The organism is Azospirillum sp. ST 5-10, from assembly GCF_051225715.1.
In the GTDB taxonomy this organism is placed as follows: domain Bacteria; phylum Pseudomonadota; class Alphaproteobacteria; order Azospirillales; family Azospirillaceae; genus Azospirillum.
In genome coordinates this window covers 54430-106449 of record NZ_JBPJSP010000023.1, presented here as the reverse complement: position 1 = coordinate 106449, position 52020 = coordinate 54430, and the positions used below count along the sequence as shown (strand labels likewise).

General features: G+C 72.4%; 54 protein-coding genes and 3 tRNA genes (1 of these 57 only partly in view). 26 read left to right on the top strand and 31 right to left on the bottom strand.

Annotation, left to right across the window (positions count from 1 at the left end; translation table 11 throughout):
• The 5 genes from ACSBPG_RS22585 to ACSBPG_RS22565 form a co-directional block, all read left to right on the top strand.
• On the top strand, nt 1–231 hold a 231-nt coding region (locus tag ACSBPG_RS22585; RefSeq protein WP_435539474.1), incomplete at its 5' end, for a hypothetical protein.
• Nucleotides 232–254: 23 nt separating this feature from the next.
• Nucleotides 255–848: a DUF4376 domain-containing protein gene (locus ACSBPG_RS22580; RefSeq protein WP_435539473.1), complete on the top strand. Its 594-nt coding sequence runs from the start codon at nt 255–257 to the stop codon at nt 846–848.
• A gap of 291 nt (nt 849–1139) precedes the next feature.
• A complete protein-coding gene (locus ACSBPG_RS22575; RefSeq protein ID WP_435539472.1) occupies nt 1140–1625 on the top strand; it encodes a capsule biosynthesis GfcC family protein in 486 nt (161 codons plus the stop codon).
• Complete coding sequence (locus ACSBPG_RS22570) at nt 1622–2401, top strand: glycosyltransferase family 2 protein (protein WP_435539471.1); 780 nt, start codon at nt 1622–1624, stop codon at nt 2399–2401. The genes ACSBPG_RS22575 and ACSBPG_RS22570 overlap by 4 nt, the downstream gene beginning before the upstream one ends.
• A gap of 135 nt (nt 2402–2536) precedes the next feature.
• Nucleotides 2537–3022 carry a helix-turn-helix domain-containing protein gene (locus ACSBPG_RS22565; protein WP_435539470.1) on the top strand — a complete coding sequence of 162 codons (486 nt, stop codon included), beginning with the start codon at nt 2537–2539 and terminating at the stop codon, nt 3020–3022.
• Between the two features lie 7 nt (nt 3023–3029).
• Here ACSBPG_RS22565 and ACSBPG_RS22560 read toward each other — a convergent pair whose 3' ends face one another.
• Genes ACSBPG_RS22560 through ACSBPG_RS22545 form a run of 4 tightly spaced genes read right to left on the bottom strand, consistent with a single transcriptional unit; the run spans nt 3030 to nt 7331 of the window.
• A complete protein-coding gene (locus ACSBPG_RS22560; protein WP_435539469.1) occupies nt 3030–3881 on the bottom strand; it encodes a glycosyltransferase family 2 protein in 852 nt (283 codons plus the stop codon).
• The gene (locus tag ACSBPG_RS22555) at nt 3878–4858 is read right to left on the bottom strand and encodes a hypothetical protein (protein ID WP_435539468.1); all 981 of its coding nucleotides are present in this window, start codon (nt 4856–4858) and stop codon (nt 3878–3880) included. The genes ACSBPG_RS22560 and ACSBPG_RS22555 overlap by 4 nt, the downstream gene beginning before the upstream one ends.
• Nucleotides 4851–6071: a glycosyltransferase gene (locus tag ACSBPG_RS22550; protein ID WP_435539467.1), complete on the bottom strand. Its 1221-nt coding sequence runs from the start codon at nt 6069–6071 to the stop codon at nt 4851–4853. Before ACSBPG_RS22550 ends, ACSBPG_RS22555 begins: the two co-directional genes overlap by 8 nt.
• Before the next feature lie 54 nt (nt 6072–6125).
• Complete coding sequence (locus tag ACSBPG_RS22545; RefSeq protein WP_435539466.1) at nt 6126–7331, bottom strand: hypothetical protein; 1206 nt, start codon at nt 7329–7331, stop codon at nt 6126–6128.
• A 112-nt stretch (nt 7332–7443) separates the two neighbouring features.
• On the opposite strand from ACSBPG_RS22545, the gene ACSBPG_RS22540 reads away from it, so the two are divergent.
• On the top strand, nt 7444–8595 hold the full coding sequence (locus ACSBPG_RS22540; RefSeq protein ID WP_435539465.1) for a succinylglutamate desuccinylase/aspartoacylase family protein: 1152 nt from the start codon (nt 7444–7446) through the stop codon (nt 8593–8595).
• Nucleotides 8596–8616: 21 nt separating this feature from the next.
• Here ACSBPG_RS22540 and ACSBPG_RS22535 read toward each other — a convergent pair whose 3' ends face one another.
• Nucleotides 8617–9921 (bottom strand): solute carrier family 23 protein, encoded by a 1305-nt coding sequence (locus tag ACSBPG_RS22535; protein ID WP_435539464.1) that lies wholly within the window; start codon nt 9919–9921, stop codon nt 8617–8619.
• 140 nt (nt 9922–10061) lie between these two features.
• On the opposite strand from ACSBPG_RS22535, the gene ACSBPG_RS22530 reads away from it, so the two are divergent.
• From ACSBPG_RS22530 to lon, 3 genes are all read left to right on the top strand, one after another.
• Entirely contained in the window at nt 10062–10547 is a 486-nt protein-coding gene (locus ACSBPG_RS22530; protein ID WP_435539463.1) for a YchJ family protein, read from the top strand.
• Nucleotides 10548–10747: 200 nt separating this feature from the next.
• Nucleotides 10748–11155 carry an Hsp20/alpha crystallin family protein gene (locus ACSBPG_RS22525; protein ID WP_435539462.1) on the top strand — a complete coding sequence of 136 codons (408 nt, stop codon included), beginning with the start codon at nt 10748–10750 and terminating at the stop codon, nt 11153–11155.
• A gap of 13 nt (nt 11156–11168) precedes the next feature.
• Nucleotides 11169–13559, top strand: coding sequence for an endopeptidase La (lon, locus tag ACSBPG_RS22520; protein WP_435539461.1), 2391 nt, complete (start codon nt 11169–11171; stop codon nt 13557–13559).
• Nucleotides 13560–13580: 21 nt separating this feature from the next.
• Here lon and infC read toward each other — a convergent pair whose 3' ends face one another.
• The gene (gene infC / locus ACSBPG_RS22515) at nt 13581–14114 is read right to left on the bottom strand and encodes a translation initiation factor IF-3 (RefSeq protein ID WP_435539476.1); all 534 of its coding nucleotides are present in this window, start codon (nt 14112–14114) and stop codon (nt 13581–13583) included.
• 1 nt (nt 14115) lies between these two features.
• Nucleotides 14116–14484 (bottom strand): YkgJ family cysteine cluster protein, encoded by a 369-nt coding sequence (locus tag ACSBPG_RS22510; RefSeq protein ID WP_435539460.1) that lies wholly within the window; start codon nt 14482–14484, stop codon nt 14116–14118.
• 237 nt (nt 14485–14721) lie between these two features.
• Between ACSBPG_RS22510 and ACSBPG_RS22505 the strand changes: the two genes are divergently transcribed.
• The 9 genes from ACSBPG_RS22505 to ACSBPG_RS22465 all read left to right on the top strand — a co-directional run bounded on the left by ACSBPG_RS22505 (nt 14722) and on the right by ACSBPG_RS22465 (nt 24393).
• A complete protein-coding gene (locus tag ACSBPG_RS22505) occupies nt 14722–15312 on the top strand; it encodes a cold-shock protein (protein ID WP_435539459.1) in 591 nt (196 codons plus the stop codon).
• Nucleotides 15313–15676: 364 nt separating this feature from the next.
• Nucleotides 15677–16711, top strand: a complete 1035-nt coding sequence (locus ACSBPG_RS22500; RefSeq protein WP_435539458.1) for an MHYT domain-containing protein — start codon at nt 15677–15679, stop codon at nt 16709–16711.
• Nucleotides 16712–16928: 217 nt separating this feature from the next.
• A complete protein-coding gene (locus ACSBPG_RS22495; protein ID WP_435539457.1) occupies nt 16929–17792 on the top strand; it encodes an FAD binding domain-containing protein in 864 nt (287 codons plus the stop codon).
• Between the two features lie 10 nt (nt 17793–17802).
• Nucleotides 17803–18303, top strand: coding sequence for a (2Fe-2S)-binding protein (locus ACSBPG_RS22490; RefSeq protein ID WP_435539456.1), 501 nt, complete (start codon nt 17803–17805; stop codon nt 18301–18303).
• On the top strand, nt 18300–20720 hold the full coding sequence (locus tag ACSBPG_RS22485) for an aerobic carbon-monoxide dehydrogenase large subunit (RefSeq protein ID WP_435539455.1): 2421 nt from the start codon (nt 18300–18302) through the stop codon (nt 20718–20720). Before ACSBPG_RS22490 ends, ACSBPG_RS22485 begins: the two co-directional genes overlap by 4 nt.
• 141 nt (nt 20721–20861) lie before the next feature.
• Complete coding sequence (locus ACSBPG_RS22480) at nt 20862–21743, top strand: AAA family ATPase (protein WP_435539454.1); 882 nt, start codon at nt 20862–20864, stop codon at nt 21741–21743.
• Between the two features lie 5 nt (nt 21744–21748).
• On the top strand, nt 21749–22903 hold the full coding sequence (locus ACSBPG_RS22475; protein WP_435539453.1) for a vWA domain-containing protein: 1155 nt from the start codon (nt 21749–21751) through the stop codon (nt 22901–22903).
• A 3-nt stretch (nt 22904–22906) separates the two neighbouring features.
• Nucleotides 22907–23746: an XdhC family protein gene (locus ACSBPG_RS22470; protein ID WP_435539452.1), complete on the top strand. Its 840-nt coding sequence runs from the start codon at nt 22907–22909 to the stop codon at nt 23744–23746.
• A gap of 32 nt (nt 23747–23778) precedes the next feature.
• Nucleotides 23779–24393 (top strand): SRPBCC family protein, encoded by a 615-nt coding sequence (locus tag ACSBPG_RS22465; protein WP_435539451.1) that lies wholly within the window; start codon nt 23779–23781, stop codon nt 24391–24393.
• Nucleotides 24394–24408: 15 nt separating this feature from the next.
• Here the strand turns inward: ACSBPG_RS22465 and ACSBPG_RS22460 are convergent, their stop codons facing one another.
• The 7 genes from ACSBPG_RS22460 to ACSBPG_RS22430 all read right to left on the bottom strand — a co-directional run bounded on the left by ACSBPG_RS22460 (nt 24409) and on the right by ACSBPG_RS22430 (nt 29944).
• Entirely contained in the window at nt 24409–24792 is a 384-nt protein-coding gene (locus ACSBPG_RS22460) for a COG4315 family predicted lipoprotein (protein WP_435539450.1), read from the bottom strand.
• 89 nt (nt 24793–24881) lie between these two features.
• Complete coding sequence (locus tag ACSBPG_RS22455; protein WP_435539449.1) at nt 24882–25646, bottom strand: anti-sigma factor family protein; 765 nt, start codon at nt 25644–25646, stop codon at nt 24882–24884.
• A complete protein-coding gene (locus ACSBPG_RS22450; RefSeq protein ID WP_435539448.1) occupies nt 25643–26173 on the bottom strand; it encodes a sigma-70 family RNA polymerase sigma factor in 531 nt (176 codons plus the stop codon). The genes ACSBPG_RS22455 and ACSBPG_RS22450 overlap by 4 nt, the downstream gene beginning before the upstream one ends.
• A gap of 40 nt (nt 26174–26213) precedes the next feature.
• A complete protein-coding gene (locus tag ACSBPG_RS22445) occupies nt 26214–27677 on the bottom strand; it encodes a YncE family protein (protein ID WP_435539447.1) in 1464 nt (487 codons plus the stop codon).
• 3 nt (nt 27678–27680) lie between these two features.
• The gene (locus tag ACSBPG_RS22440; RefSeq protein WP_435539446.1) at nt 27681–28121 is read right to left on the bottom strand and encodes a DUF305 domain-containing protein; all 441 of its coding nucleotides are present in this window, start codon (nt 28119–28121) and stop codon (nt 27681–27683) included.
• A gap of 105 nt (nt 28122–28226) precedes the next feature.
• Entirely contained in the window at nt 28227–28580 is a 354-nt protein-coding gene (locus tag ACSBPG_RS22435) for a DUF5368 domain-containing protein (RefSeq protein ID WP_435539445.1), read from the bottom strand.
• 11 nt (nt 28581–28591) lie between these two features.
• Nucleotides 28592–29944, bottom strand: a complete 1353-nt coding sequence (locus tag ACSBPG_RS22430) for an NAD(P)/FAD-dependent oxidoreductase (RefSeq protein ID WP_435539444.1) — start codon at nt 29942–29944, stop codon at nt 28592–28594.
• Between the two features lie 378 nt (nt 29945–30322).
• Between ACSBPG_RS22430 and ACSBPG_RS22425 the strand changes: the two genes are divergently transcribed.
• The 3 genes from ACSBPG_RS22425 to ACSBPG_RS22415 all read left to right on the top strand — a co-directional run bounded on the left by ACSBPG_RS22425 (nt 30323) and on the right by ACSBPG_RS22415 (nt 33299).
• Entirely contained in the window at nt 30323–30865 is a 543-nt protein-coding gene (locus ACSBPG_RS22425) for a TRAP transporter small permease subunit (RefSeq protein WP_435539443.1), read from the top strand.
• Nucleotides 30862–32184 (top strand): TRAP transporter large permease, encoded by a 1323-nt coding sequence (locus ACSBPG_RS22420; protein WP_435539442.1) that lies wholly within the window; start codon nt 30862–30864, stop codon nt 32182–32184. Before ACSBPG_RS22425 ends, ACSBPG_RS22420 begins: the two co-directional genes overlap by 4 nt.
• Before the next feature lie 74 nt (nt 32185–32258).
• Nucleotides 32259–33299: a TRAP transporter substrate-binding protein gene (locus ACSBPG_RS22415; protein WP_435539441.1), complete on the top strand. Its 1041-nt coding sequence runs from the start codon at nt 32259–32261 to the stop codon at nt 33297–33299.
• Nucleotides 33300–33348: 49 nt separating this feature from the next.
• Here the strand turns inward: ACSBPG_RS22415 and ACSBPG_RS22410 are convergent, their stop codons facing one another.
• From ACSBPG_RS22410 to ACSBPG_RS22390, 5 genes are all read right to left on the bottom strand, one after another.
• The gene (locus ACSBPG_RS22410; protein ID WP_435539440.1) at nt 33349–34116 is read right to left on the bottom strand and encodes an aldolase/citrate lyase family protein; all 768 of its coding nucleotides are present in this window, start codon (nt 34114–34116) and stop codon (nt 33349–33351) included.
• 220 nt (nt 34117–34336) lie between these two features.
• A complete protein-coding gene (locus tag ACSBPG_RS22405; RefSeq protein WP_435539439.1) occupies nt 34337–34936 on the bottom strand; it encodes an alpha/beta fold hydrolase in 600 nt (199 codons plus the stop codon).
• Between the two features lie 230 nt (nt 34937–35166).
• A tRNA-Arg gene (locus ACSBPG_RS22400) sits at nt 35167–35243 on the bottom strand.
• Nucleotides 35244–35296: 53 nt separating this feature from the next.
• A tRNA-Gly gene (locus ACSBPG_RS22395) sits at nt 35297–35371 on the bottom strand.
• Between the two features lie 3 nt (nt 35372–35374).
• Nucleotides 35375–35461 (bottom strand) — tRNA-Leu (locus ACSBPG_RS22390).
• 409 nt (nt 35462–35870) lie between these two features.
• On the opposite strand from ACSBPG_RS22390, the gene ACSBPG_RS22385 reads away from it, so the two are divergent.
• Nucleotides 35871–37016 (top strand): SDR family oxidoreductase, encoded by a 1146-nt coding sequence (locus ACSBPG_RS22385; protein WP_435539438.1) that lies wholly within the window; start codon nt 35871–35873, stop codon nt 37014–37016.
• Between the two features lie 18 nt (nt 37017–37034).
• Here ACSBPG_RS22385 and ACSBPG_RS22380 read toward each other — a convergent pair whose 3' ends face one another.
• Nucleotides 37035–37916: a LysR substrate-binding domain-containing protein gene (locus tag ACSBPG_RS22380; RefSeq protein WP_435539437.1), complete on the bottom strand. Its 882-nt coding sequence runs from the start codon at nt 37914–37916 to the stop codon at nt 37035–37037.
• Nucleotides 37917–38129: 213 nt separating this feature from the next.
• Between ACSBPG_RS22380 and ACSBPG_RS22375 the strand changes: the two genes are divergently transcribed.
• Both ACSBPG_RS22375 and ACSBPG_RS22370 read left to right on the top strand, forming a co-directional pair.
• On the top strand, nt 38130–39590 hold the full coding sequence (locus tag ACSBPG_RS22375; protein ID WP_435539436.1) for a catalase: 1461 nt from the start codon (nt 38130–38132) through the stop codon (nt 39588–39590).
• Nucleotides 39591–39648: 58 nt separating this feature from the next.
• Complete coding sequence (locus tag ACSBPG_RS22370; protein WP_435539435.1) at nt 39649–40047, top strand: DUF454 family protein; 399 nt, start codon at nt 39649–39651, stop codon at nt 40045–40047.
• A 154-nt stretch (nt 40048–40201) separates the two neighbouring features.
• Here ACSBPG_RS22370 and hemH read toward each other — a convergent pair whose 3' ends face one another.
• The 3 genes from hemH to ACSBPG_RS22355 form a co-directional block, all read right to left on the bottom strand.
• Entirely contained in the window at nt 40202–41269 is a 1068-nt protein-coding gene (hemH, locus tag ACSBPG_RS22365) for a ferrochelatase (RefSeq protein WP_435539434.1), read from the bottom strand.
• A 55-nt stretch (nt 41270–41324) separates the two neighbouring features.
• Nucleotides 41325–41492 carry a hypothetical protein gene (locus ACSBPG_RS22360; RefSeq protein ID WP_435539433.1) on the bottom strand — a complete coding sequence of 56 codons (168 nt, stop codon included), beginning with the start codon at nt 41490–41492 and terminating at the stop codon, nt 41325–41327.
• 115 nt (nt 41493–41607) lie between these two features.
• Entirely contained in the window at nt 41608–42453 is an 846-nt protein-coding gene (locus tag ACSBPG_RS22355; RefSeq protein ID WP_435539432.1) for a hypothetical protein, read from the bottom strand.
• Between the two features lie 145 nt (nt 42454–42598).
• Here ACSBPG_RS22355 and ACSBPG_RS22350 point away from each other — a divergent pair, with 145 nt between their 5' ends.
• Nucleotides 42599–42772 (top strand): hypothetical protein, encoded by a 174-nt coding sequence (locus tag ACSBPG_RS22350; protein ID WP_435539431.1) that lies wholly within the window; start codon nt 42599–42601, stop codon nt 42770–42772.
• Here the strand turns inward: ACSBPG_RS22350 and ACSBPG_RS22345 are convergent.
• Nucleotides 42769–43239, bottom strand: a complete 471-nt coding sequence (locus tag ACSBPG_RS22345; RefSeq protein ID WP_435539430.1) for a bacteriohemerythrin — start codon at nt 43237–43239, stop codon at nt 42769–42771. The two genes, ACSBPG_RS22350 and ACSBPG_RS22345, sit on opposite strands and share 4 nt — an antisense overlap.
• A gap of 372 nt (nt 43240–43611) precedes the next feature.
• Between ACSBPG_RS22345 and ACSBPG_RS22340 the strand changes: the two genes are divergently transcribed.
• A complete protein-coding gene (locus tag ACSBPG_RS22340; RefSeq protein WP_435539429.1) occupies nt 43612–45003 on the top strand; it encodes a putative bifunctional diguanylate cyclase/phosphodiesterase in 1392 nt (463 codons plus the stop codon).
• Between the two features lie 36 nt (nt 45004–45039).
• Here the strand turns inward: ACSBPG_RS22340 and pgmG are convergent, their stop codons facing one another.
• The 7 genes from pgmG to ACSBPG_RS22305 form a co-directional block, all read right to left on the bottom strand.
• Nucleotides 45040–46434, bottom strand: a complete 1395-nt coding sequence (gene pgmG, locus ACSBPG_RS22335; protein ID WP_435539428.1) for a phosphoglucomutase/phosphomannomutase PgmG — start codon at nt 46432–46434, stop codon at nt 45040–45042.
• Nucleotides 46435–46522: 88 nt separating this feature from the next.
• The gene (gene galU / locus ACSBPG_RS22330; RefSeq protein WP_435539427.1) at nt 46523–47392 is read right to left on the bottom strand and encodes a UTP--glucose-1-phosphate uridylyltransferase GalU; all 870 of its coding nucleotides are present in this window, start codon (nt 47390–47392) and stop codon (nt 46523–46525) included.
• A gap of 123 nt (nt 47393–47515) precedes the next feature.
• The gene (locus tag ACSBPG_RS22325; protein WP_435539426.1) at nt 47516–48259 is read right to left on the bottom strand and encodes a DnaJ domain-containing protein; all 744 of its coding nucleotides are present in this window, start codon (nt 48257–48259) and stop codon (nt 47516–47518) included.
• Nucleotides 48260–48271: 12 nt separating this feature from the next.
• Nucleotides 48272–49000 (bottom strand): VWA domain-containing protein, encoded by a 729-nt coding sequence (locus ACSBPG_RS22320; RefSeq protein ID WP_435539425.1) that lies wholly within the window; start codon nt 48998–49000, stop codon nt 48272–48274.
• 102 nt (nt 49001–49102) lie between these two features.
• Nucleotides 49103–50659: a sensor histidine kinase gene (locus ACSBPG_RS22315; RefSeq protein WP_435539424.1), complete on the bottom strand. Its 1557-nt coding sequence runs from the start codon at nt 50657–50659 to the stop codon at nt 49103–49105.
• Nucleotides 50619–51467, bottom strand: coding sequence for a response regulator transcription factor (locus ACSBPG_RS22310; RefSeq protein WP_435539423.1), 849 nt, complete (start codon nt 51465–51467; stop codon nt 50619–50621). The genes ACSBPG_RS22315 and ACSBPG_RS22310 overlap by 41 nt, the downstream gene beginning before the upstream one ends.
• Nucleotides 51445–52020, bottom strand: partial view of a hypothetical protein gene (locus tag ACSBPG_RS22305; protein ID WP_435539422.1) — the 3' portion only. It continues 12 nt past the right edge of the window; the window shows 576 of its 588 coding nt (coding positions 13–588); its start codon lies off the right edge, out of view — the gene reads right to left on this strand; its stop codon occupies nt 51445–51447. The genes ACSBPG_RS22310 and ACSBPG_RS22305 overlap by 23 nt, the downstream gene beginning before the upstream one ends.

Below are 52020 nucleotides of genomic sequence, written 5' to 3'. Positions count from 1 at the left end.
ATCATCGATCAGGGCGGGTATGGGTCTGTCACAGCCGATGGCGGTGGCGGTGGTGGCGGCGGCTATTTCGGCGGCGGTGGCGGGTCGCCGAGCCGTGGTGGTGGCGGTGGCAGCGGCTACATCGACGCCGCCCTATTCGACGGCGCCTTCGGGTCGGTGGCCGACAGCGACCGGCTGTCCACCTTCGGCAATCCGGGGAGAGACGGCATGGCCGTACTGATCCTGCCGTGACCGGCTCACTCAGGAGATAGATCGTGTCAAATGTATACTCCCGTCGCGGCGCCAATCCCGCCCCGCTGCCCTTTGCGATCCGGCTGTCGGATGGCCGGCTGCGCACCGATCCCACCACCTTCACGCCGGCGGAGATCGCCGACGCCGGCTATGTCGCGGCACCGGACCCGCCGGACTATGATCCGGCGACGCAGCACGCCCCATCCTGGACAGGCACCGCTTGGGCTCTGACCGACAAGACGCCGGAGGATCTGGTGGCAGAGCTGGCGGCGGCCAAAGCCGCTCGCAAGGAGGCTCTGGCCGAGCAGCGGTGGACGGTCGAGTGCGGCGGCATCACGGTAGGCGGGACGCGCATCGCGACCGATGATCGCTCCAAGCTCCTGCTCAACGGCAAGTATCGGGTGGCCGAGAAGTCTCCGGATGCTGGGCACCGCTGGAAGAGCGAGGATGGGACCGAGCTTGTTCTGACGAGCGCGCAGGTGATCGCCATCGGGGATGCCGTCGCGGATCACGTCCAGGCGTGCTTCGACCGAGAGCTGGACCTGATCGCCGCCATCGATGCCGCGACGACCGTGCAGGCTGTGGCCGCTGTGGCGATCGAGACCGGCTGGCCCTGAGCATCACCGCCAGTGGAGCCCGATTGTGACCCAGCCCCTCATTTGGCAGCTTTCGCACCGGAGCCGCTTTTCCAGTTGGCGCACGTTGATCTCCGGGCCGGCGCTGGCCAGCAGCGCGATCACCTCTATTCTCGCTGAGTGCCTGCAAGCCTGGCATGTCACCTCAACATCGGCCAATGGCCGAATGAGGTCGCGCACCCGCAGTGCGTAGAATGGGATGAGGCTGCGGCCCGCCGGCATGCATATTCTCGTTTTGTTCGCATCCGGAAGGGACAGTGGTTTTCGGCGCTCATGGTGTCAAGCTCGCTCCATCAATCCATCTGTCGCGGCCAGTCAAACCAAGCGCCGCGCTACATCGTCGAGGCGGACCCGGCGACGCTGCGCCGGCACCCGGAGCTCGACCCCCTCCTGGAGGCCGACGACCGCATCCACGTGCCGAAGCGGCCGTCGACCGTCACCGTCACCGGCGAGGTGCTGGCGGCGGCGACGCTCCAGTTCGTCGAGGGCAAGGCGCCGGAGGCGTACCTGCACGAGGCCGGCGGCGTCACGCGCTACGCCGACGAGGACCGGAGCTTCCTGATCCTGCCCAACGGCACCGCCCGGCCGCTGGCCCTGTCGTCGTGGAACCACACGATCGCCGCCGTCCCGCCGGGCACCACGCTGGTCGTGCCGCGCGACCCCAAGCCGTTCGAACTGCTGGGGATCGCCAAGGAGGTCGGGCCGCTGCTGGGCAATCTGGCGTTGATCGCCGCCTCGATCGCGGTGGTCGGGCGATGACCCGGCCGCTGCTCTCCGTCGTCACCGTGGTCCGCAACGACCGCGCCGGCCTGGCGGCGACCGCCGCCTCCTTGCGCGCCCAGCGCTGGCGCGGCTTCGAATGGCTGGTCGCCGACGGGGCGTCCGCCGACGGGACCGCCCAATGGCTGGCCGCCCACGCCGCGGACACGGCGTGGTGGCGGTCCGCCGCCGACGCCGGACCGTACGACGCCATGAACGCCGGGCTGGCGGCGGCCCGCGGCGACTGGGTCCTGTTCCTCAACGCCGGCGACACGCTGGCGGCGCCGGACACCCTGCGCCGTGTGGCCGCGGCACTCGACGCCGCGCCCCACGCCGATTTCCTCTACGCCGACGCGCTGGAACGCCTCCACGACGGCCGTATCCGTCGCAAGCCGGCCCGTTCGCACCGGCTCGCCGCGTTCGGCATGTTCACGCATCACCAGGCCATGCTCTACCGCCACCGGCTCGTCGCCCGCCTGCGCTTCGACACCCGCTGGACGATTGGCGCCGACTATGCGTTCACCCTGCACGCGCTGCGACGGGCACGCCGAGTCGAGCGTCTCCACTTTCCCCTCTGCGTCTTCGCCGGCGGCGGGCTGTCGCAGCGCCATGCCGCCGCCGGACGCGCCGATCAGGCCGCCATCCGGCGCGAGGTGTTGGGCTCCTCCCGTGCTTTTTGCCTGGGCATCTCGTTGTTGCAATGGGCAGCATTGATCCTGCGTCGTCGCTTCGCGCGGGTGTACGAGACACTTCGGTTCGGCAGCGCCGAAATTTAGTTGCTTTTGCAAAGCACGCCCTCGTGACCACGGAAACAACCGTTGATGCTGTCGAAAAGTTGCATCAAATTTGGTTTTTGAGCCAACAGTCCGGACCGCCGCGCGCCGCCGTCCAGCCAACGCCCGAGGCCCACCATGAGCGCATCCAGACCGAAACTTGCCGCTGCTCACACCTTGTCCCGCCGGGGCGAGGGCCCGAACCCCATCGACGTTCACGTCGGCGCCCGTCTGCGGTTGCGGCGAACCCTTCTCGGGCTCAGCCAGGAGAAGCTCGGCGAGGCGGTCGGCATCACCTTCCAGCAGTTGCAGAAGTACGAACGCGGCTCCAACCGCATCAGCGCCAGCCGCCTCTTCAATCTGGCGCAGGTGCTGAACGTGCCGGTGAGCTTCTTCTTCGACGACATGGGGCCGGGGGACGAGGTCGACAGCGCCGTCCCGCAACCGACGGAGACCGACGAGTTCGAGTCCATGGCGAAACGCGAAACGCTGGAGCTGGTGCGTGCCTATTACCGCATCGGCGACCCGTCCGTGCGCCGGCGCACCTTCGACCTCGTCAAGGCGCTGGGGGGTGAACTGCGTGAGCCGGCCGGAACCGAGGCCGACGCCGTCGCGGCGGACTGACGGCCGCTCAGCGCTCCCGCCGGACCGCCGCCTGACGGCGCGCCCGCATCTTGACGTCGACCTGCCAGTAATAGAAGGCGCGGGCCAGCGCGTGGTGGAGGCCGGCCATGCCGTCGAGGAGCCCCAGCCGCAGCACGTAGGCGTGCAGGAACACGGCAAGCGGGCGCAGCGGCAATCGGGCGAACAGCCGCTTCAGCCGGCGGCGGCCGCGGCTCTCCCGCATGATCAGCGCAGCCATCCGGCCGTCGCCGCGCAGGGCAGCCTCCCAATCGGAATAGCGGTTGTGACGCTCGAACCACGCCGACAGGGGCTTGTCGTCGGCGTGCCAGAGGGCTGCCCGCAGCCGCCCGACGGTGCCCTGCACCACCGGCTGGTAATGCCCTTCCACCTCGCCCATCGCCACGACGTCGAGGTCGTCCACCGCGGGAAAGGCGGCGCGGCGCCGGTCGAGCAGGGCCAGCTTGCGGTTGACCGCGCCGAAGCGCAGGCGGCGGCCGAGGAACACCGGCCGGCCGGTCACGAAATAGCCGTCATGGCGCGGGCCGGCCGCCATGACGGCGGCGATCTCCGTCACCAGCGCGTCGGTGAGCCGTTCGTCGGCGTCGACGAACAGCACCCAGTCCGCGGCGAAGGGCAGATGGTCGAGGCACCACTGCTTCTTGCGGGGGTGGCGGCCGTCCCAGCGGAAGGGCACGACGGTGGCGCCGCGGGCGGCGGCGATGGCGGGGGTGCCGTCGCTGCTGTCGGAATCGACGACGAACACCTGGAGAAAGGAGCGCAGCGGGGCCAGGCAGGCCGGCAGGTTGGCCGCCTCGTTGCGCGTCATCACGACGACGCTGACCGGGATCGGCCCGCTCACGATCCGCCCGGCCCGCCGTCCTGGCGGCCCGGCCGCGCGAAGGCGGCCCGCAGGTTGACCGTCAGCACGCCCAGGGCGACGCCGGCGGACAGCGCCGCCGTCAGCACCAGCAACGGATCGGGCCAGTCCGGCAGGCGCGCGGCGCTGGGCGGAGCGATGGGGTCGGCGGCGAACGGCAGGCCGATCTCGACGAGGAGCAGCACCCGCTCCTGCTCCGCCTTCAGCCCGTTGAGGGCGCTGCGCTGGTCGAGGTTGGTGACGCCGGCGGTGCGCCGCTCCAGATAGGCGATCTGGGCGGCGCTGCGCCGCGCCGCCTCGGCGCGCAGCTGGGCGTCGGCCGCCGCCGCCAGGCGGTGCAGGAGGTCGAGGGCGAACGCCCGGTCCTCGTGCCGCAGCGCCACCCGCCGCATCGGTCCGCCGTCGATCCGGTCGACCGTCACCAGACCTTGCAGGTGCCGCGCCACGACGACGGGATCCGGCTCGACCCAGTCGCTCCGGCCGGCCAGGGCCAGCAGCCACCGCCGCGCCGCGGGCACGGCGCCGGCCGGCGGCCGCCAGCGGCCGGCGCCGGCGTCCCAGCGCGCCGGGAACAGCCGGCGCGCCACCTCGGGATCGGCCATCAGCCGCTCGGCCACCGCCGGCGCGCCGAGCAGTTCGAGGAAGCGGGCGAAATCCGACAAGGTCTCCTCGCCGTTGCCCGGCTCGGCCAGACCGGCGGCGTCGACCCCGGTGAGCGGCATCCGCGCCCCCATGGCGGCGATGCCGGTGCGCGCCGTCGGGCCGAGCACCATGGTCGCCGTGTGCAGCGGCACCGTCAGGTTCAGCCACGCCAGCGCCAGGGCCACCGCCAACCCCGAGGTGGCGATCACGGTCGGCCACCCTGCGAGCAACGGACCGAGCAGCGCCCGCGCGTCCCCCGCCACGGCGATGCCGGCCGATGGACCGCGGCGCGCCACGTCCTGCGTCCACTCAGCCATGGCCGGCACTCCCGCCATGGGCCACGGCGCCGCGGGCGCGGCCACCCGGCCGGCGGACGGCGGCGGCGGCCAGGGAGTCGAAGCGGACGGCGGCGCGGTCGGCGTCCCATGCCGCGGCGGCGCGCCACGCCCGGCGGCCGTGCCGGGCCGTGAGAGCCGGATCGCCGGCGTAGCGCCGGACCGCGGCGGCGAGGCCGGCCCCGTCGCCCGGAGCCAGCACGGCGCCGCACCCCGCCTCTTGCACCGTGCGGGCCGCCTCGCTGCCGGGCGGCCCCAGGAACAGGCAGGGACGGCCGGCGGCCAGAACGCTCGCCACCTTGCAGGGGACCAGGAGGCCGGCAGCCCGCACGTCCATGGCCGCCAGGTGCAGGTCGGCGGCGGCCAGCGTCTCGGCGAGCCGCGCCGCCGGCTGGAACGGCAGCAGGCGCAGGTTCGGCAGAGCGCGCGCCGCCGCGGCCTCGGCCACCGCGGCATGGCCGCGCCCGTCGCCGATCACCAGGAATTCCGCCTCCGGCGTGCGGGCGGCCGCCTCGACGACGGCCGCGAGGGGATGCGCCAGGCCGATGTTGCCGCAGTAGGCAACGGCGAACCGGTCCCCCAGGCCGAGACGGCGGCGCAGGGGATTGCCGGTCCGCGGCTGCGGCCGGACCCGCGGATCGGCCCAGTTGGGCAGGACGGCGAGGCGCCGCGGTTCCACGCCGAGTCCCGCCAGCCGCGCCGCCATGCACCGGCCGATGGCGACGACGCCGGCGTGGCGACGCAGGGCCCGCGCCATGGCCGTTTCCGCAGCGGCCAGGAGCGGCCCCGGCACGTCGACGCCGAGCACCGGCAGCAGGGCCGGGAACAGGTCGTGGCACCAGTGCAGCGCCGCCCCGCCGTGGCGCGCCGCCAGCAGCGGCCCGGCGAGCGCCAGCAGCGGCGGGTCGGTCATGGTGACGACCACGTCGTGCCGCGGCAGGGTCAGGCCGCACGCCGTCAGGCGGGTGAGCGCCGCGGCATAACCGCGCGCCCCCGCCGTGCCGCCGCCCGTCCCCGTCCGCACCACCGCGACGCCGTCCGGGGCCTCCGCCGGCCCGCGCCCATCCGCCAGCACGCTCACGCGCCAGCCGGCGGCGGCCAAGCGGCCGGCCAAGTCGGCGAGGCAGCGCCCGGTCGCGCCGCGATCGGGTGGAAAGACACGGTTGATGAACAGAATGGACGGAGAGTCCGGCATGACCAGGCTCCGCGCACACGGGCATCACACGCAAGTATGCACAACCTCCCATGATCATTCCAGTCCCACGGGCCGCCGATCGCGACCCTCGACCTCGGCCGCCAACACCAGAAGGGTCATCAGAAGCCCGCAGTCCAGGTACTTGAAGGAGGTGTGCAGACCCAGGGACACCGCGAGCGGCGGCAGCACGGCCGCGGCGAGCGGCGGGTCGACCCGCAGCAGGCGCCGGACCGACGGCGCAAGGCTCGCCAGCCAGCCGGCCAGCGCGGCCACGCCCACCAGCCCGGCCTTCAGCAACGCGTAGCTCGCCAGCGTGTGGGTGTAGGGCACCCGCCAACCGCCGACCGCCGGATTGCTCAGCCGCGCGCCCCACCCCTCGCCCACCAGCAGGGACACCGGGCTGCGCGCCACCAGCTCCAGCACGGCCAGCGCCTCGCCGCCACGCGCATTGAGGCCGGCGGCCCGGCTCTTCTCCAGCGCCTGCCGGACGGCACCGAGCAGCAGGTCGTCGAGCGCCCAGACGACGGCCGTCGCCACCGCCAGCAGCGCCGCCAGCAGCCGCGGTGCCCGAGGCGCCCACCACAGGGCGACGCCGACCAGCGCCGCCACCGCCAAGCCCAGAGCCATGCGGTGGACGGCACCGGCCAGCGCCGCCAGGCAGAGCGCTCCCGCCGCCGCCAGCGCCGGCGCCATCAGCCGCTGCCACGGCGCGCCGTGCGCCAGCCACGCCAGGGCCATGGACGGCAGGGCCACCGCCGCGAACAGCACGGACGGCGCGTTGAGGAGATAGGCGTCGCCCTCCGGCATGGCCCGCGTCCCGACGGCGCCGAACCCCCACTCCATCTCGTGCCACCAGCGCAGGGCGAAGAGCACCCCGGCGGCGGCCAGGCCACCGCCCAGCATCGGCACCGCACGGGTCCGCAGCGGGCGCAGCCGCGGCACCAGCACGGCCGGCAGGAACAGAAACAGCACCGGCACGACGTCGCGCACCATCTGGCGCGCCTCCCAGCCCATCGCCGCGCCGCGCACCAGGGGCGGCCACAGCAGCGCGGCCAGGGCCGTCACCGCCACCGCCTCCCACGGCGCGCACGCTGCCCGGTGCAGCCCATGCCCCGTGACGACGGACAGGGGCCGCCGCGCGCCGACGGCGAGCAGCAGCGCCAGCGCCACCGCCGCCTCCGCCGCACCCACCGTGGCCGGCGCCGGCCTGCCGAACAGGCCGTAGAGCAGCAGCGCGCCGAGCAGGGCGAGGGCGTGCATCGGCGGCGTCCCCCGTGACGAACGGCTCCCCGGCAGGGTAGCAGGCGGCAGCACCCCTTGGAACGGAGCAACGGACAGGCTATTCCACCATTCCTACCGCACGGAGTGGAGCATGGGACGGAACGTCGAAGAGATCGGACTGCCGGGCACCCGGCTGGGGACGCGGCGCACGCTGACGGTGCACCGCTTCGGGCGCCCCGGCGCACGGCCGAAGGCCTACGTGCAGGCCGGCCTGCACGCCGACGAGATCCCCGGCATGCTGGTCGCCCACCACCTGATGCGCCGACTCGACGCGGCGCAGGCGGACGGCGCGCTGCTCGGCGAGGTGCTGGTGGTGCCCGTCGCCAACCCGGTCGGCCTGGCCCAGGTGGTGGCCGGTTCGCCGGTCGGGCGCTACGCCCTCGACGGCGACGGCAACTTCAACCGCGGCTTCGCCGATCTCGCCCCGGCCGCCGAGGAGCGCCTGCGCGGCGCTCTGGGCTCCGACGCCGGAGCCAACGTCGTCCGTGTCCGCGACGCTCTGCGCCACGCCCACGCGGCGCTCGCCCCGCACCCCGACGCCGGGGAGGTGGCGGCGCTGCGCCACACGCTGCTGGGCCTGGCGCTGGACGCCGACCTGGTGTTCGACCTGCACTGCGACATGGAGGCGGTGCCGCACGTCTACACCGGCGAGGCGCTGTGGCCCGCCGCCGCCGCCCTCGCCGCCGAGCTGGGGGCGCAGGCCGTGCTGCTGGCCCGCGAGTCCGGCGGCGTCCCGTTCGACGAGGCGTGCGCCGCGCCCTGGTGGAGCTTGGCCGAACGGCTGGGGACGGACGGCCCCGTCCCGCCGGCCTGCCTCGCCGCCACCGTGGAGCTGCGCGGCAAGGCCGACGTGGACGATTCCCTGGCGGCCGCCGACGCCGCGGCCCTGCTGCGGGTGCTGATGCGCCACGGCGTGGTGGCCGGCGATCCCGGGCCGCTGCGGGCGCCGCGCTGCGCCGCCACGCCGCTGAGCGGCCTCGACCGGCTGGTGGCCCCGGTGTCGGGGGTGATCTGCTTCCGCAAGGAGCCGGGAGACCCGGTACGAACCGGCGAGGTGGTGGCCGAGATCGTCGACCCGACGGCGGCCGACCCGACCGCGGCGCGCACGCCGCTGGCGGCGCGCACCGACGGCGTCCTGATGGCCCGCTCCAACCTCCGCTTCGCCGGTCGCGGCGACCTCGTCGCCTCGATCGCCGGGGCCGAGCCGCTGGCGCGGCGCGGCCACGGCCTGCTGTTCGACTGACCGCCCGCGGGAGACCGTGGCTCAGCCGTGGCTGGCCAGCACGGTCTCCACGTCGCCGCCGCTGCCGCGGCCGGGCAGCACGGCGTTGAGCAGGACGCCGATGATCGCCGACAGCGCCATGGACGAGACGACGAACCCCTCGGCGAAGCGCAGCTCGGCCCCGCCGATGCCGATCACCAGGATGGTCGAGGCGATCAGCAGGTTGCGCTTGTTGCCGAGGTCCACCTTGCCCTCGATCAGCGTGCGGATGCCCGAGGAGGCGATGACGCCGAACAGCGCGATCGACACGCCGCCCATCACCGCCGTCGGGATGGTCTGCAGGAAGGCGCTGAGCACGCCGACGAATCCAAGCACGATGGCGCACACGGCGGCCCCGGCGATCACCCAGGCGCTGAAGACGCGGGTGATCGCCATGACGCCGATGTTCTCGCCGTAGGTGGTGTTGGGCGGGCCGCCGACGAGCGCCGCGAGGCTGGTCGCCAGCCCGTCGCCCAGCAGCGTGCGGTGCAGGCCGGGCGAGGCCAGGAAGTTGCGGCCGACGACGCGGCTCAGCACGATCTGGTCGCCGATGTGCTCGGCTATGGTGACCAGCGCCACCGGGGCGACGATCAGGATGACCGCCAGCGGCGAGGCGCCCTCGCTCATGCCGGAGAAGAACAGGGCGAAGTCGGGGACCCGCAGCAGCGGCGCCTGGGTGACCGGCGAGACGTCGACCATGCCGGCCAGGGCGGCGCCGAGATAGCCGGTGAGGATGCCGAGGAGGATCGGCACCACGGTGAAGAATCCGCGCAGCACCAGCGAGTAGAAGAAGATCGCCCCCAGCGTGAACAGCGCCACCAGGAACTGCGCCAGGTCGTAGGGCCCGCCGGCCGCCGTGCCGGTCGCCATCTTCACCGCCACCCCGGCCAGCCCGAGGCCGATGACGACGATCACCGGCCCCACCACCACCGGCGGCAGCAGGTTGAACAGCCAGCGCACGCCGAACGCCTTGATCAGCCCGGCCACCGCCACGTAGACCAGCCCGGCGACGAAGGCGCCGAGCAGCGCCCCGCCCGGGCCGCCCACCGCCGAGGCGGCGACGATCGGCCCGATGAAGGCGAAGGAGGAGCCGAGATAGGCCGGCACCTTGAAGTTCGTGCAGGCAAGATAGACCAGCGTGCCGACGCCGCTGCTCACCAGCGCCACCGCCGGATTCAGCCCGGTGAGGATCGGCACCAGCACCGTCGCCCCGAACATGGCGAAGAGATGCTGCACGCTGAGCAGCACCAGGGTTCCGGGCGCCGGACGCTCGTGCACGTCCAGCACCCGATCGCGAGCGGCGGTCATGGTGTCTCCCCTGTCCCTGTCGTCGGTCGTTTGCGAGAGCCCTACCCGCTTCCGCCCGGCGCGTCAAACGCCGCGCGGGGTTTGCCCCCGGCCCGCGCCTGCGCTATTGAGGCCCATCCATCACGGAGGTTGTTGCACCCATGACCGATTGCCCCTGCGGTTCCGGCCGGGCCCTCGACGCCTGCTGCGGCCCCTACCTGTCGGGCGCGGCGCCGGCGCCGACGGCGGAAGCGCTGATGCGCTCGCGTTATTCCGCCTTCGCCACCGGCAACATCGACTATCTCGAGGACACGCTGCTGCCCGAGACGCGCGCCGACTTCGACCGGGCGCAGATCGCCGAGTGGGCCCAGAACAGCGAGTGGACGGGCCTCGAGGTGCGCTCCGTCGCCGACGGCGGCGAGGCCGATTCGGAAGGCGTGGTCGAGTTCGTCGCCCGCTTCCGCATGCAGGGCAAGGACTACGTCCACCACGAGACCGGCCGCTTCGCCAAGCGCGACGGCCGCTGGTGGTACGTGGACGGCGTCATGGGCCAGCGCCCGCGCAGCGCGCCCAAGGTCGGCCGCAACGATCCCTGCCCCTGCGGCAGCGGCAAGAAGTACAAGAAATGCTGCGGGGCGGCGGCCTGAGTCCACCGCCCGCCCCCCTTCCCGAAGCCCGGCCCCTCCCGCGAGGGGCCGGGCTTCGTCGTTTCGGGGCGGCCGCGGCGCGACCAAACGTCGCGCGGCGCTGTTGAGGCGGGGACCGGCGGGCCACATCGGAAGAGGCCGGGCCGCAGGGCGGCGGGCACGCCGACCGCCATCCGCCGATCCCGACCGAGGAGGCGCCCATGCCGTTTCGACAGGACCGCAGGCTCTGGATGTGGGCGGAGGCGGTCGAGCTGTTCGACCGGGCCGAACGGCTGCAGCGCCAGTTCTTCCGGCCGGCGACGCCGGGCACCGGCCGTGCCGCCTGGGTGCCGCCCGTCGATCTCTACGAGACCGACGACGAGGTCGTCGTCGTCGTCGCCCTGCCCGGCGTGGCGCCGCACCGGCTCGAGGTGGCGGTGGCCGACGGCGTGCTGCTGGTGGCGGGGGAGCGGCCGCTGCCGTGCGGCGGAGCCTGCGCCATCCACCGCCTGGAAATCCCCCACGGCCGGTTCGAACGACGGGTCGAGCTGCCGTCCGGCGCCTTCGAGGTGACCCGCCGCGACCTCGCCGACGGCTGCCTCGTCCTCGCACTGCGCAAGCTCGGCTGAGGGAGAGCCCACCATGAGCGACCGTCCCGACACGCCCGACACCGCCGACCGCACCCCCGACCTGCCGGCCGACGTGATGCCGATCGTCCCGGCCCGCAACCTCGTGCTGTTCCCGGCCCTGGTCACGCCGCTCACCGTCGGCCGCCAGCGGTCGATCGCCGCCGCCATGGCGGCGGCCCGCGGCGAACGGCCACTCGGCGTCGTGCTGCAGCGCGACCCCGCGGTGGACGACCCGACCGGCGCCGAACTGCACGAGGTCGGCACGGTGGCGAACGTGCTGCGCTACATGACCGCGTCGCCGACCGAGCATCACCTGGTCTGCCAGGGCGTGTCGCGCTTCCGCGTCGTCGAATGGGTCGGCGGCCATCCCTTCATGGCCGCCCGCGTCGAGCGCATCCCCGAGGAGGAGCCGGACACGCCGGAGGTCCGTGCCCATTTCCTAAACCTGCGCAATCTGGCGCTGGAGGCGCTCAACCTGCTGCCGGAGGCGCCGAAGGAGCTGCTGGCCGCCGTCCAGCGGATCGAGAGCGCCAGCGAACTGGCCGACATGACGGCCGCCTACATGGATCTGAAGGCGGCCGAAAAGCAGGAGATCCTGGAGACCTTCGACCTCACCGCGCGGCTCGACCGGGTGGCGCGGCTGCTCGCCGGCCGGCTGGAGGTGCTGCGCCTGACCCGCGACATCCGCGAGCGCACCCGCGAGTCGATCGACGAGCGCCAGCGCGAATACATGCTGCGCGAACAGCTCCGCACGATCCAGAAGGAACTCGGCGAGGGCGACGAGGCCCGCCAGGCCGAGATCGCCGAGCTGCGCGAGGCCCTGGACCGGGCGGGCATGCCGCCCGATGCGCGCGAGCAGGCGGACAAGGAGCTGCGCCGGCTGGAGCGCATGCCGGACACGGCGGCCGAGTACTCGATGATCCGCACCTATCTCGACTGGTTGACCGAACTGCCGTGGTCGCGGCTGTCGGAAGGGACCATCGACGTCGGCGAGGCCCGCCGCATCCTCGACGAGGACCATTTCGGGCTGGAGACGGTGAAGCGCCGCATCCTGGAGTTCCTCGCCGTGCGCAAGCTGAACCCGGAGGGGCGCAGCCCGATCCTGTGCTTCGTCGGCCCGCCGGGCGTGGGCAAGACGTCGCTGGGGCAGTCCATCGCCCGGGCGACCGGACGCGCCTTCGCCCGGGTGGCGCTGGGCGGCGTGCACGACGAGTCGGAGATCCGCGGCCACCGCCGCACCTACGTCGGCGCCCTGCCCGGCACCATCGTCCAGAGCATCCGCAAGGCCGGCACGCGCGACTGCGTGATGATGCTGGACGAAGTGGACAAGCTGGGCCAGGGGTTCCACGGCGATCCCTCGGCGGCGCTGCTGGAGGTGCTGGACCCCGAGCAGAACGGCACCTTCCGCGACGCCTATCTCGGCGTTCCGTTCGACCTGTCGCGGGTGATGTTCATCGCCACCGCCAACGTCCTCGACACCATCCCCGGCCCCCTGCGCGACCGCCTGGAGATCATCGAACTGGCCGGCTACACCGAGGACGAGAAGCTGGAGATCGCCCGGCGCTACCTGGTGCCGCGGCAGATCGCCGCCAACGGGCTGACGCCGGAGCGGATCGACATCCCCGACGAGACGCTGCGCGCCATCATCCGCGACCACACCCGCGAGGCCGGCAACCGCAACCTGGAACGGCGGATCGGCGCGGTGTGCCGCGCCGTCGCCATGCGCGTCGCCGAGGGCCGGGCCGAGCGGGTGCGGGTCGACGCCGACGAACTGCGGGCCATCCTCGGACCGCCGCGCTACGAGAACGAGGTGGCGATGCGCACGGCGGTGCCGGGCGTGGCGACCGGCCTGGCCTGGACGCCGGTGGGCGGCGACATCCTGTTCATCGAGGCGACCCGCTTCCCCGGTTCCGGCCGGCTGATCCTGACCGGCCAGCTCGGCGACGTCATGAAGGAAAGCGCCCAGGCGGCACTCAGCCTGGTCAAGACGCGGGCGGAGGAGCTGGGCGTCGCGGCCGAGACGCTGGAGAAGAGCGACGTCCACGTCCACGTCCCGGCCGGCGCCATCCCCAAGGACGGGCCGTCGGCCGGGGTGGCGATGTTCATGGCCCTGGTGTCGCTGCTGACCGGCCGCTGCATCCGCTCCGACACGGCGATGACCGGCGAGATCAGCCTGCGCGGGCTGGTCCTGCCGGTGGGCGGCATCAAGGAGAAGGTGGTGGCCGCCCAGCGCGCCGGCCTGCGCACGGTGATGCTGCCGGCGCGCAACCGCCGCGACTGGGACGACATCCCCGCCGCCGCCCGCGACCGCCTGGACTTCGTCTGGCTGGAGCGGGTCGACGAGGCCGTCGCGGCGGCGCTGGAGCCGCCGGCGGCGGAGCGGGGCAAGCGGCGGGCGGGGTGACGGGCCGACGGCCCGCCCCGGTCACCGCGGCCCGAGGACCATGATCATCTGGCGGCCTTCCAGCTTGGGCATCTGCTCGACCTTGGCCAGCCCGTCGAGGTGGTCGCGCACCCGCATCAGCACGTTCATGCCGATGTCCTGGTGCGCCATCTCGCGCCCGCGGAAGCGCATGGTCACCTTGACCTTGTCGCCCTCCTCCAGGAAACGCGTCGCCGCCCGCATCTTCACGTCGTAGTCGTGATCGTCGATGTTCGGGCGCATCTTGACCTCTTTGAGCTCGATGGTCTTCTGCCGCTTGCGCGCCTCGTTGGCCTTCTTCTGCTCCTCGAACTTGAACTTGCCGTAGTCGAGGATCTTGCAGACCGGCGGCTCCGCCTGGGGCGCCACCTCGACGAGGTCGAGCTCGGCGTCGGCGGCGGCGTCGAACGCCTCGCGCAGCGGCACGACGCCGATCATCGCGCCGTCGGCACCGACGAGGCGCACCATGCGCGCCGTGATCTCCCGGTTGAGTCGCGGGCCTTCGCGGACCGGGTCCTTGTCGTAGAGCTTGGCTATGTCACCCTCCTGTGTCGATGTCACCTGTGTCGACGGTGCCTGCGTCGATGCCGTCGGCGGTCCCGGGCGCGCCATGGCGGCCCAGGGAGAAATGGCGCCGCACCGCGCGGCAGGCGTCGCTGCCCGCGGTGAACTCGCGGCACACCAGCGGCCGGTCGGCGTAGACGCGGCACCATACGCCCTCGCCGATCACCCCCGCCAGCGCCGCGCAGCGGTCGCCATCGCAGCGCATGCGGCCCGCCTCCGTGAGGTGGTCGGGAATGCCGTCGCCATCGTGCGGGCCGATGAAGGCCGGCCATTCCCAGGAGTACGCGCAACACGCCCCGCACGCCTCGCAGTCCGGGACCGCGTCCCCATCGGCTTCCGCCACCGCACCTCCCGCCGTCCGTTCCCCCCAACATGGGCATCCGGTCACAAAAAATCCATAGGACCGGCCCGCCGCCGGTCGTCGGCCATCGTCGGCCGTCTTCGGGCGCCCGCAGACCCCTCCGGGAAGATTCATTGGGGTTAACGGAGAAATCGCGATTGCCTCCGACGGCTTTTACATGCATCGTCATGGAGGCCGCTTCGACGTGAGGCGGCGATGTCAGCGTTTCATGGACCTTCGATGTACGATCGCCAGCCGCGCGGCGGTTTCCGCGCCTCTGCCCCCGAGATCACCCAGCGCAACGTGACCGCCACGGTGAAGTGGTACAACCCCGACAAGGGGTTCGGCTTCGTCACCCCGGAAGATGGATCGCCCGACGCGTTCCTGCACGCGTCCGCCGTCCAGTTCTCCGGCCACGATGCATTGCCCGAGGGCACGACTGTCGTGTGCGACCTGTCGCGCGGCCCCAAGGGCCCGCAGGTGGCCGCCCTCCACTCCGTCGACACCTCGACCGCGACCGGTGACCGTCCGCGCAGCGGCGGTGCCCGCAGCGGCGGCGGCTTCGGCGGCCAGCGCCGCAGCGGCGGCTGGGACGACAACAGCTACGGCTCCGACGCGGGCGGCGAGGTCGTCGACGGCACCGTGAAGTGGTTCAACGCCACCAAGGGCTTCGGCTTCATCGCCCCGGACAGCGGCGGCAAGGACGTGTTCGTCCACGTCAAGGCCATCGAGCGCTCCGGCCTCACCAGCCTGTCGGACGGCGAGCGCGTGCGCATCACCGTGCGCCAGGGCATGAAGGGTCCCGAGGCGGCGCGCGTCGAGCTCGCCTGATCCGACGGACACCCGACGGCTGCCGCGCGCCGGACCGGTCCGGCGGCGGTAGCGTTCGGCCGCACGGCGGAAGCCGGCGCAGTGTCCGCATGCTTGCGGTGTCCGCGTGTTTCGGCGGGGCGGCTTCGGCCGCCCCGTTTCGTTTCGAAACGGCGCAGATCGCCCTTGGCGCCCCACCCGAAAACGCCATCTAATGATTCGGGGACGGGATGGTTGGCGCCACCCCCGATCCCTGAACCCTCCGCGGACCCCGCGGCGGCACGAAAAGGCGTCCGGGGGAGGAGTCGAGCTGATCGGGCACTATGATCCGACGCTCGTTCTGCTGTCCGTCCTGCTGGCGGTCCAGGGGGCCTATGTCAGCCTCGTGCTCGCCCGCAACCTGGCGGCGGAGACGGGATTGCGGCGCCGGCTGACGCTGGCGGGGGCGGCGTTCGTCCTCGGCACCGGCATCTGGACGATGCACTTCGTCGGCATGCTGGCCCTCAAGCTCCCCGTCGCGATCCAGTACGACCCGCTGCTCACCCTGGTGTCGGCCCTGGCGGCGATCCTCGCGGTCGGCGTGTCGGTGGTGCTGGTCGCCTCCCGCCCCAGCGGGCCGTCGGGCGTGGCGCTGGCCTCGATCGCCATGGGGCTGGGCATCGCCACCATGCACTATCTCGGCATGGCGGCGATCAGCGTGCACGGCCACATGCACCACGACGCGGCGACCGTCGCCCTGTCCGTCGCGATCGCCGTCGTCGCCGCGTTCCTGTCGCTGTGGCTGACGTTCGGCAGCGGACGCAAGCCGCCCCTGGTCCTGGCCGCGGTCGCCATGGCGCTCGCCATCTCCGGCATGCACTACACCGCCATGTGGGCGGTCACCTTCTCCGCCCCACTCGACGCCGCGGGACCGCCGCCCGCCTCCCCGGCCCTGCCGGCGGAAGGTCTGGCCATGGTCGTCGCGGTGGTGGCGTTCCTCATCTCCTCGGCCTTCCTGCTGGCCCTCGTGCCGGAAGGACGGGCCGCCCCCGAGTCGGCCGGCGCCCGCCCGCTGCCGGCTCCCGTCGTGCCCCCGGCCGGCCCCGCGGCCGACGACCGCATCCCGGCGCTGCGCAACGGGGCGACCGTGCTGCTGCGGCCGAGCGCCATCCTCTACGTGTCGGCCGACGCCCACTACACGCATCTGTTCGACGGCACCGACACCTATTTCTGCAGCCTCTCCATCTCCGATCTCGAACGCCGCCTCGATCCGGCGCGGTTCCTGCGGGTCCACCGCAGCCACATCGTCTGCAAGGCCGCCATCGCCGACTTCCGCCGTCTCGGCAGCCACGGCCTGGTGCGCCTGGCCTGCACGCCGCCCCGCGAGGTGCCGGTCAGCCGCGGCCGCATCCTGTCGGTGCAGCAGGCGCTGGGCGTCTGAGCCGGCGGAGCGGACGCCGCCCGGCGCGTCCGACGCCCTTGCCGGACGTGCCGCATGGGCGTACGCGTACACCCTGGGATGCCGTTCGTTCGTTCGTGCAGCCGGCCTGCCCGTTCGTGCAGCGGCGATCCCGGCCTCCTCCTCCCGGCGCGATAATCGGTGCAACAAGCAATGCGCCGACCCATCCAAACGGCGCGCCAGGAGGAGGAGGCAACAGGTGATCCCCGGACGATACGACTATCACCGGCCGGCGAGCGTGGCGGAGGCGGTCTCCCTGCTCGCCAGCCTCGGCGAGGACGCCCGCGTCCTGGCCGGCGGCCACAGCCTGATCCCGATGATGAAGCTGCGCCTCGCCCAGCCGACGGCGCTCGTCGACATCGCGCGCATTCCGGACCTCCGGACGATCCGCCGCGACGGCGACGCCCTGGTGGTCGGCGCCGCGGTGACGCAGCAGGAGCTGATCGCCTCCGACCTGCTGGCCGCAGCCTGCCCGATCCTCAGCGAGGCGGCGCAGACGATCGCCGATCCGCAGGTGCGCGCCTGCGGCACAGTGGGCGGGAACGTGGCCAACGGCGATCCCGGCAACGACCTCCCCGCGCTGATGCAGTGCCTGGATGCGACGTACACGGCGGTCGGCCCCGCCGGCACGCGCAGCCTGCCGGCCCGCACCTTCTACGAGGGGGCGTACGCCACCGCGCTCCGGCCCGGCGAGATCGTCACCGAGGTGCGCATCCCCACCCCGCCGGTCGGCCACGGCTGGGCCTACGAGAAGCTGAAGCGCAAGGTCGGCGACTACGCCACCGCGGCGGCGGCCGTCGTGCTCACCCGCTCCGGCGGCGCCATCGCCACGGCCGCGGTGGCGTTGACCAACCTCGGCGACACGCCCCTGTTCGCCGAGGCCGCCGGCGACGCCCTGGTCGGCACGGCCGGCGACGCGGCCGCCGCGGCCCGGGCGGCGGAGATCGCCGGCTCCGTGATGGCGCCGGCCAGCGACGGCCGCGGGCCGGCCGAGTACCGCACCGCCGCCGGCGCCGTCATCGTCCGCCGCGCCATCGCCAAGGCCCTGTCCCGCGCCGCCTGAGGAGGATTCCATGGCACGCCGCACCGTCACCCTGACCGTGAACCGCACGCCGGTCACCGCCGAGGTGGAGGACCGCCTCCTCCTCATCCACTTCCTGCGCGAAACCCTCAACCTCACCGGCCCGCACGTGGGCTGCGACACCAGCCATTGCGGCGCCTGCACCGTCGACCTGGACGGCCGCTCGGTGAAGGCCTGCACCGTGTTCGCGGTCCAGGCCGACGGCGCCGAGGTGCTCACCGTCGAGGGCATGGCCGCGGCCGACGGCACCCTGCACGCGCTGCAGACCGCCTTCCGCGAGGCGCACGGCCTGCAGTGCGGCTTCTGTACCCCCGGGATGATCACCCGGGCCTACCGGCTGCTGCAGGAGAACCCCGACCCGACGGACGAGGACATCCGCATGGGCATCGCCGGCAACCTCTGCCGCTGCACGGGCTACCAGAACATCGTCAAGGCGATCCGCCAGGCCGCCGACGCCCTCAACGCCGCCCACCAGCTGGAGGCCGCGGAATGAACGACATGACCGTGCCGCGCGAGGAGCGCGAGGCCAACCTCAAGGGCGTCGGCTGCGCCCGCCGCCGCGCCGAGGACGTCCGCTTCATCCAGGGCAAGGGCAACTACGTCGACGACGTCAAGCTGCCGGGCATGCTGCACGGCGACTTCGTGCGCAGCCCCTACGCCCACGCCCGCATCAAATCCATCGACGCCTCGGCGGCGCTCGCCCTGCCCGGCGTCAAGGCGGTGCTGACAGCGGCCGACCTCAAGCCGCTGAGCCTGCACTACATGCCGACCCTGGCCGGCGACGTGCAGGCGGTGCTGGCCGACGAGAAGGTGCTCTACCAGAACCAGGAGGTCGCCTTCGTGGTGGCCTCGGACCGCTACGTCGCCGCCGACGCGGTGGAGCTGGTCGAGGTGGAGTACGAGGAGCTGCCCGTCCTCGTCGATCCCTTCCGGGCGATGGCGGAGGACGCGCCGGTCCTGCGCGAGGACCTCGCCGGCAAGACCGAGGGCGCCCACGGCGCGCGCCGCCACCACAACCACATCTTCACCTGGGAGGTCGGCGACAAGGCCGGCACCGACGACGTCTTCGCCAAGGCCGCGGTGACGGTCAAGGAGCTGATCTCCTACCACCGCACCCACCCGAGCCCGCTGGAGACCTGCGCCGCCGTCGCCTCGATGGACAAGATCCGCGGCGAGCTGACCCTGTGGGGCACCTTCCAGGCGCCGCACGTCATCCGCACCGTCGCCTCCATCCTGTCCGGCATCCCCGAGCACAAGGTGCGGGTCATCGCCCCCGACATCGGCGGCGGCTTCGGCAACAAGGTCGGCGCCTATCCCGGCTACATCTGCGCCGTCGTCGCCTCCATCGTGCTGGGGGTGCCCGTCAAGTGGGTCGAGGACCGCATCGAGAACCTCTCCACCACCTCCTTCGCCCGCGACTACCACATGACGTGCGAGCTGGCGGCGACCGCGGACGGCAAGCTCCTGGGGCTGCGCGCCCACGTGCTGGCCGACCACGGCGCCTTCGACGCCTGCGCCGACCCCACCAAATTCCCGGCCGGCTTCTTCAACATCTGCACCGGCAGCTACGACATCCCGGTCGCCCACCTGGCGGTCGACGGCGTCTACACCAACAAGGCGCCGGGCGGGGTCGCCTACCGCTGCTCCTTCCGGGTGACCGAGGCCGCCTACATGATCGAGCGGGCCATGGACATCCTGGCCCAGCGCCTGGCCATGGACCCGGCCGAGCTGCGCATGAGGAACTTCATCCAGCCGGACCAGTTCCCCTACCAGTCCGCGCTGGGCTGGGAGTACGACAGCGGCAACTATCCCGCGGCCATGACCAAGGCGATGGAGGCGGTCGGCTACCGGGAGCTGCGGGCCGAGCAGAAGGCCCGCCTGGAGGCGTTCCGGCGCGGCGAGACGCGCGAGCTGATGGGCATCGGCATCTCCTTCTTCACCGAGATCGTCGGCGCCGGCCCCAGCCGCAACTGCGACATCCTCGGCGTGGGCATGTTCGACAGCGCCGAGATCCGCATCCACCCCACCGGCTCGGTGATCGCCCGCATGGGCACCAAGAGCCAGGGCCAGGGGCACGAGACCACCTACGCCCAGATCATCGCCACCGAACTCGGCATCGACGCCGACCTGATCGCCATCGAGGAGGGCGACACCTCCACCGCCCCCTACGGGCTCGGCACCTACGGCTCGCGCTCGACGCCGGTGGCCGGGGCGGCGACGGCGGTGGCGGCGCGCAAGGTCCGGGCCAAGGCGCAGATGATCGCCGCCCACCTGCTGGAGGTCGCCGACAACGACCTGGAGTGGGACGTCGACCGCTTCCGGGTCAAGGGCCTGCCGGAGAAGTTCAAGACCATGAAGGAGATCGCCTGGGCCGCCTACAACAAGCCGCCGCCCAACCTGGAGCCGGGGCTGGAGGCGACCAGCTACTACGACCCGCCGAACATGACCTACCCGTTCGGCGCCTACATCTGCGTCATGGACATCGACGTCGACACCGGCGTCGCCAAGGTGCGGCGCTTCTACGCGCTGGACGACTGCGGCACGCGGATCAACCCGATGATCATCGAGGGCCAGGTGCACGGCGGCCTGACCGAAGGCTTCGCCATCGCCATGGGGCAGGAGATCGCCTACGACGAGACCGGCAACGTGAAGAACGCCAGCTTCCTGGACTTCTTCATCCCGACCGCGGTGGAGACGCCGGTGTGGGAGACGGACTTCACCGTCACCCCCTCGCCCCACCACCCGATCGGCGCCAAGGGGGTCGGCGAAAGCCCCAACGTCGGCAGCGTGCCCTGTTTCTCCAACGCCGTGAACGACGCCTTCGCCCCCTTCGCCGTCGGCCACATCCAGATGCCCCACGACGCCTGGCGCATCTGGACCGCGGCCGAGACGGCGGGGCTGCATGGGTAGGGCAAGGTCGACGCGCCGGTCCCCCCTCCCGGCCTCCCCCCACTTCGCGGGGGGAGGAGAAAGGCCCTCCCCCGCGTCAGTGGGGGAGGGTTTGGGTGGGGGTCCGCCGCACCCACTCCCCACCCCCACCCCGGCACGCCCATGACCATCTCCCCCGACACCGTCGCCCAGGGCCTGCGGGCCGTCGGCTACATCGCCGACGACTCGCTGGCCATGGCGCTGGCGCTGATGGACCACCTCAAGCGGCCGCTGCTGCTGGAGGGCGAGGCCGGGGTCGGCAAGACCGAGGTCGCCAAGGCGCTCGCCGCCATCCACGGCGCCCCGCTGATCCGCCTGCAGTGCTACGAGGGGCTCGACGTCGCCGGCGCCCTCTACGAATGGAACTACCAGCGCCAGCTCATCGCCATCCGCGCCCACGAGGGCCGCGGCGCCGATGCCGACGCGGTGGAGCGGCACGTCTTCTCCGAGGAGTTCCTGCTGGAGCGGCCGCTGCTCGCGGCGATCCGCTCGGCGACGCCGGCGGTGCTGCTGATCGACGAGGTCGACCGCGCCGACGAGGCGTTCGAGGCCTTCCTGCTGGAGGTGCTGTCGGACTTCCAGGTCACCGTGCCCGAGCTCGGCACCATCGCCGCGCGCAGCGTGCCGCGGGTGGTGCTGACCTCCAACGGCACCCGCGAGCTGTCGGACGCGCTGCGCCGGCGCTGCCTCTACCACTGGATCGACTATCCCGACGAGGGGCGCGAGGCGCACATCCTCGCCGCCCGCCTGCCGGGGATCGACGCGGCGCTGGCCCACGCCGTCGCCCGCTTCGTCGCCCGCATCCGCCGCGAGGACCTGCGCAAGGTGCCGGGGGTCGCCGAGACCCTGGACTGGGCGGGCGCCCTGATGGGCCTCGGCATCGCCGACCTGCGGGCCGAGCCGGAGGCGCTGCACGCCACCCTGATGTGCCTGCTGAAGACACGCGAGGACCGCGCCGCGGTGGCGCCGGAGCTGGCGGCGAAGATCGCCGCCCGGACGGGGTGACGGCGATGGACGCCCCGCGCCGCCGTCTCGCCGGGTTCCTCGCCCTGCTGCGCCACAACGGCTTCCCCGTCGGTCCGGCGGAGGCGGCCGACGCGCTGCGCGCGATGGCCGCCCTCGACCTGTCGCGCCCGGCGCCGCTGCGCCAGGCCCTGCGCCACCTGCTGTGCGGGCGGCGCACGGAGTGGCAGCGCTTCGACGCCCTGTTCGACGCCCACTGGCTGGGCCTCGGCGTGCGCCAGGCGGTGCGGGTGACGGGCAGCCCGCCGCCCGGCGGCCGCGGCGTGCGGACGCTGATGGACCTTGCCGCTCCCCGGGGGACGCCGGACGGGATGCCCGACCGGGTCGAGCGCGGTCTCGGTGCCGAGGCGCCGGGCGGCGGCGGCCGGCGCGGCGGCGCGGCGGCGGCCGAGGCGGTGGAACGGCGCGACCTGCGCACCCTGCGCGATCCCGAGGAGCTGGCCCGCGCCCACGCGCTGGCCGAGCGGCTGGCCCGGCGCCTGCTGGCGACCCTGACCCGGCGGATGCGCCGCGCCCGCGAAGGCCGGGTCCTCGATCTGCGGGCGACCATCCGCCGCTCGGTCGGCCGCGGCGGCGAGCCCATCGACCGCCTGTTCCGCCGCCGCCGGCCGCAGCCGCTGGGCATCGTCCTGATCCTCGACGTGTCCGGCTCGATGGAGCCCTACACCGCCTTCTTCGTGCGCTTCATGCACGCGATGCTGCTGCACGTGCGCCGGGCCGAGGCGTTCGTCTTCCACACCCGGCTGATCCACGTCTCGCCGGCCCTGGCCGACCGCGATCCGGGGCGCGCCGTCGACCGGCTGTCGCTGATCGCCCGCGGCTGGTCGGGCGGCACGCGCATCGGCGCGTGCCTCGCCGCCTTCAACCGCGAGCACGCGCCGCGCGCCGTCGACGGGCGCACCGCGGTGATCCTCTTCTCCGACGGCTACGACACCGGCGAGCCGGAGCGGCTGGCCCGCGAGATGGCGGCCCTGCGCCGGCGCACCCGGCGCATCGTCTGGCTGAACCCGATGGCCGGCTGGCGCGGCTACGCCCCCGAGGCCGCCGGCATGCGGGCCGCCCTGCCCTACGTCGACCTGTTCGCTCCCGCCCACTCGCTCGACAGCCTGTCCGCCCTCGAACCCTATCTCGCGAGGATCTGAGCCATGCCGGCCGCCCCCCACGACGCCCACGCCTGGATCGCCGAGCTGACCGCCGCCGGCACGCCCTTCGTCGTCGCCACCGTGGTGCGCACCGTCGCCGCCACCGCCGCCAAGGCCGGGGCCAAGGCGGCGGTCACCGCCGACGGGACGATCCATGGCTGGGTCGGCGGCGGCTGCGCGCAAGGGGCGGTGCGCCGCGCCGCCGCCCAGTGCCTGGGCGACGGCCGGGCGCGCCTGATCTCGGTGGTACCGTCCGACGAGATCGAGGAGGCGCGCCGGCAGACCGGCCTGCTCCAGCCCGGGCGCGAGTACCACCGCAGCCACTGCCCGTCCGGCGGCACGCTCGACATCTTCCTGGAGCCCATGCTGCCGCGTCCGGTCCTGGTGGTGGCCGGCCTGTCGCCGGTCGGGCTGGCCGTCGCCGACCTGGCGCAGCGCACCGGCTTCGCCGTCGTCCTCGTCGCCGCCGGGGCGGAGGGCGACGCGCTGCCGCCCGGCACCCGCAGCATCGCCGGTTTCGCCGAGCTGCCGGCCAACGCCGAGCGCTGGGTGGTCGTCGCCACCCAGGGCCGCGGCGACCAGGAGCGGCTGAAGGAGGCGCTGCTGGCCGGCGAGCGCCACGTCGCCTTCGTGGCGAGCCGGGCCAAGTGGGCGGCGGTGCGCTCGTGGCTGGCCGAGGACGGGGTGCCGGCCGAGGCGCTCGACCGGGTCGCGGCGCCGGCCGGCCTCGACCTCGGCGCCATCACCCCGGAGGAGATCGCCCTGTCGATCCTCGCCGGAATCGTCCAGGAGCGCCGCCGCGGCGCCGCCCGGCGGACGGACGCCCCGTCCGCCGCCGCCTGACCCTCGACCATCCCGAGAAGGAGCACGCCGCCATGGACATGACCGGTGAAGAACGGATCGCCGCCCCGCGCGCGGCGGTCTACGCCGCCCTCAACGACCCGGAGATCCTGCGCCAGTGCATCCCCGGCTGCCAGAGCCTGGAGAAGACCTCCGACACCGCGATGACCGCCACCGTCCAGCTCGCCGTCGGCCCGGTGAAGGCGACGTTCAAAGGGGCGGTGACCCTGTCGGACCTCGACCCGCCGCACGGCTACACGATCCGCGGCGAGGGCAAGGGCGGCCCGGCCGGCCACGCCAAGGGCGGCGCCACCGTCACCCTGGAGGAGGCCGAGGGCGGTGCGGTCACCGTGCTGCGCTACGCCGTGAAGGCCGACGTCGGCGGCAAGCTGGCGCAGCTCGGCGGGCGGCTGATCGATTCCACGGCGCGCAAGCTGGCCGGCGAGTTCTTCACCCGCTTCGGCGCGCTGGTCGGCCGCGAGCCGGACGCTGGCGGGGAGGCACCGGCGGCCGGCGGCCCCACCGCGGTCGCCGCCGCGACGCCCTCGGGACGGACGACCGCCGGCACCCTGTGGAACCCGCGGATGCTGGCGGTCTCCGCCGGCGGCGTGCTGCTGCTGCTGTTCGCCGCCCTGCTCCTGTCACGGTAGGCGGCGGATGCCGGGTTACGGCGTGGCGACGTGCCAGGTGTTGTTCAGGAAGCCGTCGCCGGTGATGTCGCCGGGCCTCTTGTCGTTCTTCCAGGTGTAGAGCGGGCGGCCCTTGTAGGCCCACTGGGCCGTGCCGTCGCCGCGGGCGACGACGGTGTAGTCGCCGCCGCCGGACGCGCCGGGTGCGGCGAGCAGGGGCGGCCAGTTCGCCGCGCAGGGACCGGAACAGGCGGACTGCCCGCCGGTGTCCTTGTCGAACACGTAGAGGGTCATGCCCTCGGCGTCGACCAGCGTCTTGCCCTTGGCGGTGTCGCCGATCCTTGCCGGAGCGTCGGCGGCGAACGCCGTGGCGGCGAAGAGGAGGGCGGCGGCGAGCAACGGATGGGTGATGGCGTGCATGGTTCGTCTCCTTCGGCCGACATCGGCCGAAGGAGTGACGCCGGCGGGCGCCGGATATTCCCGACGCCGGCAAATTTCGCCGGTCCCGCTCACCCGAGTTGGCGGCGCACGGTGTCGGCAATCGGGTGGAGCACCGCCGCCGCGGGCGGGCCGACGAGGCTGTAGCCGATCCCGTCCGCGGACCAGGCGAAGCCGGTCAGCGATCCGCGCGTGTGCTGCGCCATCGGCGTGTCGCGGTCGCTCGCCATGGGGCGCACCAGCATCACCAGACGGGTGCCGCGGTCGTCGTCGTACATGAAGAGGACGGCCGGCCCATGCGGCGTCGCCACCAGGCGCCCGCCCATGAAGCGGTAGCCCGCCGCCGACAGGTCGGGGACGCTCACCGGCCGCCGCAGACGGTGCGACGCCCAGGCCACCAGTTCGGCCCGCTCGGCGTCGCGGAGCTCGACCGGGCGGGAGCGGTCGGGCACGTAGACGCGGTAGCTGTCCGCCGCCTCGGCGGCCAGCGCCGCGATGCCTTCCCGCGGCGGGCCGAGCGCGGTGTTCAGCGACCAGCCGCCGATGCCGCCGGCGACCAGCAGAAGCACCGCGGCGGCCGCCTGGCGCCACCACGCCAGACGCGCCCGCCGCGCGTCGACCAGCCGGGCGAGGTTGAGCTCCGGCGGGACCGGTTCCTCGGCCACGGGGGCGAGCATCGCCCTGAGGTCGTCGCGCTGCGCCCGGTAGAGCGCCACCCGCCGGGCCACCTCGGGATGGCAGTCCAGGTAGGCCTCGACGTCGGCCTGCCGCCGGGCCTCGAGCGCCCCGTCGACGTAGGCGTGGAGATCGTCCTCGGAGATCGGCGGCACGCTCATTTGACACTCCGCAAAGGCGCGCCCTTGGGGACGCGCGTCTCGCCGTCGTCCTCGACGGCCCGCAACAGCTTCTCGCGCGCCCGTGCCAGGCGCGACATGACGGTGCCGATGGGGATGCCGAGCACCGTCGCCACCTCGGCGTAGGACAGATCCTCCACCGACACCAGCAGGAGGACGCTGCGCTGCTCCTCCGGCAGGGTGGCGAGCGCCCGGCCCAGATCGCGGTAGCGCAGCGCCGCCTCCTGGGTCGGCGGCCGCCCGAGCAGGGCCTCGTCGGCGTCGTCGACCGCCACCTCCTCGCGGCGGCGCCGGATGTCGCGCCGCCGGTTGGCCGCGAGGTTGTGGAGGATCGCGAACATCCAGGTGCGGACGCTGGCGTCGCGCCGCCACTGGTGCCAGCGGGAGATGACGCGCTCGAGGCAATCCTGGACGAGGTCGTCGGCCGCCGCGCGGTCCCGGGTCAGGGACCGCGCGTAGCGCCGCAGGGCCGGGATCACCGGCTCGATCAGCCGCATCATGTCGCTCATGATCGCCCTTCCGGCGGCACGGCGCGCGGAGCCCCGCCGGTCACCGGACCTGGACCTGGACCGGCGCCCTCGGCGCGTCGGCGGTTCCCGCGGCGATGACCAGGAAGCGGCTCGGCGCCCGGCCCTCGCCCTGCACGATCTGGCGGATCGGCCCGACGGCGTTGACGATGGCCGCCCCCGCCGGGTTGGTCATGAAGTCGGCGAGCGGCTGCAGCGGGCCGCTGCCGTCGGGCCGGTCCGCCAGGGCGAGCACGTAGGGCCGTGCCGGCTCCAGCCCGCTCACCGAGGCCTGCAGCACCTGCGACAGGCCCTGGTCGAAGAGGGTCACGCTGGTGGCCGGCGCCCCCGCCGCCGAGCCCTGGCCGGCCGGGGCCGCCAACTCGAAGCGCGCCGCCGCGCCGGCGGTGCCGAGCGGCTGCAGGTTCTGCCGCCCGTCGCCGTCGGGCACGGCGTCCGGGACGTAGGTGAGGGCCTGCGGCGCCTGCCCGATGGGAACGGTGGCGACGACGCTGTTGGAGGCGGTGTCGATCACGGCGAGCGCATCGTCGTTCTCCAGCCCGACGTAGATCCGGCTGCCGTCGCCGGACGGCCACAGGCCGTGCGGCAGCCGGCCGACGGGAATGGTCGCGACCGGCGCGAAGTCGTCGGTGCGGAACACCTTGACCTGGTTCAGCCCGCCCACCGTCACGTAGGCGAAGGTGCCGGAGGGCGTGCGCGCGATGTTGACGTGGTTGGTGATCGGCCCGGTGTCGAGCGTGCGCAGCACGCCGAACGGCGGCCGGGCGTCGAACACCATGGTCCGGCCCACGTCCTTCAGGGTCAGCCACACCTGGCCGCCGTCGGGCGTCGCCGCGATGTCGGGGCAGAACGGGCTCTCCTGCTTCACCCGGCCGACGATGGAATGGTCGGCGGTCGCGATCACCACGGTCTCCGGCGTGAAGGACGAGCACACGTAGCCGTAGCGGCCGTCCGGCGAGAAGATCTGCATGCCCGGTCCGGGAGGAACCGGGATGCGCGCCGTCTCGCGGTAGGTGGTGCCGTCGAGGACGGCGACGTAGTCCTCGCCGCGGACGGTCACCCAGACCTCGCGCCCGTCGGGCGTGAAGAAGGCCTCGTGGGGCGACCGGCCGACATAGGTCGTGTGCTTGACCGTGTTGGTGGCGGTGTCGATGAAGCTCACCGCGTTGCTGCCGACGGAGACGACGGCGAGCGTCCGGTGGTCGGGCGAGAAGCCCATGCCGTGCACCAGCACCTGCCCGCGGTAGAGCGGGCTCAGGTTGCGCGGCTGCGGTTCGCCCAGGCGGATGAGGCCGAGCAGCCGGTTGTCGGCGGGGTCGGTGACCGAGACCGTGTTCGAGAACTGTTCGGCGGCGTAGACGCGGTCGCGGTGGCTCACCGGGACGTCGGGTGCGGCGGCGGCGCCGGGAACCTGGCCGGCCAGGGCGGCCGACGAGGAGAGAAGCGCCGCGGCCAGCAGCGGCAGGGCGCGCAGATGCCGAGCCATGGTCTACTCCCCGTCCCGATGGTGCCGGGCGCCCGCCGCGTCGGCCGGGCCTTCGGCAACGGCGAGCCGCATGGCGGCGATTTCCTGGCGCTGGGTGACGATGATCTCCTGCGCCAGCCGCTTCAACCGCTCGTCCTGCCCGAAGCGGAGAAAGGTCAGCGCCATGTCGACGGCACCCTGGTGGTGGGGCACCATCATCGCCACGAAGTCGCGGTCGACGTCGCCCGTGGGGGCCACCGCCATGGCCTCCATCATCGTCGCCATGGCCGCGTCGTTGGCGGCGAGAAAGGCGGCCTCCGGACCGCCGCGCGCCGGCTCCGCACGGTGGGAAGGCGGATGGTCCGCGGCGTCGTGGGCGGCCAGCGGCAGCGCCGCCGTGGCGCCGAGGGCGATCACGGCGGCACAGCCGGCCGCGTGGAGGAGCGGTGGGCGGAGGAGAGGCATCGGGAATGCTCCGGGGGTGGTGTCCTGTCCCCGGCTTAGACCCCGGCCCCCGCCGATTATTCCCGACCGATTCCCGACCGGCGGGCGATTTCCCGTGCGGCCGCGTCAGCGGTGGGAGGACCGCCACGCCGCCAGCCCCTGCACGGCGTAGGCGAGCACGGTGCCGCCGACCAGCCCGGCTCCCCAGATGACACCGATCAGCAGCCAGTCGACGGGGCCGCCGGCGTCGGTGAAGCCGGAGTGGGTCACCGTCGCCATCAGCCACAGCGCGGCGAAGCCGCCCAGCACGCCCACCGCCTCCGAACGCACCAGCCGCCGGCTGGCGAGGTGGCGCTCGTGCAGGAGCACCGCGGCCAGCGCGGCCAGACCGGCGGCCGCCGCGCCGGCGACCAGCCACAGCAGCGGCCCCATCATCTCCTGCAGCACCGCCAGGAACACCAGAGGATCGAGGTTCTGCATGGTCGTCTCCCTCAGGCTTGGCCGCGCAGCATCGACAGGTAGGTCGGCTTGAGCGCGATCGTCTTCATCACCCAGGTCACCCACAGCTCCTCCAGCGGTGCGATCACGCTGGGGAAGGAGGGTGTCAGGTTGTTGTCGTAGTCGAACTCCACCAGCATCGCCCGGCCGAACCGGGTGATCAGCGGGCACGAGGTGTAGCCGGTGTAGACCGCGTCGGAGGCCCGGCCGGCGATGGCGGCGACGAGGTGGTCGACCGCCACCGGCACCTGCCACTTCACGCTGGCCGCCGTCTTGCCCTTCGGCACGCCGGCGGCGTCGCCGACGGCAAAGACGTTGGCGAAGCGGGCGTGGCGCAGGGTGCGCTTGTCGACCTCGACCCAGCCCTCACCCGCCCACGCGCCGGTCTGCCAGCGCAGGGCGCTGTCGCGCACCGCGTCGGGCGCGCGCATGGGCGGCACCACGTTGACGAAGTCGTAGGCGATCTCGGCCGGGCCGTTCGGCGTCGCGAAGGTGGCGACCCGGCGGCCGGGGTCGATGGCCGTCATGACGTGGTCGTGGACGACGTCGACGCCGCGGTCGCGGAACAGCATCCGCACCTTCTCGGAGACGATGGGGACGCTGAACAGGGTCTTGTTCTGCGCCGCGTAGACCAGTCGGGAGCGGCCACGGGCGCCGGTGCGGCGCAGGGTATCGTCGGTGAGGAAAGCGTATTTCAGGGGCGCCCCGGCGCACTTCATCTCGGTGGCCGGGCGGCCGAACAGGCCGGTGCCGCCGCGCTCGGCGAAGCGCGCCATCTCCCGCCAGGTCGCCTCGGCGGCCTCGGGGCCGCCGTAGACGCTGCCCAGCCCGTTCCGGCCGATGAGGGCGGGGTCCATGCCCTCAATGGCGGCGTAATCCAGGTGCAGCCCGCTCGCCACGACCAGGAAGTCGTAGGCGATCCGCCGCCCGCGGTCGGTGACGACGGCGTTGGCGTCGGGGTCGAACTCGGCGACCGCCTCCTCGATCAGCTCGACGCCGGGCGGCACGTACTCCGCCGTCGTCGAGACCACGTAGCCCTTGGGCTTGAGGCCGGCGGCGACCAAGGTCAAGCCGGGCTGGTAGAGATGCTCCTTGCGGCGGTCGACCAGGACGATCGTCGCCCCGTCGAGCCGCGCCGCCAGCCGGGCCGCCGTCGCCAGCCCGGCCGCGCCGGCGCCGGCGATGACGATGCGCGCCGTGGTCTTCACCGCGTCGCGCGGCGCCGGCGCCGCCCCGCGGGCGAGGGCCGGCGCCGCCAGCGTCATCGCTCCGGCCCCGGCCAGCGTGAGCAGCGTGCGGCGATCCGGCGTCGGGTCGAAGCCGCCGCGGGGGAACAGAGCCTTCATTCCGCGTCTCCTCGTCGGCAGCACCGCTTCGTGGACCGGTCCGTCCGTCGGGCGGTGCCGTTGTTTGTTCCCAATATATTATAATATTCGAATATACTCATTGACGATTCGCAATCGGCCGGCCGCATCCGCTCCGGAACCGGGCTCCGGAACGGCGGCTTGACCGTTGGGGATTTCCGGGGCATCCTTTTTTGCAGAGCAACAAAAGGACTCCCGTCGCGCTCCATTGCGGCCGGGACCGATGTTCGTCAGTCTTCGCCCGCCCAGCGTTTGCGAAAGGGCTTCGCGTCTTCCGTCGATACTTGGGTAGTGTCCCGGTCGGGGCCCCGCCCATGCCGCCAGCATTCGTTCGAGGCTGATCGGGAGCGTACCAGTGTCATGCCGGATTTCCTCGTCGCGTACGTCCGTCTGGTGAACAAGACCAGCCGCTGGGTCGGTTACGTCGTCATGTATTCCGTCTTCGTGATGATCGGTATTCTTCTCTATTCATCCTTCACCAAGGCTTTCTTCATCCCGCCGCTGTGGTCCCTGGAGGTGTCGCAGTTCATGATGGTGGCGTACTTCCTGCTGGGAGGCGCCTATTCCCTGCAGCGCGACGCGCACGTGCGCATGGACCTGCTGTACGGCACCTGGCGGCCGCACACCCGGCTCGCCGTCGACACCGCGACATTGCTCTTCCTCATCGCCTTCCTCGTCATGCTGCTGTGGGGCGGCGCCTCGAGCACGCTCTACGCGCTGGAGTACGGCGAACGCAGCTACTCGGCCTGGCGGCCCTACATGGCGCCGGTCAAGATCGTCATGTGCCTGGGCATCCTGCTCATGCTCCTGCAGGCCCTCGCCATCCTGATCGGCGACGTGGCGCGGCTGATGGGCACGCCGATCGACGGCGGCACGGCGGCGGACGAGGAGGTGCCGTCGTGAGCTACGAGATGATCGCGCTGCTGATGTTCGCGTCGATGATGGCGATGATGCTCACCGGCCAGCGCGTGTTCGCGGTGATCGGCTTCGTCGGCGTCGCCGCGGCCCTGCTGCTGTGGGGCGACGGCGGCTCGCAGATGGGCTTCAGCGCGGCGATGAAGCTGATGAAGTGGTACCCGCTGCTGACCCTGCCGCTGTTCGTCTACATGGGCTACATGCTGTCGGAGTCGGGGATCGCCGAGGACCTCTACCGCATGTTCCACGTCTGGATGGGGCCGGTCGGCGGCGGGCTGGCCATCGGCACCATCCTGCTGATGGTGGTGATCTCGGCGATCAACGGCCTCAGCGTCGCCGGCATGGCGATCGGCGCCACCATCGCCCTGCCCGAGCTGCTGCGGCGCGGCTACGACAAGATCATGATCACCGGCGTGGTGCAGGCCGGCAGCTCGCTCGGCATCCTGGTGCCACCCAGCGTCGTCCTGGTGCTCTACGGCATGATCGCCCGCCAGCCCGTCGGCGCCCTGTGGCTGGCCGGCGTCGTGCCGGGCCTGCTGATGGCCGGGCTCTTCATCCTCTACGTGGTGGTGCGCTGCTGGCTGCAGCCGCACATGGGCCCGCCGCTGCCGCGCGAGGAGCGCCGCCTGCCGCTCGGCCAGCGGCTGCGCCTGCTGCGCGCCGGGATCATCCCGCTCGCCATCTTCTTCCTGATGACCGGGCTGTTCCTGATGGGCTTCACCAGCCTGGTGGAAAGCTCGGGCGTCGGCGCGCTGGCGGCGACCCTGGCCGCCCTGGCCAAGGGGCGGCTGACCCTCAGGGTGATCCACGACACGGTGGAGAAGACGCTGCTCGTCACCTGCATGTTCATGTGGATCATCCTGGCCGCCCTGTGCTTCGGCGCCGTGTTCGACGGGCTGGGGGCGGTCAAGGCGATCGAGGGCTTCTTCGTCGGCGACCTCGGCTTCGGCCCGTGGGAGATCCTCGTGCTGATGCAGATCACCTATCTGGTGATGGGGACCTTCCTCGACGACACGGCGATGCTGGTGATCGTCGCCCCGCTGTTCGTGCCGCTGGTGGGGGCGCTGGGCTTCGACCTCGTCTGGTACGGCGTGCTCTACACCATCACCTGCCAGATCGCCTACATCACGCCGCCCTTCGGCTACAACCTGTTCCTGATGCGGGCGATGGCGCCGCCGGACATCACGCTGATGGACATCTACAAGTCCATCGTCCCCTTCGCCCTGGTGATGATCCTGGCGCTGGCCCTCGTCACCGCCTTCCCGCAACTGGCGCTGTGGCTGCCGGCCCAGGTCTACGGCCGCTAGGCGGCGCCCGGTAGACCGCGGCCGCGCCGCCGGCATTCGCGCGTTCCGTCGACCAACGAAGGAGGGACCAACCGATGACCAACCGACGCGCCCTGTTGACGGGGGCCGCCGCGGCCGGCGCCGCCGCGCTGGCCGCCCCGGCGGTGCACGCCCAGAAGAGCCCGATCAAGTGGCGCCTGCAGACCTACGCCGGGCCGGCGCTGGCCGAGCACGTGATCAAGCCGTCGATCGAGGCCTTCAACAAGGTGGCCAACGGCGAGATGGTGATCGAGCTGTACTTCGCCGACCAGCTCGTGCCCACGGGCGAGCTGTTCCGCGCCATGCAGCAGGGCGTCATCGACGCGGTGCAGAGCGACGACGACTCCATCGCCGCGCCGGTCGACGTGGCGGTGTTCGGCGGCTATTTCCCGTTCGCCACCCGCTACAGCCTCGACGTGCCGACTCTGTTCCACACCTACGGCCTCAAGGAGATCTGGCAGGAGGCCTACGGCGAGGTGGAGGGAGTGACCTGGCTGTCGGCCGGCGCCTGGGACCCCTGCAACTTCGCCACCAAGGAGCCGGTCAACAGCCTGGCCGACCTCAAGGGCAAGCGGGTCTTCACCTTCCCCACCGCCGGCCGCTTCCTGGCGCGCTTCGGCGTCGTGCCGGTCACCCTGCCGTGGGAGGACGTCCAGGTGGCGGTGCAGACCGGCGAGCTCGACGGCATCGCCTGGTCCGGCATCACCGAGGACTACACCGTCGGCTGGGCCGACGTGTGCAAGTACTTCCTCACCAACAACATCTCCGGCGCCTGGAACGGCTCCTACTTCGCCAACACGGAGAAGTGGAAAGCGCTGCCGGAGCACCTGAAGACGCTGTTCATGCTGTGCATCGACAGCTCCCACTACTATCGCCTGCACTGGTACTGGGGCGGCGAGGCGCGCCTCAGGGTGAACGGCACCAAGATGAAGCTGACCACCATCCCCGACGCGGAGTGGAAGACGGTCGAGGAGGAGGCCTACAAGTTCTGGGACGAGATCGCCGCCCAGAGCCCGCGCAGCAAGCGGGTGATCGACATCCTGAAGCAGTACGCCGCGGACATGAAGAAGGCCGGCCCGCCCTACCGCTTCTCGTGAGCGGCGGCGGACGGGGTGCCGCGCGGCGCCGGGCCGCGCGGCACCCCCGTCAGGCCCGGAAACGCGCGGCCAGCGCTTCGGCGGTGCGGGCGAGGATGCCGACGTCGGAGCCGACGGCGACGAAGGCGCAGCCCAGGTCGACATAGCGCCTCGCCAGCGCCTCGTCGGCCGAGAGGATGCCGGCCGGCCGGCCGGCGGCGCGGATGCGGGCGATGGCGTCCTCGATCGCCGCCTGCACCTCGGGATGCTTGGGGTTGCCGACATGGCCGAGCGCCGCCGCCAGGTCGCCCGGCCCGATGAACAGGCCGGCGACGCCGTCCACCGCGGCGATGGCCTCGATGTTCTCCAGCCCCCGGCGGGTCTCGATCTGCACCAGAACCGCGATCTCGTCGTCGCAGACGGCGCAGTAGTCCTTGATCCGCCCGAAACCGTTGGCCCGCGGCGCCGCGGAGAAGCCGCGCACCCCCTTGGGCGGGTAGCGCGTGTAGGACACGGCGTTCGCCGCCTCCTCCGCCGTCTCGACGTAGGGGATCAGGAAGGACTGCACGCCGATGTCGAGATAGCGCTTCACGGTCACCATGTCGTTCCACGGCACCCGCACCACCGGGTGCGCCGGCCCGCCCGCGGCGCAGGCCTGGAGCTGGCCGAGCACCATCGGCAGCTCGTTGGGGGCGTGCTCGGTGTCGAGCACGAGCCAGTCGAAGCCGGCTCCGGCCAGGATCTCGACCGTCAGGTGGCTCGACAGGATCGACCACAGGCCGACCTGCAGCCGGCCGGCCGCGATGGCGTGCTTGAAGCGGTTCTCGGCGATCTTCACGGCGGTTCCCTCCTCGTCGTGGCGCGTCGATCGGCACCGCGCGGACGTCGTCCACGCCCGTCCGGGGCGGGCCCGTGACGACGCTGTCGCGACCATAGTAGGCGCTGACGCCGACATTCCGTGCAGCGAAGTGACGGGTGTCGCCGGAAAGTGCGCGGCGGCCCGACACCCGCGGAGCGATCGGGAACGGCCGAGTGTCCTTCTTCCCCCGGCACAAGCCCTACAGCGACCGTGCGAACGCGATCAGCGCGCGGCTCACGTCCGCGGGCTTTTCCTGGGGCGCCCAATGACCGCAGTCGGGGATGAACATCGGCTCGCCGAGGAGTGGGACGAGAGCTGGCATGGCTGCGATGATCTCTTTCATGCCGGGAATGCTCAGGCCGCTGTCCTGCTCGCCCGACAGGTAAAGCGCTGGAACGTCCACCGTTCGCCCGGCGAGCGACCGTTGCAGATGCCAGTTGCGATCGAGATTGCGGTAATAGTTGAGCCCGCCACGGAATCCCGATGCGCGGAAGGCGCTCACGAAGGTTTCGAGATCCTCCTCGGTCAGCCATTCGGGAAGCCGCGCGGGCATGGGCAACGGCGCAAGCATGCCGTCCTGCCGGGACACCATCCCGAACGGGTTCGGTGTGCCGTCACCCTCGAGCCGGGGGCCCGCGTCCCGCGATGCCCCGAACAGCACCTTGCGGAGCGTCGCCGCAACGTCCCGCTCCAGTTCCGCCTCGCTGACGCCGACCCCCTGGAAGTAGAGCGTGTAGTGCAGGGCCTCGTCCGTCCGGGGGAAGATCCGGGTCGGCGGAAGCGGCGCGTGCGCCATCATGGGAACGCCGATGGCGGCGACCCCGCGGAACCGGTCGTGAACCGTCCCGGGTTTCCCGGTTCACGCCTCCGTTATGGTCTGGCTGGGCAGCTTTGGCGACAGGCTCTGGCGTCGCCTTGCATCGGCCTGCGTCCAGGTATGCACCCGCCGTGCACCGGCGCCAATGCAGAAAATGCGCCGGACCACGTGGCCGGCTCTGTGTAAACCGTTGATTTGCAATTGGGAGAGGATGGCGCGCCCGAAGAGATTCGAACTCCTGACCCCCAGATTCGTAGTCTGGTGCTCTATCCAGCTGAGCTACGGGCGCGCAATGCCGGTGAAGTGCCCGGCGCCGGCCACCGAGTAACGGCGACCGAAAAATGGAGCGGACGAAGGGATTCGAACCCTCGACCCCAACCTTGGCAAGGTTGTGCTCTACCCCTGAGCTACGTCCGCACATGGTGCGCTTGGAGGGACTCGAACCCCCACGGCCTTTCAGCCACTAGGACCTGAACCTAGCGCGTCTACCAATTCCGCCACAAGCGCATCAGAACCATACGTCTTCAAGAACCGTCCCGCCGACCGGCGGGAGGCCGCTCATATGCCTTGTCCGATCCGGTGCGTCAAGGCCCTTTTGCAACGGGATCGTCATCTGCGTCGTGGCGCGGGACGGGGCGCGCGGGCGCCGGGGGCAAACAGCCGCAAGGGTGCGGCCGGCGCACCGATGCGGCTGTTCGATATCCCGGAAGTCGCCGGCGATGGAGGGCACCGAACGTCACGGGTACCATGGGATGGATGTGGGGTACTCGTCGGCAAGGATCAAGGGGAGCGAACCGACAAGGCCAAGTCCGGCAGCGCCGCGGAACGCCGGCGGGGGCGTCCTGTTTGAGCGGTTCATGCGGTCGTCACCGGCGGTCGCTTGCCGACCATTCGTTGAGAAGATGTGAGGTCTGCCATGGGCGTGCAGTTGAAGCCGATCGAGGATCAGGTCATCGTCATCACCGGCGCCACCAGCGGCATCGGGCTCGCCACGGCGCGCATGGCCGCCGCGCGCGGCGCGCGGGTCGTGCTGGCCGCGCGCGAGGCCGACACGCTGGCGGGCCTGGCCGAGGAGATCCGCCGCGATGGCGGGGCGGTGGCCCATTGCGTCGCCGACGTGGGCGACGAGGGGCAGGTCCGCGGCATCGCCGACACCGCGGTCGCCAGCTTCGGGCGCATCGACACCTGGGTGAACAACGCCGGCGTCACCATCTACGGCACCATCGAAGAGGTCCCCATCGCCGAGGCACGGCGCCTGTTCGACACCGACTACTGGGGCGTGGTCCACGGCTCCCTGACCGCCCTGCCCCACCTCAAGACCCACGGCGGGGCGCTGGTCAACGTCGGCAGCGTGCTGTCGGTGCGGGCGATCCCGCTGCAGGGCCACTACACCGCGGCCAAGCACGCGGTGAAGGGATTCACCGATTCCCTGCGCATGGAGCTGGAGTCGGAGGACGCCGGCGTCTCGGTCACCCTGATCAAGCCGGCCAGCATCGACACCCAGTACGAGGAGCACGGGCGCAACCACCTCGGCACGCGGCCGCTGAACCCGCCGCCGGTCTATGCTCCGGAGCTGGTGGCCGAGGCCATCCTGCACGCCGCCGAGACGCCGGTGCGCGACCTCGTCGTCGGCGGCGCCGGCAAGCTGTTCCAGCTCGCCGAGACCTTCGCGCCGCGCCTGACCGACCGCTTCATGGAGCGCACCATCACCCGCTACCAGCGCTCAGGCGGCCCCGACCACCGCCACGCCGACAGCCTGTGGGGGCCGTCCGGCGACGGGCGGGAACGCGCCGGCCGGCACGCCTATGTGCGGAGCACCAGCCTCTACACGAGCGCCGAGATGCACCCCTGGGCGACGCTCGCGCTGTTCGCCGGGCTGGGCGCGCTGGCCGCCGCGGCCTACACCGGACGCCTGGGCGGCGGCCGGCCGGCCCGTCCGGGGCGCGCCGCCGCGCCCGCCCGGCCGGCCTACGGCCGGGTCACCGCCGTCGAGGAGTTCGGCCACCACGCCAAGCCGGCCGGCCAGGCGGCCAGCGAGGGCACCGTCATCTTCTCCCGCTGACGGCCGCCCGGCGGCCGGTCAGGCGTAGGCCGTCACCTCGTCGCGGATGGTGGCGGCCATCACCGCCAGCGCCTTGGCCCGCGGGTAGGTGGCGCGGCTGACCAGCCGCACCGTCCGCGATGCCGGCCCGCTCAGCGGCCGCAGCACCACGCCGCGCCCGCGCATGGACCCCGCCGCCAGTCCGGGGATCAGCGTCGTGCCGTAGCCGGCCGCCACCATGTTGATCAGGGTCTCCAGGCTGGCGGCGCGCAGCGCCGCCCGGTCGCCCTCGCTGCTGTGGCAGGCGGCGAGGGCCTGGTCGCGCAGGCAATGGCCGTCGGCCAGCACCAGCAGGTCCGGCGCCAGGTCCGCCTCCCCCACCCGCTGCCGCCCGGCCAGCGCGTGCCCCTCCGGCATGGCGGCCAGGAACGGCTCGGTGAACAGCTCGATCTCGGCGAACTCGCCGTCGGGCGGTGCGGTCGCCAGCAGGGCGGCGTCCAGCTTGCGGGCGCGCAGACGCTCCAGCAGGCTTTCCGTCACATCCTCCCACAGCTCGATCTCCAGCTTCGGACAGGCCCGCCGCAGCGGCCCGAACACGAGCGGCATCAGATAGGGGCCGAGCGTCGGGATGACGCCGAGCTTCAGCGGCCCGACCAGCGGGTCGCGGGCGGCCCGCGCCTCCGCCTCCAGCGCGTCCGCGGCGGTGACCGCCCGGCGGGCGTGATCGAGGATGCGTTCGCCCACCTCGGTCGGCACCACCCATTTGTTGGTGCGCTCGAACAGGGTGACGCCGAGCCAGTCCTCCAGCTTCCTCACCTGGCCCGACAGGGTCGGCTGGCTGACGTGGCAGGCCTCCGCCGCCTTGCCGAAATGACGGTGCTCGGCGATCGCCAGGAGATAACGCAGATCGCGCAGATTCATCGGGTGCCCTCCACGCCGGGACGCCGCCGCCCGGCGGAATTTCCGAACGCCGCCCGCCGCCGGGCGGGCCGGAGGACCGGTCTAGGCCGTTCGTACGCGGCATCATGCGTCATAGGCTACGACAATGAAATCGATTTACACAATCGATTTTACGGATCGCCCCGTACGGCCTAGCTTCGGTCCAGGACGATCGAACCCCAACGGGAGGCACACATGACGACGCGCATGACGACGACGGCCGGCGCTCCCATCGCCGACAACCAGAACTCCCTGACCGCGGGGCCGCGCGGACCGGTGCTGCTGCAGGACTGGCAGCTGATCGAGAAGCTGGCGCACCAGAACCGCGAGCGCATTCCCGAACGCGTGGTGCACGCCAAGGGCTGGGGCGCCTTCGGCACGCTGACGGTGACCAACGACATCACCCGCTACACCCGGGCCAAGCTGTTCGAGAGCGTGGGCAAGACGACGGACCTGCTGATCCGCTTCTCCACCGTCGCCGGCGAGATGGGCGCCGCCGACGCCGAGCGCGACGTGCGCGGCTTCGCCGTCAAGTTCTACACCGAGGAGGGCAACTGGGACCTGGTGGGCAACAACACGCCGGTCTTCTTCATCCGCGACCCGCTGAAATTCCCGGACTTCATCCACACCCAGAAGCGCCACCCCCGCACCAACCTGCGCTCGCCGACGGCGATGTGGGACTTCTGGAGCCTGTCGCCGGAGAGCCTGCACCAGCTCACCACCCTCTTCAGCGACCGCGGCATCCCGGTCAGCCCGCGCTTCATGAACGGCTACGGCAGTCACACCTACAGCTTCTGGAACGGGGACGGCGAGCGGTTCTGGGTCAAGTTCCACTTCAAGACCCGCCAGGGCATCAGGACCATGACCAACGCGGAGTCCGCCGCGGTCATCGGCAACAGCCGTGAATCCTACCAGGAGGACCTGTTCGGCGCCATCGAGCGGGGCGACCACCCCCGCTGGACCCTGTTCGTCCAGATCATGCCGGAGCTCGACGCCGAGACGACGCCCTACAACCCCTTCGACCTCACCAAGGTGTGGCCGCATGGCGACTACCCGCTGATCGAGGTCGGCGTGGTCGAGCTGAACCGCAATCCCGACAACTATTTCGCCGAGGTCGAGCAGGCCGCCTTCAGCCCGTCCAACGCGGTGCCCGGCATCGGCTTCAGCCCGGACAAGATGCTGCAGGCCCGCCTCTTCTCCTACGCCGACGCCCACCGCTACCGGCTCGGCACCCACTACGAGGCGCTGCCGGTCAACACCCCGCGCTGTCCGGTGCACCACTACCACAAGGACGGGGCGATGCGGTTCTTCCGCAACGACACCGGCAACCCGGACGCCTACTACGAGCCCAACAGCTTCGGCGGCCCGACCCAGGACCCGTCGGTGAAGGAGCCGCCGCTGCGCATCGCCGCCGACGCCGACCGCTACGACCACCGCGACGGCAACGACGACTTCAGCCAGCCGCGCGCCCTGTTCCAGCTGTTCGACGCCGGCCAGAAGCAGCGCCTGTTCGCCAACATCGCCGCCGCCATGCGGGGCGTGCCCGACCTCATCGTCGAACGCCAGCTCGCCCTGTTCGACAGGGTCCACCCGGACTACGGCGACGGTGTGCGCGCCGCCCTGGCGACCACGGCGGAGCCGGTTCCCGCCGAGTGACGCTCCCGGCCCCCGTCCCCCGCGGGACGGGGGCCCTTCCCCCGAGGAGACGTTCGTCATGCCGTTCCTGTGGAAGAGCGCCGGCGCCGGTCTGTTCGCCGTCGGCGCGGTCGGCCTCGCCGTGCCGGTGCTGCCGACGACCGGGTTCTGGATACTCGCCGTGCTCTGCTTCGCCCGGGCGGGCGACCGGCGCGCCGCCCGCATCCTCGCCCACCCCCGCCTCGGTCCCGCCATCCGCCTCTTCCTCGACGAGGGGGCGATGACGCGGCCGGCCAAGGCGACGGCGCTCGGCGGCATGGCGGTCGGCGCCGCGGCCCTGGCGCCGCTGGCGCCGACCCACCCGGCGCTCGCCGCGGCGGGCTGGGCGGCCCTGGCGGTGTCCGCCCTCTACGTCGCCTCCCGCCCGGAGCCGGTCCCCGCCGCCGCGCGGACCGGCCGGCGGCGGCGGCGCGGCTGAGCCGATGCGACGCAACGGCGCGCGGCCCGCGGAGAGGCATCGCCGCGGGCCGCTTTCATGACCGACCTTTCATGACCGACTGCGGCGCCGGCCGGAGGCGATCCGCCACCCCGCCACGGCCGGCCGTCGGAGCGTCGCCGCCAGAGCGCCACCGTCAGAGCGCCGCCGTCTCCGCCGGCTGCGGCACCGGGGCGACCCAGCCGCCGAGCTCGCGCTCGATCAGGCCGACCAGAAAGGCGATGTGGTCGGGGTGGTCGTTGAGGCAGGGCACGTAGGTGAAGCGCTCGCCGCCCGCCGCCAGGAAGGCGTCCTTCACCTGGAAGCGGATCTCCTCCAGCGTCTCGACGCAGTCGGCGGCGAAACCCGGCGCGATCACCGCGATCCTGGTCACGCCCTGACGGGCCAGCTCCTCCACCGTCTTGTCGGTGTAGGGCTTCAGCCATTCCTCCCTGCCGAAGCGGGACTGGAAGCTGTGGCGCACCCGCCCCTCCTCCCAGCCCAGGCGTTCGGCGAGCAGGCGCGCCGTCTTGACGCAGAAGCAGTGATAGGGATCGCCCCGCTCGAGATAAGACACCGGCAGGCCGTGGAAGCTCGCCAGCAGCACCTCGGGCGTGAAGTCCAGGGTCTCCAGGTGGCGGGTCACCGAGCGGGCCAGCGCCTCGATGTAGCCGGGCTCGTCGTGATAGGGCGGCACGGTGCGCAGGGCGGGCTGCCAGCGCATGGTCATGAGGTGGCGGAACGCGTGGTCGTTCACCGTCGCCGTGGTGGTGGCCGAGTACTGGGGGTAGAGCGGGAGCAGCAGGATGCGGTCGCAGCCCCGGTCCTTCAGGCCCTGGATGGCCGGGCCGATCGCCGGCCGGCCGTAGCGCATGGCCCAGTCCACCACCACGCCGTCGCCGTGCCGCCGCGCCATCGCCGCGGCGACCGCGTCGGCCTGCGCCCGGGTGAAGGTGGCGAGCGGGCTCTCGTTGCGCTCCTCGTTCCAGATGCTCTTGTAGGCGTGGCCGCTGCGGGTCGGGCGGACCGTCAGGACGATGCCGTTGAGGACCGCCCACCAGACGAGCCGCGGCGCCTCGATGACGCGGCGGTCCGACAGGAACTCCTTGAGATAGCGGCGCATCGACCAGTAGTCGGTGCCGTCCGGCGTGCCGAGGTTGACGAGCAGGACGCCGACGCGACGCGGCGGAACCGCCGGGTGCCCGGCGGGCTTGGACATCATCATCGGCGGCCACCTTCTCCGGCTGCGGCCCCGGCTGCGGTTCCGGTTGTGGCCGCGCTCAGCCGGGCTGCGCCTTGACCGCGGCCTCCAGGGCGCGACGGTTGCTGTGGGCGCGCATCAGCAGAGCGACCGGCGCCTCGCCGGTGACGTGAAGGCGCCCGCCGGCCAGCACTTGCACGCCGTGCCGCTCCAGTTCCGTCAGCAAGGCTCGTACGGTCTTGCTCATGGGGTCCTCCGTGGGATCGCTCCGACATGCAGAGAGATATAGCATTTCCCGCGCCGGACCAGTCGTCGATTGTTCCGAAGATGGTCATAGGTTCCCCCTATATTGTTTATGGTCTCTACGGCCCCAGCACGATCAGCAGGACGCCGCCGGCGACCAGCAGGGAGGCCGGCAGCCGCCGGGCGAGGTTCCGCTCGCCGAGCCAGAGCGCGCCGATCAGCACCGACAGCGGAATCGACGCCTGCCGCACGCCGGCCACCGCCGCCACCGCGCCGCCGAGTTGGAAGGCGAGCAGGATCAGGTAGTAGGATGCGTAGGCCAGCAGGCCGGCCGCCACCGCCCGCGCCGCCGTTCCCGCGCCGCCGAGGCGCAGGGGCATCCCGGCGAGCCGGAACGCCGCCAGTTGCACCGGCAGCGCCAGGAGCTGCGCCCAGAACAGCACGACGACCGGTTCCGCCATCCGCATGAGCGCACCGTCGGCGATGGAATAGGTGGCGGAGCCCAGCATCGCCAGCACCGCCGCCGCCAGGGTCGGCGGATCGTCGAGCCGGCGCCCCGGCGCCATCTGCAGCAGGAAGCCGCCGGCCAGCACCAGGCCGATGCCGGCGAGCAGCCCCGGTCCGTAGGAGCCGTCCAGCACCAGCCAGCCGAACAGCACGATGGCGACCGGCGAGGCGCGGACGATGGGATAGTAGGCCGACAGGTCGCCGCGGCGCAGCGCCAGCACCAGGGCGGTGCCGTAGACCGCCTGCCCGGCCGCCGACACCGCCACCAGCGGCCACGCCGCCGGCGGCGGCAGGAGGGCGGCGCCGGCGACGAGCGCCTGTCCCAGGGCCGTCGCGGCCAGGGTCGCACCCAGGGTGACGAAGGCGCCGGCCGGGCTGGCGTGGCGCTTGACGAGGAGGTTCCACACCGGATGCAGGGCCGCCGACAGCAGCACCAGGGCGGCGATGGACAGGGGCATGGGCACGCGCGTCCGCGGGAAGGGGCATCGGCTTATCCCACAGCCTCCGCCGCCGCGCCAGGGGCGGCGGGCGGCCTCGCCCCGGCCGGAACCTTCGCACCTGCAGCATGTTGCCTGCGTGATCGTCCTCGCAGGGAGTTCCGCCGTGAAACCGACCCCGACCGGCCTGTGGCTGTCCTGGGCCAACCGCGCCGCCGCCATCTGGATGCAGACCGCGATGGCGGTCGCCCGCCAGCAGCAGGCGGCCATGCTGGCGGCGCTGCAACGGCCCCCCGCCGGTCGGCGACGGCGCCCGCCACGCCGTCGGGGGCGCGATTAGCGGCCGTCGGTCCTGGCCGCCAGCTGGTCGTCGGCCTTCAGGTGCGACACCAGGCGCCCCTCGACCCAGCGTTCCAGCGCCTCCGGGTCGGCTGCCGCCGCCACCCCGGACAGGGCGTTCAACTCGGCGGCAAGCGCCCGGTGCTCGCGCCGGTGCTCGGCCAGGAACGGGCTGCCGATCTCCGCGAAATACGCCTCTTCGTCGCGGAAATGGGTGACGGCGTAGAGGCGCAGCGCGGCGAGCGCGTTCCTGACCACCGCGTCGCCCTTGCCGCGGCGGAGCGCGTCGGACAGGAGGTTGGCCAGGTCCAGCAGCATCCGGTGCTGCGAATCGATGGTGGCGTCGCCGATCTCGTATTCGGTGCGCCAGGGGAAGCGCGGCCGGTCCGCGGACGCCGGCCGGCGCGGCGTCAGCCGGGCGCCGCGCGGCACCGCCGTCCGCGGCACGGGAACGTTGCTTGAGGTCATGATGCCCGCTCGCTGCGGATCGGTTACGGGATGGGAGCAATCGGCTTTCTCAACTCGCACGGGCGGGTTAACAAAGGGTATCCGCCACTGAGAGAAATCGCCGCACCCACATCCCGCCATTCACTTTTGAAAGCAAAATTCCTCCCCGGGACCGTTCATGTCCCGCCTCATTTCCGTATCGAACGCCTGGGTCCATCGCCGCCGTCAATACAAAGAACAGATCGAGCAGAATTGTTGGCATCTTATTGTTTTGTTGATCGCGGAAACTCTCCATTAACCCCATGAGCCGAACATGGAGGAGGCGCAGCGATGCCGGTCGCGACACGGTGGAACGGTGCGCAGCTGCGATCCCCCTTGCCAGAGGCCGTTCGCATGACCCGACGGTGGAACGGTTCGTCCCTCGACAGCGCGCCGCAGGCGCAGCCGGACGGGCATGCCCCGCGGGCGCCGCGGGCAAGCCCCGGCGGGCCGGCGATCCCCACCCCGTGCTTCGACACGGTGACGGGCGTCTACAGCCGTCCGCTCCTGGTCGACGTCCTCGCCCGAATCCTGCAGCGCTGCGACGTGACGGGGGCTCCGCTGGCGGTCGTCGACATCGACATCGACCGCTTCCGCATGATCAACGAGGCGTTCGGCCAGCCGTTCGGCGACGCGGTGCTGCGCGACGTGGCGCGGCGCCTGGCCGGATGCCTGCGGCACGACGACGTCCTGGCGCGCATCGCCAGCGACGAGTTCGCGGTGATCCTGCCGGCCGTCGGCGGCGATCTGGAGGAACGGGTGGCGGCGCTGGCGGCGGCCATCGAGCGTCCCTACGCGGCCGAGGACGGGCGCATCGGCCTCTCGGCCTGCCTCGGCACGGCCCGCTTCCCGGCGGACGGCGCCACCGCCGAGGAGCTGCTGGAGCATGCCGGGGCCGCCTTGGCACGGGCCAAGGCGCGCCGGGCGCGCGCGGCGGTCCACAATGGCGGCGGCCCCGCCGAGGCGCGCGACCGGCTGCTGCTGGAAGGCCGGCTGCGCGACGCGCTCGACGGCGACGCGCTGACCATCCACCTGCAGCCCCAGGTCGGCCTGTCCAGCGGCCGGCTGTGCGGCGCGGAGGCGCTGGTGCGCTGGACCGACGGCGCGGGCCGGCCGGTGCCGCCGGACCGGTTCGTGCCGCTGGCCGAGGAAGCCGGCCTCATCGCGGCACTCGGCGAACGGGTGCTGCGCGCGGCCATGACGACCGTCGCCGGCTGGCAGCGGCTGGCGTCCCGCCCCTTCGCGGTCGGCGTCAACCTCTCCGCCCTCCAGTTCGCCGGCTTCGGCCTGGAGGACCTGGTGTCCGGGTTGCTGGAGGAAACCGGCGTCGATCCCGCCTGGATCAAGCTGGAGCTCACCGAGACGGCGCTCCTGGAGGACGCCGAGCACACCTGCGCGCTGATGGAGCGGCTGCGCGAGCGGGGCATGCGCTTCTCGCTCGACGATTTCGGGACCGGCTTCTCGTCGCTCAGCCACCTCCACCAGTTCCCGATCGACGAGATCAAGATCGACCGCTCCTTCGTCGCGCGGATGGCCGGCAGCGCCGCGCATCGCTGCATCGTGCGCGCCGTCATCGAACTCGCCCACGACCTCGGCAAGACGGTGGTGGCCGAGGGGGTGGAAACCGAGGACCAGCGCCGCGCGCTGCACGCCCTCGGCTGCGATTCCGGGCAGGGTTACCTGTTCGACGCCGCCTTGCCGCCCGACCGCTTCGCCGAACGCTGGCTGGCCGCCGTCCCGGCCTGACCGGCGCGGCCGTCCCGGCCCGACCGCCGGGACCGCTCAGTGGCCCCCCTCGAAGGACGGGGCGGCGACGCCGGAGCGGTCCAGTTGTTCCATCACCATGCGCTTGAGGCGCTCCAGCCCCTCGGCGTCGCGCGCCTCGGCGCGGGCGACCAGCACGTCCTGGGTGTTGGAGGCGCGCAGCAGCCACCAGCCGTCCGGGGTGGACACGCGCACGCCGTCGATGTCGTTGACCTGCGCCCCGGCCGCCTGGAGGCGCGCCTTCACCTCGTCGACCACGGCGAACTTGCGCTCCTCGTCCACCTGGAAGCGGGTCTCGGGCGTGTTGACGAGCTGCGGCAGGCGGTCGCGCAGATCGGCCAGGGTGCCGCCGGAGCGCGACACCAGCCCGATCAGGCGGATGGCGCAGTAGAGCGCGTCGTCGAAGCCGTACCATTTGTCGGCGAAGAAGATGTGGCCCGACATCTCGCCGGCGAGCGGCGCGCCCAGCTCCGCCATCTTGGCCTTGAGGAGCGAATGGCCGGTCTTCCACATCAGCGGCGTGCCGCCGTGGCGGGCGATCTCGTCGAACAGGCCCTGGCTCGCCTTGACGTCGGCGATCACCGTCGCGCCGGGATGGGCGCGCAGCACGTCGGCGGCGTAGATGGCGACGAGCTGGTCGCCCCACACCACCCGCCCCTTGTGATCGATGGCGCCGATGCGGTCGCCGTCGCCGTCGAAGCCGATGCCGAGGTCGCAGCCCTCGGCGGCGACCGTGCGCTTGAGGTCGGCGAGGTTGGCCTCGACGGTCGGGTCGGGATGGTGGTTGGGGAAGTCGCCGTCGATGGTGTCGAACAGCCGCACGTGCCGGCCGGGCAGCCGCCCGGTGAGGCGGCGCAGGATCTCGCCGGTGGCGCCGTTGCCGGCGTCCCAGGCCACGGCCAGGTCGCGGGGGCCGTCGTAGTCCCTGAGGAGGCGGGCGACGTAGGCGTCGCGCACGTCGACCGCCTCCGCCGAACCGGCGCCGACGGCGTACGCCCCGGACGCGGCGATCCGGCCGATCTCCTGGATGGCGTCGCCGTAGACCGGCCCCTTGCCCAGCATCATCTTGATGCCGTTGTACTCCGGCGGGTTGTGGGAGCCGGTGATCATGACGCCGGCCGACGCCTCCAGGTCGCGGGTGGCGAAATAGAGCATGGGCGTCGGCCCGAGGCCGACGCGCAGCACCCGCAGGCCGGTCGAGGCGAGCCCCTCCACCATCGCCGCCTCCAGCGCCGGCGAGCTGTGACGGCCGTCGTAGCCGACGCACGCCGTCGTGCCGCCGCCGCGCACGACCACGGTGCCGAAGGCGCGGCCGACGGCGCGGGCGTCGGCCTCGCTCAGGGTGCGGCCGACGATGCCGCGGATGTCGTACTCGCGCAGGACCGTGGGGTGGAAGGTGTGGGCCTGGGTCATCCTCGTCGCTCCTCCGGGTGGGCCGGCACCGACATGCCACGCCCGCCGTCCCCTGGCAAGGGGACGGCGGGCGTCGGACGGGAGCGGGTCAGAGGAGCTTCTTCAGCGCCTCGCGCACGGTGTCGGCCATGTCGGCCCGGCTCAGGGCGTGGGCGACCGTCGCCTCGATGAAGCCGACCTTGTCGCCGCAGTCGAAGCGCTTGCCGTCGAAGCGCAGGCCGTGGAACGGTTGCCGGCCGATCAGGGTGGCCATGGCGTCGGTCAGCTGGATCTCGTTGCCGGCGCCGCGCACGCCGCGCTCCAGGTGCTCGAAGACCTCGGGCTGCAGGATGTAGCGGCCGATGATCGACAGGGTCGACGGCGCGTCCTCCGGCTTCGGCTTCTCGACCAGGCCGCGGACGGTGGCGAGGCGCCCGTCATCCTTCTCGACGTCGAGGATGCCGTAGCGCCGGGTGTGCTGGCGCGGCACGTCGACCACGGCGACGACGTTGCCGCCGACCTCGTCGTAGGCCTCCACCATCTGCTGCAGGCACGGCTTGTCGGCGAGCACGAAGTCGTCGGGCAGGATGATGGCGAAGGGATCGTTGCCGATCACGGCGCGCGCGCACCACACGGCGTGGCCGAGGCCGAGCGGCTGCTGCTGGCGGGTGTAGAAGCAGCGGCCGGGAGCCAGCTCGCTGTGGCGGACCTCCTCCAGCGCGGCGGTGTTGCCGCGCTCCTCCAGCGTCCGGTTCAACTCGGTGTCGGCGTCGAAATGATCCTCGATGGCCCGCTTGGAGCGGCCGGTGACGAACACGAACTCCTCGATCCCGGCCGCCCGGGCCTCCTCCACCGCGTGCTGGAGCAGCGGCCGGTCGACCAGCGGCAGCATCTCCTTGGGGATCGCCTTCGTGGCCGGCAGGAAGCGGGTGCCCAGACCAGCGACGGGGAACACGACCTTACGCACGGGTTTCGGCATGGTGCTCTCTTTTGGTTTTCATCACGAACCATCGGCCGTCCGCCAAACGGACGGCGCCGATCCGGGTTTCTGCCACAGCGCGCCGGCCGCGCGCAACACGCCCTTCCGGCCTGTGGCATATGGTCATGTGTGTAATAACAAGTCTTTCGCTTGGTTTATCTTCGCTGCGAGGTAGGTCGAACCGCCATGGTCGGGATGAACTTTCATCATCAGACGACGGTGGGCCTCCTTGATCTGTTCGGCGCTGGCGTCCGCTTCGACGCCGAGGATGTCGCGGGCCTCCTCCACCGTCATGGCGCCGTCGCCGCGGCGCGGCGGCGCGCCCCCGCCGGCGCGGCCCTGCGTGCCCGACCGGGCCCCGGCGGCGTCGGCCGCGGCGTCGTCCCGCCAGCCGGGATGGCTGCGGTCCAGCCACGCCTCCAGCACCGCGGCCGACTGCGCGTCGTCGCGCCGGCAGGCGGCGTGGAGCTCCAGCGCCTCCGTCCGCGACAGATCGTCGAGCGTCCGGCCGCGCAGCGGGCCGTGCCGCACCTCGCCGGCCATGGCGCCGCTGTCGTGGTCGAGCGTCATGCGCAGGTAGAGGGTCTCCACCTGCGACGTCCGGCCGGCGGTCGGCCCGCGCGCCGCCTTGGCCTGGCGGCGCTGGGTGCGCCAGTAGTGGACGATCGGGAACAGGAAGCCGGCGATCGCCATGGCGGCGCCGAGGCGGCCGAGGACGGTGAGGATCACCAGCACCACCCCGGCCAGGGCGACGCCACCATAGCGCAGGGTCTGCGCCAGCGTGCGCGGATCGGCAGCGACGAAGCCGCGCATGGCCAGATAGAGGCCGACCGCCAGCCCCAGCCCGAGGAGGATCAGCGGCACCACGGCGGCGGCCCCTCAGCCGCCGGCGGACGGGCGGCCGACCTGGCTGGTCAGCAGCCGCACCGTCTCGCTGCCGCGGCGGCTGAAATCCTCCAGCGCGGCGCGGCCGCCGGCGGCGTAGACCGCGACGGCGCCGAGCAGGTCGCGCAGCTGGCGGGCGGAGGAGCGGTCGAACGGGCAGTAGGCGCCGCCGGTCAGCCGGGCGATCGCCTGGAAGGCGCGCCGCGCCGCCGGATCGCCGCCTTCATGGAAGAGGAAGGCGGGCGTGCCGAGCAGCCCCAGCTCGCCGGCGAGCTGGGCCAGATGGTCGATGTCCTCCTCCATGCAGTCGCCGACGAAGACCAGGGCGTTCACCTTGTCCGCCCGGCTCTCCTTGAGCGCGTGCTTGAGGACGCGGCCGATCTGGGTCTGGCCGGCGAGGCAGCGCACCGCCGTCATGCGGCGCAGCAACTCGTGGGCGTTGCCCATCCACGGGCTCGCCCGGCATTCGCGGAAACCGCGGTAGTAGACGAGCTGGACGTCGAGCCCGCCGAGGTCGGCGGTCACCTCGAACATCTCGCCCTGGAGCTGGCAGGCCTGGTCCCAGGTCGGCTCGCGGCTGGCCGTGGCGTCCATCGCGAACAGCAGCCGCCCGCGCCGTCCCGCGACGGCCCGCGGCGGCGGCACCGCGGCCACCTGCCGCAGGAAGGCATCCACCTCGCTCTGCGACGAACGCTGTGCGGGCAGTCGGTCGTCGTCCGCCATGCCGAGTCTCCCTGCTACGCCCCGGTCTGTTGGAGATAGGACGGCAGGCGGCTGCGAACCAGTGCGGCGGACCGCGTCAAGAGGGGTGGCGGACGGCGGAGGTCACTGGCTCAGCGGCAGCGCCACGCGCACGCGGAAGCCGCGGCCCTCGCGGTTCTCGGCCTGGATGCGGCCGCCGAGCGCCTCGACGTTGCGGCGCACGATCCACAGGCCGATCCCGAAGTGGGTGCCCTCGGCGGTCTGCCCGGTCGGGTCGGCCTCGGGCATGCCGCGGCCGGGTTCGCGCTGGGAGAAGTAGCGCTCGAAGATGCGCGGCAGGTTGGCCGGATCGACGCCGGGCCCCTCGTCCTCGACGGTCAGCACGGCCGACCCGTCGCGCCGCGCCAGGCGGACGTGCACCGTGCCGCCGGGGGGCGAGAAGCTGACGGCGTTCTCCACCAGGTTCTCGATGACGGTCTCCAGGATGTCCTCGCTGGCCCGCACGGTGAGCCGCCCCTCGACGTCGGAGCGGATGTGCAGGCTGCGCTGGGCCAGGACGCCGGTGTAGCTGCCCGCCATGCGGTCGACCAGACCGGACAGATTGACGCGGCGGCGCGGCGGCGCCAGCAGGTCGGCCGTCGCCTCGTCCATCCGGCGGGCGAACGACACCAGCCCGTCGAGCTTGTCCAGCGACTTCTCGATCATCGTCAGGGCGCGCTGGCAGCGGGTGTCCTCCTCCGCGACGGAGCGGCGCAGCGGTTCCACCGACTGGCGGATGACGGCGATCGGCGTCTTGAAGGCGTGCGCGTTGTCCTCGGCGGCGCGGCGCAGCGAGGCGGCGGACTGGCGCAGCGTGTCGACCAGCCGGTCGAAGTCTTCGGCGACGCCGGACAGCTCGGGCACGGTGTTGCGCTCGGCGAAGGATTCCTCGGGCGACTCGCCGCCGCCGATGTCGCGGGCGAGCGCGCGGAAGCGGTGAAGGTTGCGCCACACCTCGAGGAACACGGCCAGCACCAGGACCGCCATGACCACGTAGATCAGCGCCGCCGCCTGCACCGAGGCGGTCCGCCAGTAGGGCTGGCCGAGCGAACTGCCGATGTAGGCCTCGGTGTTGTGGCTGGTCACCAGGGCCCAGCAGCCGAAGCGGGTGTGGATGGGGATGACGGAGGTCACCACCTCCGGCGCGCCGGACGAGCGCGGCACCCACGTCGCCATGGGGAAGCCGCCGGCGCAGGTCTGCGACAGCTGTTCGAGCGCCCCCTGCTCCTGCAGCTGCCGCCGCTCGGTGTCGAGATAGGCGGTCGACACGGCGGGGGCGGCGCCGACGTAGAAGAAGCCGTCGTCGCCGCCGATGGCGGCGGGCCGCACCAGCAGGCGCAGGCGCAGCCCGTCCCCGGCGAAGCGGCCGAGGAGGTCGCCGACCTGCGGCAGGGACGCGCGGTCGGCGTTGCTCAACTGCGGCTCCAGGGCGCGGGCGATCAGCGTGCCCCGCTGCTGCGCGCTGTGCAGCAGCAGGGCACGGTTGGCGTCGTCCGCGCGCTCGAGCTGATCGTAGATCAGCACGGGAACCGCCAGGAAGACGACGGTCAGCAGCGCCAGCCGGCTGGCCAGCGAACGCCACAGCCATCGTGCCCTTCGTTCACTCCGCCGCAGCGGCAGCGCCATCGACCAGGCCACCATCGAGCTCCTCTCCCCGTCCGGCCGCCGCAGCACCGTTCCCCCAGCGGTAGCCGAAGCCGGGGTAGTTCTCAATGCAGTCGAACGTCTCGTCGATGGAGCGGAACTTCTGGCGGATGCGCTTGATGAAGGCGCGGACGTTGGCGCGGTAGCCGGACGGGCCGTAGCCGGCCATGAAGCCCTTGCCGTGCACCAGATCGTAAATGTCGCGGTAGGACACGTCCTCGTCCGGGCGCGTGGCCATCAGGCGGACGATGTTGAACTCGGTCAGCGTGAGGTCGACGCGGGTGCCGGCCCACAGCGCCCGGCTGTTCTCCAGCCGCAGCTCCAGCCGGCCGAGACGGTAGACCGACTGGCATTCCTCCGCGACCATCGCCGGCTCGGCCTCCTCGGCCCCGCCCTTGGTGCCGTCGAGGATGAGCGCCATGCGCTTGAGCAGGATCGGCAGGCTGCGCGACTTCTCGACGAAGTCGAGGGCGCCGCCGGCGAGCGCCGCCTCCTCGTAGATCTGGTCCGACAGCACGGTGAGAAAGATCACCGGCAGGTCGATGCCGCGGGCCCGCATCTGGCGCAGGACCTCGATGCCGTCCATCTTCGGCATGCGCCAGTCCAGCAGGACGATGTCGGCGTTGCCGCCCTCGGCGAAGAAGTTGAGCGCGGGCTCGCCGCGATCGAAGGAGACGACGTCGAACCCTTCGTCGGCCAGGTTCAGGCCGAGGGATTCGCGGAACAGGTCGTCGTCGTCGACGAGGGCGACACGCACCGGCGTGGTGCCGCCGGCGGTTGCGCTAGCGTTCGTCACGGGCGTCATCCCAGGCTTGGGCGAGGAGGCGGGCGAAGCATCGGTCGTCGGCATCACGGACATTGTCGCTGCTCTTCATGTCGTAGGAGAGGGCACGGAAGTCCTGCGACGTCATGTCCATGAAGAAGAACACCCGCAGCGTGCAGGCGCCGTCGGCGTACCGCCACACCTGGGCGGGCGCGTCCTCTTCGGTCGCGGTGGGACTTCCCAGAAGGCGTCGGGTCTGGCCTTGGTCCAGACCGACGAGCGTGTCGGGGGCGATCGCCCCGGTGGCCGCCAGAGCGACTCCGGGCGTCGAGGTCGTCGGGGTTTCCGGCGTCTTGGCGACGGCGGCGGCCGGGGCTCTCGCGGCGACCGGCTTGGGAGCGGGTTTGGTGGCCGGTCGGGGTGGCGTGGCCGTGGGGGCCGACGCCGTCCCGGTGCGCAACGACGCGCCGTCCTGCTGCATCGTCGCTCCGGGGCAACCGGTCAAGAGCAGAACCGAGACAAGCAACCCGGGCCCGCGACGCCAGACCGACCGGTCGGTCCTGGTCTCTTTGCGCGGACAACCCGTCATGGTCAT

Bases quoted from the DNA above. Each gene is read 5' to 3' on its own strand.
- ACSBPG_RS22575 (WP_435539472.1), top strand. From the start codon at position 1,140: ATGGTGTCAAGCTCGCTCCATCAATCCATCTGTCGCGGCCAGTCAAAC.
- ACSBPG_RS22570 (WP_435539471.1), top strand. From the start codon at position 1,622: ATGACCCGGCCGCTGCTCTCCGTCGTCACCGTGGTCCGCAACGACCGC.
- ACSBPG_RS22565 (WP_435539470.1), top strand. From the start codon at position 2,537: ATGAGCGCATCCAGACCGAAACTTGCCGCTGCTCACACCTTGTCCCGC.
- ACSBPG_RS22555 (WP_435539468.1), bottom strand. From the start codon at position 4,858: ATGGCTGAGTGGACGCAGGACGTGGCGCGCCGCGGTCCATCGGCCGGC.
- ACSBPG_RS22550 (WP_435539467.1), bottom strand. From the start codon at position 6,071: ATGCCGGACTCTCCGTCCATTCTGTTCATCAACCGTGTCTTTCCACCC.
- ACSBPG_RS22545 (WP_435539466.1), bottom strand. From the start codon at position 7,331: ATGCACGCCCTCGCCCTGCTCGGCGCGCTGCTGCTCTACGGCCTGTTC.
- ACSBPG_RS22540 (WP_435539465.1), top strand. From the start codon at position 7,444: ATGGGACGGAACGTCGAAGAGATCGGACTGCCGGGCACCCGGCTGGGG.
- ACSBPG_RS22535 (WP_435539464.1), bottom strand. From the start codon at position 9,921: ATGACCGCCGCTCGCGATCGGGTGCTGGACGTGCACGAGCGTCCGGCG.
- ACSBPG_RS22530 (WP_435539463.1), top strand. From the start codon at position 10,062: ATGACCGATTGCCCCTGCGGTTCCGGCCGGGCCCTCGACGCCTGCTGC.
- ACSBPG_RS22525 (WP_435539462.1), top strand. From the start codon at position 10,748: ATGCCGTTTCGACAGGACCGCAGGCTCTGGATGTGGGCGGAGGCGGTC.
- lon (WP_435539461.1), top strand. From the start codon at position 11,169: ATGAGCGACCGTCCCGACACGCCCGACACCGCCGACCGCACCCCCGAC.
- ACSBPG_RS22505 (WP_435539459.1), top strand. From the start codon at position 14,722: ATGTACGATCGCCAGCCGCGCGGCGGTTTCCGCGCCTCTGCCCCCGAG.
- ACSBPG_RS22490 (WP_435539456.1), top strand. From the start codon at position 17,803: ATGGCACGCCGCACCGTCACCCTGACCGTGAACCGCACGCCGGTCACC.
- ACSBPG_RS22485 (WP_435539455.1), top strand. From the start codon at position 18,300: ATGAACGACATGACCGTGCCGCGCGAGGAGCGCGAGGCCAACCTCAAG.
- ACSBPG_RS22480 (WP_435539454.1), top strand. From the start codon at position 20,862: ATGACCATCTCCCCCGACACCGTCGCCCAGGGCCTGCGGGCCGTCGGC.
- ACSBPG_RS22475 (WP_435539453.1), top strand. From the start codon at position 21,749: ATGGACGCCCCGCGCCGCCGTCTCGCCGGGTTCCTCGCCCTGCTGCGC.
- ACSBPG_RS22470 (WP_435539452.1), top strand. From the start codon at position 22,907: ATGCCGGCCGCCCCCCACGACGCCCACGCCTGGATCGCCGAGCTGACC.
- ACSBPG_RS22465 (WP_435539451.1), top strand. From the start codon at position 23,779: ATGGACATGACCGGTGAAGAACGGATCGCCGCCCCGCGCGCGGCGGTC.
- ACSBPG_RS22460 (WP_435539450.1), bottom strand. From the start codon at position 24,792: ATGCACGCCATCACCCATCCGTTGCTCGCCGCCGCCCTCCTCTTCGCC.
- ACSBPG_RS22455 (WP_435539449.1), bottom strand. From the start codon at position 25,646: ATGAGCGTGCCGCCGATCTCCGAGGACGATCTCCACGCCTACGTCGAC.
- ACSBPG_RS22450 (WP_435539448.1), bottom strand. From the start codon at position 26,173: ATGAGCGACATGATGCGGCTGATCGAGCCGGTGATCCCGGCCCTGCGG.
- ACSBPG_RS22445 (WP_435539447.1), bottom strand. From the start codon at position 27,677: ATGGCTCGGCATCTGCGCGCCCTGCCGCTGCTGGCCGCGGCGCTTCTC.
- ACSBPG_RS22440 (WP_435539446.1), bottom strand. From the start codon at position 28,121: ATGCCTCTCCTCCGCCCACCGCTCCTCCACGCGGCCGGCTGTGCCGCC.
- ACSBPG_RS22435 (WP_435539445.1), bottom strand. From the start codon at position 28,580: ATGCAGAACCTCGATCCTCTGGTGTTCCTGGCGGTGCTGCAGGAGATG.
- ACSBPG_RS22430 (WP_435539444.1), bottom strand. From the start codon at position 29,944: ATGAAGGCTCTGTTCCCCCGCGGCGGCTTCGACCCGACGCCGGATCGC.
- ACSBPG_RS22425 (WP_435539443.1), top strand. From the start codon at position 30,323: ATGCCGGATTTCCTCGTCGCGTACGTCCGTCTGGTGAACAAGACCAGC.
- ACSBPG_RS22415 (WP_435539441.1), top strand. From the start codon at position 32,259: ATGACCAACCGACGCGCCCTGTTGACGGGGGCCGCCGCGGCCGGCGCC.
- ACSBPG_RS22405 (WP_435539439.1), bottom strand. From the start codon at position 34,936: ATGATGGCGCACGCGCCGCTTCCGCCGACCCGGATCTTCCCCCGGACG.
- ACSBPG_RS22385 (WP_435539438.1), top strand. From the start codon at position 35,871: ATGGGCGTGCAGTTGAAGCCGATCGAGGATCAGGTCATCGTCATCACC.
- ACSBPG_RS22380 (WP_435539437.1), bottom strand. From the start codon at position 37,916: ATGAATCTGCGCGATCTGCGTTATCTCCTGGCGATCGCCGAGCACCGT.
- ACSBPG_RS22375 (WP_435539436.1), top strand. From the start codon at position 38,130: ATGACGACGCGCATGACGACGACGGCCGGCGCTCCCATCGCCGACAAC.
- ACSBPG_RS22370 (WP_435539435.1), top strand. From the start codon at position 39,649: ATGCCGTTCCTGTGGAAGAGCGCCGGCGCCGGTCTGTTCGCCGTCGGC.
- hemH (WP_435539434.1), bottom strand. From the start codon at position 41,269: ATGATGATGTCCAAGCCCGCCGGGCACCCGGCGGTTCCGCCGCGTCGC.
- ACSBPG_RS22360 (WP_435539433.1), bottom strand. From the start codon at position 41,492: ATGAGCAAGACCGTACGAGCCTTGCTGACGGAACTGGAGCGGCACGGC.
- ACSBPG_RS22355 (WP_435539432.1), bottom strand. From the start codon at position 42,453: ATGCCCCTGTCCATCGCCGCCCTGGTGCTGCTGTCGGCGGCCCTGCAT.
- ACSBPG_RS22345 (WP_435539430.1), bottom strand. From the start codon at position 43,239: ATGACCTCAAGCAACGTTCCCGTGCCGCGGACGGCGGTGCCGCGCGGC.
- ACSBPG_RS22340 (WP_435539429.1), top strand. From the start codon at position 43,612: ATGACCCGACGGTGGAACGGTTCGTCCCTCGACAGCGCGCCGCAGGCG.
- pgmG (WP_435539428.1), bottom strand. From the start codon at position 46,434: ATGACCCAGGCCCACACCTTCCACCCCACGGTCCTGCGCGAGTACGAC.
- galU (WP_435539427.1), bottom strand. From the start codon at position 47,392: ATGCCGAAACCCGTGCGTAAGGTCGTGTTCCCCGTCGCTGGTCTGGGC.
- ACSBPG_RS22320 (WP_435539425.1), bottom strand. From the start codon at position 49,000: ATGGCGGACGACGACCGACTGCCCGCACAGCGTTCGTCGCAGAGCGAG.
- ACSBPG_RS22315 (WP_435539424.1), bottom strand. From the start codon at position 50,659: ATGGTGGCCTGGTCGATGGCGCTGCCGCTGCGGCGGAGTGAACGAAGG.
- ACSBPG_RS22310 (WP_435539423.1), bottom strand. From the start codon at position 51,467: ATGACGCCCGTGACGAACGCTAGCGCAACCGCCGGCGGCACCACGCCG.